This is a genomic window from Pseudomonas chaetocerotis, from assembly GCF_015712105.2.
Classification (GTDB): Bacteria; Pseudomonadota; Gammaproteobacteria; order Pseudomonadales; family Pseudomonadaceae; genus Aquipseudomonas; species Aquipseudomonas chaetocerotis.
The window spans coordinates 1-55,455 of the sequence record NZ_JACFYX020000014.1 but is presented as its reverse complement, the minus strand read 5'-3'; the positions used below and the strand labels follow the sequence as shown (position 1 = coordinate 55,455).

The following is a 55,455-nucleotide window of genomic DNA, read 5'->3' as shown; positions in this document are numbered from 1 at the left end:
GCGGTGGATGTAAACAGCGACATCCACCCCACGCGCTGTGGGAGGGGCGTTAGCCGCGACGTGCTGCATGACTTTCAACACCGCTCACGGATACATCCGCACCAGAATCCATCACCCGCTTCGGGTAAACTGCGCCCCTGTTTCATTTGCCCACGAGACCGCCATGCCGATCCGCCACTGCATCGTCCATCTGATCGACAAGAAGCCCGACGGCAGCCCCGCCGTGCTGCACGCTCGCGACAGCGAGCTGGCCACGTCGCAAGCCATGGAGAACCTGCTGGCCGACCTCAACGAGAGCTACAACGCCAAGCAGGGCAAGGCCTGGGGGCTGTTCCACGAAGAATCCGGCGCCTACCCGTTCAGCGGCTGGCTAAAGGCCTATCTCGATGGCGAGCAGGATTTCACTGCCTTCAGCCGTCAGGCCGTCGAACACCTGCAGAAGCTGATGGAGGAATCCAACCTCTCCACCGGCGGCCACGTACTCTTGGCCCATTACCAGCAGGGCATGACCGACTACCTGGCTATCGCCCTGCTGCACCACAGTGAGGGCGTGGCGGTGACCGACGCGCTGGACGTGACCCCGGCCAAGCACCTGGACCTCGGCCAACTGCACCTGGCCGCACGCATCAACATCAGCGAGTGGCAGAACAACAAGCAATCCAAGCAGTACATCTCCTTCATCAAGGGCAAGAACGGCAAGAAGGTCTCGGACTACTTCCGCGACTTCATCGGCTGCCAGGAGGGCGTCGACGGCCCGGGCGAAACGCGCACCCTGCTCAAGGCCTTCAGCGACTTCGTTGAAAGCGAAGATCTGCCCGAAGAGCAGGCTCGCGAAAAGACCAAGACCCTGGTCGGCTACGCCACCAGCCAGGCCAAGCTCGGTGAGCCGATCACCCTCGACGAACTCTCCGGTCTGATCGACGAAGAGCGCCCCAAGGCCTTCTATGAACACATCCGCAACAAGGATTACGGCATGGCGCCGGAATTTCCGGCGGACAAACGCACCCTGAGCCAGTTCCAGCGCTTTACCGGCCGTGCCGAGGGGCTGTCGATCAGTTTCGAGGCGCACCTGCTGGGCTCGAAGGTCGAGTATGACGAAGGCCGCGACATGCTGATCATTCGCCAGTTGCCGACCCAGTTGAAAGACCAGCTCAAGCGTCGCCAGGATTGAGATGAGCGCGCGCCTGGCGGATGACTTGCTTGATGCGTGCCTGTGCCAACCCAAGACGCCACTGACAGGCGACCCGGCGCGCACCCTGGGCCTCGACAAGAACGAGGCCAAGGCACGCCTGGAGCAACTCAAACCCTGGCTGAAGGGGCAGCAGACGCGCCTCTGGGCCGATCGGCGCCAAGCCTTGCTGCTGGTACTGCAAGGCCCGGACTGCAGCGGCAAGGACGGCGTGATCCGCCGCGTTCTGAGCGCCTGCAATCCACAAGGCCTGGTTGTACACAGCTTTCAGGCACCGAACGAACACGAACGCCGGGACCATTTTCTCTTGCGCTATCGTCAGCGCCTGCCAGCGTCCGGCATGATCGCCGTATTCAACCGCAGCTATTACGAGGCGATGATCTGCGATCCTCTGGACGGACTCTGTGGTGAGGACGAACTACCTGGACGCCTCGCGCAATTGCTGGCCTTCGAACGGCAACTGTCCGCTCAGGGCATCCGCCTGCTCAAGTGCTATCTGCAGATCGACAAGGCCGAACAGTACCAGCGCCTTGCTGAACGCCTGGATAAACCGGAGAAGCGCTGGAAGCTCAAGGCCAGCGATCTGCTGTCGCACCGCCAGTTCGACGAACGCCAGCGGCGCTGGGCCGAACTGCTGGGCGCCAGTCACAGCAGTGCATCTCCCTGGTACGTGATCCCCGCGCACAAGCGCTGGCTGCGCGACCTTCTGGTTGCCAGCCTGCTGGCCCGCGAACTGGAAAAACTCGCGCTGCATTGGCCGGATCGACCGACACCCTTTACTCTGCAGCAATTGCAAGCCGCCACCACGCACAAGGACGCGCCGCGATGAAGAAGATTCTGCTGATCCTTACCGCCCTGGCCTTGTGGCAGAACTGGGACAGGATCGACCGCTGGTTAAACCCACCGCAGGCCAATGCCAGCGGCGAGATCGTGCTCTACGCTACCGCCTGGTGCGGCTACTGCGCCAAGACACGCGAGCTGTTCGCCGAAGACGGCATCACCTATCGCGAAGTGGATATCGAGACCGATGCCGCCGGTCGCGCTCAGTATCAGGCGCTCGGTGGCCGCGGCGTGCCGGTGATCGACCTGCGCGGGCAGGTCATCCACGGCTACGACGTACGAGCCATTCGCGCCGCCTACTGACAGGCGGCGCGAGAAGCCTCAGCGCGCCTCGATGCGAAAGCCCAAACGCGGGAAGTGCACGTGCACGATGCCGGCACGCTCGTCTTCACGACGCAGGATCAGTTCCTCGCGCCCGACGAACACCAGCTCGCCTTCGACCGGATCGACACCATAGTCGACCGCCGCGATGGCCACGCGCTGACCGGCAGTGAAGCCATTGGGCTCGCTGAACGCCTCGTCGGGCAGCGCCGCCGGAGTCGCCTCGCGCGCGATGTCGATGGCCTGCTCGCCACTCATATCGCTGAGCGAACCATGGCCGAAGCCCATTACCCGCGCCAGCCAGGCCGCGACATCCGGGTACTCGTCCACCAACGGTGCAGTGATCGGTGTCCCCCGCAGGAACCACAACGGATGCGCTACGGCAAAGTCGGCAACCGACGGTTCGCCAAACAGGAAGTCGCCACCGCCCTGCTGCAGCTGCTGCTGCAAACGCCCCATCAGCGCCGGCCACTGGTGGCGCGCCTGTTCCAACGGCAGGCGGCTGGCCGTACCGCCGGAAAACAGGGCAGCACGATCCGCGGCGAAAGCCTTGGCGAACTCCGGTGGCACCTTGGCGAAGCGCACGGCCATGGATTCGGGGGCAAACACCAGCGACACCGCGTGCTGGAACAGCACCGAGTCGGCCCACTGGGCGAGGGTCGCGACATTGAAACACTGGCCTTCCGGGGACAGCGACGGCGTACTCTTTTCCGCGTCCAGGCGGCGAGCGATCAGCGCGGTATCGCAGTAGATATCGGCGCCAACCTGCAGCACCGGGGTCTTGCGGTAGCCGCCGGTCAGCGCGGTGAGATCGGGCTTGGGCATCAGTGGCGGGATCATCACCGAACGCCAGGACAGTTGCTTGAAGCCCAGCATCAGGCGGGCTTTCTCGGCGAACGGCGAGGTCGGATAGTGATGAAGGATCAACTCATGCATGGCGCGCTCCGCGACGGATCAAAAGTCCTCAGCTTACCCGCGCTGCACCTGCACGCAACCGCCTCAGGCTGATGAACCGCCATCAACGGCCAGAATAAGCGCTTCTTTGGCGCTTTTGCTCAGGCGCTTGATCGCCCGTTCACGGCGCAACGCATCGCCCTTGCCGGCACAGGCTTCGACGTAGGCCAATGCCAGCGCCGGGCTGGTATGGAAGAACCGGGCGCCCTTGCCGCGCTGGTGCTGAGCGAAACGCCGCTGCGGGTCATCGCTGATGCCGCAATACAGCGCGCCATTGGCGGCGCGCACCAGATAGACGAACCAGGCTTTTTCGACTGCTGCAGTCATCCGCGAACGGGAAACCACTCACGCGCCGAGCGCCACAGGCACATGCCGACGAAGTAGGCCGAGGCCAACCACCAGAGCGCCAGCAGCCAGAACTGATTGACCGGGTACTGCAGGATCAGCAGCGCGCTGGAGAGCATCCAGACGAAGGTCACGAGGATATTCAGCGGCATGAACTGACGCACGCGGAACGGGTGCAGGAACTTCATCTTGGTCAGGGTCAGGCCGGCCAGCAGGACGATCATGGCCAGGGTGATCCAGGGATGCACATCGAGGATGTAGAAATACAGCACCACCACGTTCCACGCCGCCGGGAAGCCGACGAAGTAGTTGTCCTTGCTCTTCATGTTCAGGTTGCAGAAGCAAAACAGCGAGGACAGCAAAACCAGGCCCACGGCGAACAGCGGCGTGTAATCCGGCAGCGGGATAAAACGGTAGAGAAAGATGGCGGGGATGAATACATAGGTGAGGTAATCGATCACCAGGTCGAGGGTCGAGCCGTCGAAATGTGGCAGCACGCCCTTGACGTCGTAACGGCGCGCCAGCGAGCCGTCCAGACCATCGACCAGCAGCGCCAGGCCGAGCCACAGCAGGCATTGCCTGGGTTGGCCGTCGAGCACGGCCAGCAATGCCAGCAGGGCAAGGATCACGCCGCTGGCGGTAACGGCATGGACCCCCCAGGCTTTGGCCTGTTTTACGGCAACGATCAGTTCGGTCACGGCAGGTCTCGATTGGCAGTGGAGGTGCGGCACCCGGTGTGCGCACTCTTTATTGAAGGCTAAGACCGACTAGCCTACCACTGCGTTCCTCCGCCCGCCTCAGCGCGTGCCGCGAAACTGGGCCAGCCCGCGTGCCGCCTGTCGACGAATGGCAGCCTGAACCGGTGGCGCCCACCCCAGCAGAAGCCCTTTGCCACCTAGCGCCTGACGTGCCCAGCGCCATAGATCGAAGTGATCGCGATGCTCGACGATGAGCCCGTCGCGAAACACGAAGCGCGCCTGAATGAGGTTGACCACCTGACGACCGGTGGCGCTGAAACGGTAGCGTGCGACCCAGCGCGCGCTGCCGGCATGATCGTCGGCGTGTACCGCGTCGAACGTCAGCGAGAAGTCTTCGGCGCGACTGCACAGCATGCGCCACATGTCGCCCGCCTCCGCACCGCGCAAGTCGACGAAGACCGGGTCGGAGAAGCGCACATTCTCGGCGTAACAGCCCGCCATGGTCTCGGCATCGAGCTTCTGGAAGGCGCTGTAGAAACGCTGGATCAGTTCGGCGTTGGCGTGACTCATGGCTCGTTCCTGCGTGCGTTATGGGTCGGATTCACCCGCCCACGATGCGAGGACATCGGTGCACCCTGCGACGCGATGGTGAATGCAGCCTAGTCTGGGCGCAGAAGAAGGGTGTGGCGATTGGCTATAAAGACAACTTTGTGTCAATAATCGCCAACTCCATTCCAGGTCACCGTCATGCTGCGCATCGCCTTGTACGTCTGCCCGCAAACCATCTGTTCCAGCCTGAGCATGGCGCAGGACGCCTTTAGCCTGGCCAATCGCCTGGCCGGCGTGCCCACTTTTCAGCTGCAACGTTTCAGCCTCGATGGCCAGCCCGTGCAGTTGGAGTTCGCGCAGGTTCAGGTCGATGGCGGCCTTGAGCTGGCCGAGCAGGCCAACCTGCTGATCGTGCCGGCCACCGGCAGTGCCTTCACCCTCACCCTGGAGCGCAACGCCACGCTCCTGCCCTGGCTGGCCCGACGCGACCAGCAACAGGTGGCGAGTCTGTGCAGCAGCGCCTTCCTGCTGGCGGCTGCCGGCCTGCTCGATGGGCGCCAGGCGACCACTCACTGGGCTCTGGCTGATGCCTTCGCCAGGCAGTTTCCTCAGGTGAACCTGCGCAGCGATCTGCTGTTGACCGAGGACGGTCCGTTGTTCTGCTCCGGCGGTGCTCAGGCCGGGCTCGACCTGTGTCTGCACCTGATAGCCCTGCATGCCGGCGAATGCTTGGCGCAACAGGTAGCCAGCGCCATGGTGATCGAGCGTCAGCGCGGTACGCAGACGCGTTTCGCCCCGCTGCTACCCAGCAGCGAAGACACATCCCTTGCCCCGCTGCTGACCTGGCTGCGCAAGCATCACGCCGAAGTGATCGATCTCAACCGTCTTGCGCAGCAGGCACACTGTTCGCCGCGTACCTTGTTGCGGCGTTTCAAACAGGCCACCGGTCTGACTCCAGGCGATTACCTGCAGCGCCTGCGTATCAGTCTGGCGCAGCAGGCGCTGACCGATTCGGCGCAGTCGCTGGAGCAGGTCGCCAGCCAGGTGGGTTTTGCCGACCGTGCGACCTTCGCCAAGCGCTTCAAGCAGTTGTGCGGGGAAACGCCGGGCGCCTTCCGCAAGCGCATGCAGGGCAACGGAGCCGCGCCGCCGGGCCCGTAGGGTGCGCCGCGTACACCAATCTGGGGCGCTGGGCATTCGAGAGGGCTTCGGGTCCGCGGTGCGCATGGCGCACCCTAACTCAAGGCGCATCCCGTGGCCCATGAAAAAGGGAGCCCGAAGGCTCCCTGATCGATGGCGCGATGCCGGCTCAGTGCAGGATCTGGCTGAGGAACAGCTTGGTGCGTTCGTTCTGCGGGTTGGTGAAGAAGGCGTTCGGTTCGGCCTCCTCCACGATCTCGCCCTTGTCCATGAAGATCACGCGGTTGGCCACGGTGCGGGCAAACCCCATCTCGTGGGTCACACAGAGCATGGTCATGCCGTCTTCGGCCAGGCCGATCATGGTGTCCAGAACCTCTTTCACCATCTCCGGGTCGAGGGCCGAGGTCGGCTCGTCGAACAGCATGATCTTCGGCTTCATGCACAGCGCGCGGGCAATCGCCACACGCTGTTGCTGACCGCCGGAGAGTTGACCCGGAAACTTGTTGGCCTGCTCGGGAATACGCACGCGCTCGAGAAAGTGCATGGCAATTTCCTCGGCCTGGCGCTTGGGCATCTTGCGTACCCACATCGGCGCCAGGGTGCAGTTCTGCAGCACGGTGAGATGCGGGAACAGGTTGAAGTGCTGGAACACCATGCCCACTTCGCGGCGAATCGCTTCGATGTGCTTGAGGTCGCTGGTCAGCTCGGTGCCATCGACCAGGATGCGCCCCTGCTGGTGCTCTTCCAGGCGGTTGATGCAGCGAATGGTGGTGGACTTGCCCGAACCGGACGGGCCGCACAGGACGATGCGCTCGCCCGGTTGCACGCTGAGATTGATGTCCTTGAGCACGTGGAACTGGCCGTACCACTTGTTCACACCCTGCAGCAGGATCATCGGCTCTGCGTTGGATTGTTTGATTGCTTCACTCATAAATTCACTCCTCTCGAGGGGCTGATCCAGGATTTAGCGAGCTAGAGCCAGGCAAGGCGAAAACAGATGAGGAAGCGCAGCGTACTGTTGTACGTGAGCATTCCGAGAATGTTTTCAACGCCGCCTGGCCGACGCGCAGCCAATACTGATCAGCTCCTAACGCTTGTGGCCGGTATCCAGCTTCCGCTCCAGATGCAGCGAATAGCGGGACATGCCGAAACAGAAAATCCAGAAGACCAACGCGGCGAACACATAGCCTTCGGTGGCCATACCCAGCCATGCCGGGTCGGTGGTCGCCTGCTTGATGCTGTTGAGCAGATCGAACAGGCCGATGATGATCACCAGACTGGTGTCCTTGAACAGGGCGATGAAGACGTTGACGATGCCCGGAATCACCAGCTTCAGCGCTTGCGGCAGGATCACCAGGCCCATCATCCGCCAGTAGCCCAGGCCCATGGCCGCGGCCGCCTCGTACTGACCTTTGGGAATGGCCTGCAGACCACCGCGCACCACCTCGGCGATGTAGGCGGACTGGAACAGGATCACCCCGATCAGCGCACGCATCAGCTTGTCGAAATGCATGCCTTCGGGCAGGAACAGCGGCAGCATCACCGAGGACATGAACAGCACGGTGATCAACGGTACACCGCGCCAGAACTCGATGAAGGTGACGCAGATGACCTTGATCGCCGGCAGGTTGGAACGTCGTCCCAGTGCCAGCAGAATACCCAGCGGCAAGGCGCCGGTGATGCCGACGGAGGCGATCACCAGAGTCAGCATCAGGCCGCCCCACTGGCTGGTGGATACCACGCTCAGGCCGAATACGCCGCCGTGCAGCAGGCACCAGGCGATCACCGGATAGATCACCAGGAAGCCCAGTCCGTAGAACGCCTTGCGCGGCATCTGCGGCACGAACAGCGGCGCCGCACCGACGATGGCCAGCCACAGCGTGGCGTCCACGCGCCAGCGCAGTTCGCTGGGGTAGAAGCCGTACATGAACTGACCGAAACGCTGCTGGATGAACACCCAGCACGCGCCTTCCTTCGTGCAGTCGGCGCGGGTGCTGCCCACCCAGTTGGCGTCGATGATCGCCCACTGCAGTAGCGGTGGCACCACCAGCCAGATCAGATAAAGCGCGAAGAGGGTCAACAGACTGTTGAACCAGTTGGAAAACAGGTTGGCCTTGAGCCAGCCCACCGCACCGACGCTCATGCGTGGCGGCGGCAGGTCCGGTTTGAATGTATGAGTCTGCATGGCTGCTCCTTACCGCTCAGTCAGCGCGATGCGCTTGTTGTACCAGTTCATCAGCAGAGAAATGCTGATACTGATGGCCAGATACACGCTCATGGTGATGGCGATCACCTCGATGGCCTGGCCGGTCTGGTTGAGCACGGTGCCGGCGAACAGTGAAACCATGTCCGGGTAGCCGATACCGGCGGCCAGGGACGAGTTCTTCGCCAGGTTGAGGTACTGACTGGTCAGCGGCGGAATGATCACGCGCAGTGCCTGCGGGATGATCACCAGGCGCAGGGTGACGCCCGGGCGCAACCCAAGCGAGCGTGCCGCTTCGGTCTGACCATGACTGACCGCCATGATCCCGGAGCGAACGTTCTCGGCGATGAAGGCTGCGGTGTAGATGGTCAGCGCCAAGGTCAGCGCCATCAGCTCGGGGATCATCACCCAGCCGCCACGGAAGTTGAAACCGGTCAACTCCGGCACGCTCCACACCAGCGGGTTGCCGCCTATCAGCACAGTAAGACCGGGAAGCACCACGATCAGCGCTAGCGAGGTCCACAGCAGCGGGAAGATCTGGCCAGTGGCCTCGCGGCGCTTCTTGGCCCAGCGTCCCAGAGCGATGATGCCGACGATAGTTGCCAGCAGGACCACCGCGAACAGCCCGAAACTCTCCGAAGGGCCAGGCGCCGGCATGTACAGACCGCGACTGTTGAGGAAGAACGCCTCACCAACACCCAGGCTCTGCCGAGGGCCAGGCAGGGCGAGAAATACCGCGAAGTACCAGAAGAGGATCTGCAGCAGCGGCGGAATGTTGCGGAAAATCTCGATGTAAACGGTGGCCAGCTTGCTGATCAGCCAGTTGGGCGATAGCCGCGCCACACCCAGCAGAAAGCCGAGGATCGAGGCCAGCACAATACCGATGAAGGACACCAGCAGGGTATTGAGTAAGCCGACCAGGAACACACGACTGTAGCTGTCGCTTTCCGTGTAGTCGATCAGGTGCTGGGCGATACCGAAGCCAGCGCTGTTATTGAGAAATGCGAAGCCGGAAATGATCCCGCGCTTCTCCAGGTTGGCCTGGGTGTTCTGGAAGAGAAACCAGCCGAGCGCCACAACGGCGATAACGGCAATGATCTGGAAAGCCCAAGCGCGCACCTGCGGATCGTTCAGAAGCGATCCTCGCGGGCGCGGGGCATTAGCAGTCGTGTGCATGACAACCCTCATGGAAGCCCCGGCCGCACGCAAGCCGGCCGGAGTTCACGTAATCGGAAACGACAGCGGCAGGCCGTAGGCCTGCCGCTGTGGACGGTCAACGCACTGGCGGTGCGTACTGCAGACCACCCTTGTTCCACAGGGCATTGAGGCCACGCTCGATCTTCAGCTCGCTGCCGGCACCGACGTTACGGTCGAAGGACTCACCGTAGTTACCGACTTGCTTGACGATCTGTACTGCCCAGTCCTTCGGCAGCTTGAGGTCTTTGCCGAACTCGCCTTCAGTACCCAGCAGGCGTGCTACGTCCGGGTTCTTGGTGTCTTTGGCAGTTGCTTCGACGTTGGCCGAGGTCACACCCAATTCTTCGGCGTTGACCATGGCGAACAGGGTCCAGCGCACGATGTCGAACCACTCTTCGTCACCCTGACGCACGACCGGGCCCAGAGGCTCCTTGGAGATGACTTCCGGCAGCACGACATAGTCGTCCGGGTTGGCCAGCTTGATGCGCTGTGCATACAGCTGCGACTGGTCGGAGGTCAGCACGTCGCAACGGCCGGCTTCGACCGACTTGGCGCTCTCGTCGGAGGTATCGTAGGTGATGGGGGTGTACTTCATGCCGTTGGCACGGAAGTAGTCGGAGAGATTCAGCTCAGTGGTGGTACCGGCCTGGATGCAGACGGTAGCTCCGTCCAGTTCCTTGGCGCTGGAAACGCCCAACTTCTTGTTCACCAGAAAGCCCTGGCCGTCGTAGTAGTTGGTGCCAGTGAAGTTCAGACCCAGTGCGGCGTCGCGCGAGCTGGTCCAGGTGGTGTTACGCGACAGGATGTCGACTTCGCCGGACTGCAGCGCGGTGAAGCGCTCCTTGGCGGTCAGCGGGCTGTACTTGACCTTGGTCGCGTCGCCGAAAACCGCAGCTGCGACGGCACGGCAGACGTCAACGTCGAGACCCAGGTAGTTACCTTTTTCATCGGCATAGGAGAAGCCAGGCAGACCGTCACTGATACCGCACTGCACGAAGCCTTTCTTCTGCACTGCATCCAGGGTGGCGCCTGCCTGAGCAAAGCCACTGACACCGAGCACAGCTGCGGTGGTCAGCACAGCCAGGGTGGATTTCACCATCTTCATCAAAAACCTCCAGTTGCTCTTGTTGTGTTGGAGTCTCCGTCCGCCTTCCCCACCCTTTTGAGGCACGCGATCCGCTGGCAGCAACGGTATCGACGAGAAGTTCGAACGTCAGGCAGGAGTCTAGTCGGCTTTACCCTCTGCTGGCCAACTGCCCCCACCCAGCCCATTGATTGAACGGGCCAGAGACGGATCGTCATCCATCTGGGCGATCAACCGCCCCGACGGTCTATTAGGAACCCCACACAGCAGATTCCTGCCTGTTGAGCGGTGCGCAATGGCACAGTGTTACCGTTAGCGCACCGCGTCGTCAGTTCGAGTGAGACTTAGCAAGCCCCGTACCAGCACATGGCAAATGGCCGGATATGAGAGGGTCAAGGGCAAAAGATTCACCCGTGCGACAACTTATTCACAGATTAGCCAAGCCTTGAACAGGTCGCCGCCCCAAATTAAGGCGCCCGCACCACACTGGAGCTACCAATGACCGCACCCATGATTTTGCAGCCCCCACAATCCGCCGATGCCAGCGTGATCTGGCTGCATGGGCTGGGGGCTGACCGCTACGATTTCCTGCCGGTCGCCGAGATGCTGCAGGAGCGCCTGCCTAGCACACGTTTCATCCTGCCGCAGGCGCCAACCCGCCCGGTTACCATCAACGGCGGCTGGAGCATGCCGAGCTGGTACGACATCCTCGCCATGAGTCCGGCACGTGCCATCGACCAGGCGCAACTGGAGGCGTCCGCCGACCAGGTGATCGCCCTGATCGAAGCCGAGCGCGAAAGCGCCATCGCCCCTGAACGCATCGTCCTGGCGGGATTCTCCCAGGGCGGTGCGGTGGTGCTGCACACAGCCTTTGTACGCTATCCAGAGGTCCTCGGCGGGGTACTGGCACTCTCGACCTATGCCCCGACGTTTAGCGACGACATGCCGCTGGCGGATACAAAAAGACAACTGCCGGTGCTTTGTTTGCATGGCAGATTCGACGATGTGGTGACACCCGATATGGGGCGTGCCGCGCATGACCGCCTGCACGCCTGTGGGGTGCCGGTGCAATGGCGCGACTATCCGATGGCGCACGAGGTGCTGCCGGAAGAGATTCGCGATATCGCCCAATGGTTGGGCCAATTGCTGGTCGACTGACCGACCCGAGAGATGCACGATAAATGAGCACAGCGCCCCTCATTCGCACACTGCAGGATATTGAACGGATCGAGCGCACCCCGCTGAGTGATCGCGACCTGCCCAGCAGCACCTTCGAGCTGATTCGCCGCACGGCGCAGTCCCATCCCGAGGCAGCGGCGCTGTCGTTCATTGCCCAGGGTACCGGAGAGGAAACCCCGCTGCGCCTGACCTACGCCGAACTGCTCGGCAAGATCACCCAGACCGCCAACGCCTTCCACCGCCTGGGCCTGCGTCCTGGCAAGGCGGTGTCCTTCCTGCTGCCCAACCTGCCGCAGACCCACTACACCATCTGGGGTGGCGAGGCGGCCGGCATCGTCAATGCGATCAACCCGCTGCTCGATCCCGAGCATATCGCCGAGCTGATCCACGCGTCGGACTCCGAGCTGCTGGTGACCCTGGCGCCCTTCCCGGGCACCGACCTGTGGGACAAGGTCGATGCCCTGCGTGATCAGTTGCCAGAGCTGAAAGCGATTCTCTGCGTGGACATGGCAAATTTGTTGCCCGAGCCACAACGCAGCGCGATCAAGGCCCAGCGCGGCCCTTTGCCTGAGGGCGTTCTGGATTTCGATGAAACCATCGCCGCCTGCCCCGCCGACCACCTGGAAAGCGGCCGTGTGATTGCCGCCGACGACATCGCCAGCTACTTCCACACCGGCGGTACCACCGGTACGCCGAAACTGGCGCCGCACAGCCACGGCAACGAAGTGGCGATGGCCTACAGCATGAACCTAGTGACCCGCTTTGGCGTCGGCGATGTGACGCTTTGCGGCCTGCCGCTGTTCCACGTCAACGGCGTGATCGTCACCGGGCTTACGGCGTTCATCGGCGGCGCGGAAGTGCTGCTGGCCACACCGCAGGGTTATCGCAACACCACACTGATCAGCAACTTCTGGAAGGTGATCGCGCGCCACAAGGTCAGCTTCTTCAGCGGTGTTCCCACTATCTATGCCGGCCTACTGCAGATTCCCAGCGAGGGTCATGACCTGTCCTCGCTGAAATACGCCCTGTGCGGCGCCGCGCCGATGCCGGTGGAACTGATCCGCCAGTTCGAGGCCAAGACCGGCCTGACTCTGCTCGAAGGCTACGGCCTGACCGAGGGCACCTGCGGCAGTTGCGCCAACCCACCGGCAGGCGAACGCCGCCCCGGCTCCATCGGCCTGCCCATGCCCTACTGCGAAGTGCGCATCAAGGTACTCGACGAGCAGGGACGCTATATCCGGGATGCAGCGCAGGGTGAGATCGGCAACCTGTGCATCCGTGGCGCTACGGTGTTCAAGGGCTATCTGCAGGCGAGCAAGAACGCCGGCATCTGGATCGATGGCGACTGGTTCAACACTGGCGATCTGGGTCGCGTCGATGCCGACGGCTATATCTGGCTGACCGGGCGCAGCAAGGATCTGATCATCCGTGGCGGTCACAACATCGACCCGCAGATGATCGAGGACGCCCTGCACAAGCACCCCGCCGTCGCCATGGCCGCTGCCGTGGGCAAGCCAGACGAAAAGGCCGGCGAATTGCCGGTGGTCTACGTGCAGCTCAAGCCAGGCGCGCAGGTCAGCGAAGTCGAGCTGCTGGAACACGCCGCCGCCCATATTCCCGAACGCGCTGCTGTGCCCAAGGACGCCTGGATCATCGATGCCATTCCGCTCACTGCGGTGGGCAAGACCTTCAAACCAGCGCTGCGCTTCGATGCCATCGCCCGTGTTTACCAGGCTGCTGTCGATGAGTTGCACCCGGCTGTTCGGGTCGAAGTGCTGAGCGATGACAAGGCCGGTCAATTGGCCCACATCCACCTGCCGAATCAGGATCAGGCATTGGCTGCCACCATTGGCGAGCGGTTGTCCGGCTACGCGGTAGGCCATCGCATCCACTTCGCAGCGTGATCCAGAGCGCGCAAGGACGCGCACCAGTTAACAGCTTTGCATTTTCGTGCAACCGCTGGTCGGCAGAGCTTCAGGCAAGCATTGCCACGCCTGAACCCCGGGAATAATGTCGAACGCTATTCGTAGACACGACAGGGAGCGTTGATGGTGCCTCGGGCTTTTCGCCCGGTCAGGCCCGACGAGATTGTAATGAAAGCGGCGCACTGGCAGGCAGACCTGCAGCAAGTTCAACAGTTGCGACTATTTCATAATGTCGCCACCAGCAGCCTGGACCAGTTGCTGCGGGAATTTCGCGCCTGCGAGCTGGAAGCCGGCGAAGTGCTGCTCTCCCCCTTCAATCGCAACCAGCACCTCTATCTGCTGATCGAGGGCCAGTTGCGCGTCTACCTGGGATCACTGGACAACCAGGCCGTCAGCACCCTCGAAGTCGGCGACTGCGCCGGTGAAATCAGCTTCATCGACAACGAACATCCCTCCGCCTACGTGGTGGCCGAGCGCCCCTCCATCGTCCTGCGCCTGCATCGCGAGTCCCTGGTGGCGCTGTTCCAGCAATCCCCTCAGATGATGCAGAACCTGCTGGAGCTGCTCTGTGATCGCGTACGCCAAGGCAACCGGCAGATTCTCGACAGTGAGCAGAACGCCAACGTCGACACCCTCACCGGTTGCTTCAACCGGCGCTGGCTGGAGCACGTGTTCGAGCGCGAGAGCACCCGCTGCGCCTTCAACGATCAACCGATGTCGCTGCTGATGCTCGATGTCGACCACTTCAAGGCCTACAACGACCAGCACGGCCACCTGGCCGGCGACTACGCCCTGTGCCTGGTGGCGCATACCCTGAGCAGCCAGCTGAGGGCCAAGGACAGCCTGATACGTTTCGGTGGCGAGGAGTTCGTCATTCTTCTGCCGGAGATCGCCGATGAGGCTGCACGTGGTATCGGTGAGCGCCTGCGTATCAGCCTGGAGCAGATCGCCTCCTTCTACTCGCCGGTCGGCGTGCTGCCCGGCGTCACCATTTCCATCGGCCTCGCGCAGATGCGCCATCAGGACAGCCTGCAAAGCCTTATTGCACGTGCCGATACGGCGCTGTACCAGGCCAAGCAACAGGGTCGTAACTGCCTCTGCGGCTGAGCCTTGATCGCCTTGGTGCGCACGGCGCACCCTACCGCAGGGCAAGGCGCGAGCAACGCGCCCCTGCTAGCAGGCCGTTAAAAAACGTAGGCGAGGCAGCCCGTGCAATACCGATAGCGGCCCCGCAAAAACAGGCGAAAAACGGTCGGAGTCGCGCTCGACTTTACGAGTTGTAAATGAGCATTTTGATGGGGGCGCCTAGCTCGGACTCGTGCACGAGCCTGTTTTTAACGCGGCAATGGCAACGTAGGTAGTTTTTTAACAGCCTGCTAGAGTGCCCGGCATAACAACATGCCTGGATGGCTACTCATGCGCAAACTGCTGATCACCCTGCTTCTACTGATCCCCCTCACCGCCCTCGCCGTACTGGGCTTGCCCCGGGTCATCGACGCGCAGATGAACAGCGTCGCCAGCCCGCCACCCTATCCAGTCAGCGCCGGTGCGCAGAAGCTGCACCAGGGACTGTTCATCGCCGACCTGCACGACGACGCCCTGCTCTGGGAGCGCGATCTGCTGGGACGCTACGACTATGGTCACTCCGATCTGCCGCGCATGCTCGAAGGCCGCCTCGGTCTGCAGGTGTTCTCCACCGTGACCAAGACGCCACGCGGGCTGAACATGGAGAGCAACGCCGCCGACAGCGACAATATCACCCTGCTGGCCATGGCCCAGCGCTGGCCACGGGAAACCTGGAACAGCCTGCTGCAGCGCGCGCTGTACCAGGCACAGAAGCTGCAGGATGCGGCGCACGCCAGCGAAGGTCGCCTGGTGCTGATTCGCAGCCGCGCAGACCTGGCCCGTTTCATCGAGGCCTGGGACAGAGACCCGCAGCGTGTGGCAGGTCTGCTCGCCACCGAAGGCCTGCAGCCCATCGAGAACCAGCTGGAGAACGTCGATACGCTCTATGATGCAGGCTTTCGTATCGCCGGCCTGACCCACTTCTTCGATAACGAAGTGGGCGGTTCGGCCCACGGCCTGGCAAAAGGCGGGCTGACGCCGCTGGGGCGCCAGGTGATCGCGCGCCTGGAAGAAAAATCCATGCTGGTCGACCTGGCCCACGCCTCGCGCCCGCTGATCGACGATGTACTGGCCATGGCCACGCGCCCGGTGCTGGTCTCGCACACCGGCGTCGAGGGCACCTGCCCCGGCACGCGCAATCTCAGCGACAAGCACCTGCAAGCCATCGCCGCCACGGGCGGGGTGATCGGTATTGGCTACTGGAGTACCGCCGTTTGCGACACCTCGGTCGCCGCCATCGTCAAAGCCATCCGCTATACGGCGGACAAGGTCGGCGTCGAGCACGTCGCCCTGGGCTCGGACTTCAACGGCACCGTGCATACGCCGTTCGACGTCACCGGCCTGGCGCAAATTACCGAGGGACTGCAAACCGCCGGCTTCGACAATGACGCCATTGCCGCGATCATGGGCGGCAATGTACAGCGCCTGCTGCTGGCCAGCCTGCCGGAGAAATGAGGCCCTGAGCGCACGGTCCTCTTGACAGACGCGAGCGAAGCACTTCGCCACGCCCGCGTCTTGCATTACACTGGCGGGCGTTCACTCCTTAACCAGTCGATGAGAAGCCCGTGCTCAAAGCACTCAAGAAAATGTTCGGCAAAGCCGAAGACGAGCAGCCACAACCAGCGCCGTCACCCGTAACAGCGCCCGCCCAGAGCGGTGACGCAGAGCAGAAGCGTACCCGCAAGAACAAGCCCGCCCGCACCACCAGAGAGACCGCAGGCGATAGCCCGGCGCAGCAACAGCCCCGCCCGCCAAAGGCTGACAAGCCGCGCCGCGAGCGCCCAGCCAAACCGGTGGATACCTGGAAGCTGGAAGACTTCGTGGTCGAGCCTGCCGAAGGCAAGACGCGCTTCCATGACTTCAAGCTTGCCCCCGAGCTGATGCACGCCATTCATGACCTGGGTTTCCCCTACTGCACGCCGATCCAGGCCGGCGTACTGGGCTACACCCTCAAGGGCCAGGACGCCATTGGCCGCGCCCAGACCGGCACCGGCAAGACCGCAGCCTTCCTGATCTCGATCATCACTCAGTTGCTGCAAACCCCACCGCCGAAAGAGCGCTACATGGGCGAGCCACGCGCGCTGATCATCGCGCCGACCCGCGAACTGGTGGTGCAGATCGCCAAGGACGCTGCCGAGCTGACCAAGTACACCGGCCTGAATGTCATGCAGTTCGTAGGCGGTATGGACTTCGACAAGCAGCTCAAGCAGCTGGAATCGCGCTTCTGCGACATCCTCGTGGCCACGCCGGGCCGCCTGCTGGACTTCAACCAGCGCGGCGAAGTGCACCTGGACATGGTCGAGGTGATGGTGCTGGACGAAGCCGACCGCATGCTCGACATGGGCTTCATCCCGCAGGTGCGCCAGATCATTCGCCAGACGCCTATGAAAGGTGACCGCCAGACCCTGCTGTTCTCCGCCACCTTCACCGACGACGTGATGAACCTGGCCAAGCAATGGACGGTCAACCCGGCCATTGTCGAGATCGAGCCGGAGAACGTCGCCAGCGATACCGTCGAGCAGCACGTGTATGCCGTAGCATCGGCTGACAAGTACAAGCTGCTGTACAACCTGATCAGCCAGAACGACTGGACGCGAGTCATGGTCTTCGCCAACCGCAAGGACGAAGTACGGCGCATCGAAGAGCGCCTGACCCGCGACGGCATCAGCGCCGTGCAGATGTCCGGCGACATTCCCCAGCACAAGCGTATCCGCGCCCTGGAAGGCTTCCGCGAAGGCAAGATCCGCGTCATGGTCGCCACCGACGTCGCCGGTCGCGGCATCCACGTCGATGCCATCAGCCACGTGATCAACTTCACCCTGCCGGAAGACCCGGACGACTACGTGCACCGCATCGGTCGTACCGGCCGCGCCGGCACCAGCGGCACCTCGATCAGCTTCGCTGGCGAAGACGATGCCTTCGCCCTGCCGCCGATCGAGGCACTGATCGGCCGCAAGATCCAGTGCGAAATGCCGCCGGACGAACTGCTCAAGCCGGTGCCGCGCAAGCACTGAGCCAGCGCAAGTAGAACCAAGGCGAAGCCGCGAGGCTTCGCCTTTTTCATGCCTGAGCGTCAGTCACCCAAAACCAGCGCCCTGCCTCCTCACCATAGGCGGTATCAGCCTTGCTGCAATGGCCGGTATGGCGCCGTTTGATCTCTGCGGATGCGTCGCCCATCGAGCTGCGGGGGTGTCGTCAAAATCAGGGGGCGAGGTCAGCGCCGGGGCAAGAATGCCCGACTCCTGTTCGAACCTCACCGAACCGCTGTCCAGACTCGTCGGCCAGACGTAACTATAGACCTCGGCACCGGCAAAACTGCCTTTGGCGGTGGGCAGACGACTACCGGCCTGACCATCGACCAGTTGCTCGAAGACCAGATCGCGGCCCTCCTTGAACACCCGGGTATGCACCAGATCGAAAGTCGCCTCGACCTGCCCGCCTTCGCTGTGGATGCCTTCCGGGCCGTGGGCCCAGGCCGGGCTTGCCAGCATGACCAGTCACGCACTTGGCGTCACCGTGCTCATAAGCGTCCCTGGCCTTTGGCAAGATATTCAGCAGTGGAAATCACGGGCGCGTAGCCGAAGCTGAGCGCCGCCATGAATGCCGCATGCACGTGCTCGGCCGGCACCTTTACACCGTTGAATTGCAGATCGAGCGTGGCACAGGCGTCATGCAGCACCGTGGTGTCGTAGCCGAAATCCACCGTGGCTCGGGTGATGCCATCAACGCACATATGACTCATGTTGCCGACGATCACCACGGCGTCGATAGCGTGCCTATCGAGTACCGCCTTGAGTTCGGTTTCGCGAAACGAATTGATGTAATGCTTGAGCACCACCGGCTCGTCGCCCTGATTGATCACGCTGGGATGGATATGCGCGCCCTCGCTGCCGGGTCGAAAGAACGGCGCATCGGCGCTGGTGAACTCATGACGGATGTGCACCACCAGATCGCCGCGCTCACGAAAGGCGGCGATCACCTGCGCCGCCTTCGCGGCGGCGGCCTCGACCTTGCTCAGCGTCCATAGGCCGCCAGGGAAGTAGTCGTTCTGGATATCCACGACGATCAGGGCTGTCTGGCTACTCATGGGTCAGTCCTCGAAATGATATTGATGGTCGATCAGCTACGCAGGAAGGCCAGCATGTCCGCGCCCAGTTGTTCCTTGTGGGTATCGGTGATGCCGTGAGGCGCGCCGGGGTAGATGACCAGCTTGGCGTGTGGCACCAACTTGGCCGAAGCTCTGGCAGCGGCGTCCACGGGCACGATCTGGTCGTCATCGCCATGCAGGATCAGCGTCGGTACATCGAACTTCTTCAGGTCGTCGCTGAAGTCGGTTTCGGAGAAAGCCTTGATGCAGTCATAGGCATTCTTGTGACCCGCCATCATGCCCTGCATCCAGAACGCGTCGATCACTCCCTGCGAGGGTTTGGCACCAGGGCGGTTGTAGCCAAAGAACGGCCCACTGGCGACGTCGCGGTACAGCTGCGAGCGATCGGCGAGCGATGCTGCGCGGATGCCATCGAATACCGAGAGTGGCAGACCACCCGGATTGGCCTCGGTCTGCACCATCAACGGCGGAACAGCGGCGATCAGCCCCGCCTTGGCCACCCGGGCGGTACCATGCCGGCCGATGTAGCGCGCCACCTCGCCACCACCAGTGGAAAAACCGAACAGCGAAGCGCCACGCACATCCAGGTGATCGAGCAGTGCAGCCAGATCATCGGCGTAGGTGTTCATCTCGTTGCCATTCCAGGGCTGGCTGGAGCGTCCATGACCACGCCGGTCATGAGCGATCACCCGATAGCCGTTGCTGGCCAGGAACATCATCTGCGCCTCCCAGCTATCGGAGTTCAGTGGCCAGCCATGGCTGAGCACCACGGCCGGGCCGCTGCCCCAGTCCTTGTAGTAGATCTGTGTCCCGTCGCGTGTGGTGATGGTGCCCATGGTTCTACGCCCTCCATTCTCGGTTTGCGGATGGGCGGTACCGGGGCCTGCGCCCCGCACGCAACCGCCCAGGGGTAACAACATCACCGTTGCCAGCGCGGCAGAGCCGAGCAGCAATTGGCGACGTCCGTTATTCAAAGGTTGTTCAGGGGTTTGCGGCATGATTTGCCCCTCCCTCGGCCGAAGATCGCGGCAGACGAAGCCGCACCAGATTCCAGGTACGCACCTGCTCTTCCCACTCGTCGCCTTCGGCGGGGGTCAATGGCAACGCCAGATTGCTGATCACCATCCAGTCGCCCTGCACCACGCTGCTGGCAGGGAACAGCAAGCCCAATGGGGCTCCGCTGGCGCTGAGGCCCCGGAAACCACCGGCACGTATACGGATCAGCCCCTGTTCATCGAGCCCCAAAAGCTGGTCGACCTGATTGGCCAGCAGCCACAGCAGACCGTCGTGAAACAGCAAACCATCGGCTCCGGGCAAGCTTTCAGCCACCACCTGCAACTTGCCACCAGGCAGCGGCATTCGCAGCAGGCGGCCATCACCCGCGTTGTTGATATAGAGATGGCGCTCGCCATCATCGAGGGCTAGTCCATTGACGCCAAAGGGCAGAAAGCCCGCCGTCGCGAGGAGCGGATCACGCGACAGCACTTCAAGCGAACAGGGTTTGCAGTGCGTGGCGTCGGCGATTCGATACAGTGCGCCCTGGAAGGAGTCGGACACATAAAGATCACCATTACCAGCGAATACCAGGCCGTTGGGAGCAGGCATGCCACTGGCAGCGAACTCGATCCGATCCTGGCTACCGTCCGGGTTGTCCACCATGCGAGCCGCCGGGGCTGGCGGAACGAGCCGGGGGAAATCGAGCACATCCTCCACCGGGGTGTCCGCAGTGAAATCGGCCAGGATGCGTTGCAGCTTGCCGGCACCGAAATTGAGGATATAGAGCTGGCCGTCGGCATAGCCCAACCCGGTCAGCGGCATGCCGGCGAATGATCGCTGCGCCAGCAGGCCGCCATCGGCTGCGTAGCGAAGCAGTTGATTATTGCGCTCGGAGGTGGGCTGGCGCATATCGAACGTGCCAACGTAGATTTCGCCGTTGCGTGGGTTGGTTGCCAGGCCTTCGGGGTAGCGCACCCCTGACGGCAACTCGACGAATGGCTCGACCTCGAGCACCTGAGGCCCGAAAGACTGTGCCTGGCTGGCGGCAAACGCACCGGCCAGCACCAGGCATATGCCCAAGCTGCACGTCGACGAACTCATATAGCCTCCCCTCGCGTCGACCCACATCGAACGCTTCTGAAGGCTCGTCAGCTCGAACGGCGACTGGCGAGCGTTGAGTCGATGCTCGCCGTAGTGAATGGTCGTTCGCTACGTAAAATCGGCAAATCTCAATGCCCGGCGATTTGCCTGTTTTACGTAGCGACCACCTTTGCACGCGTGCAGCCTGAGGGCTCCCCTCCGGCCAGGACGCCGCCATGCAACCGCGAATGACGCCACGCCAGCGCGCCCGCCAGGCCGCCCATGAACAATTGCTGCAGCAGGTGCTGGAGCTGCTGCCGCTGGCCGGTGGGCGCACGCCACGTCTGACCGAGCTATGTCGAATGGTGGGCGTCAGTGAGCGGACCTTGCGCAGCGCCTTCGTGCATACGCTGGGTATGGCGCCGGCACGTTATCTGCGCCTGCGACGCCTGCACCTGCTGCGCGCCGCACTGGCCATAGCCGATGGGCAACAGAGCAGCGTCGCGGCGGTTGCACAGCGTTTCGGTTATACCGACTGCGGACGTATGGCCGCGGAGTACTACGGAGTTTTCGGCGAGTATCCCAGTACCACCTTGCAGCGACCGCTCAACGCGGGTTGAGCGGCCCGGCGAGCACGCGGCGACTGCGCAGTGATTGCGACGGCAACTCACCGAAATAGAGCCGGTACAAACCTGCGAAGCGACCGAAATCCCAGACCCCGAAACGGGCACAGATATCAGTGATGGTCTCATTGGCTTGCGCATGCACAATTGCCCGGCGGATCGCATGAAGACGATGCTGCATGAGATAGCGGTGCGGACTCATGCCCAGGTAGCGGGTGAACAGATTGCGTAATGTGCGCTCCGAGGTGCAGCACGCCTGACACAGATCGGACATATGCAGCGGCGCATCCGGTGTCACCTCCAGCAGCTCCAGGGCACGGCGGAGAATCTGCTGATGCCCGGCGTGATTTCGCGGAGCCGGCATCACCGGCAACAGGCTGCGAAACACCAGCGCCATCAACTCTGCCTGTGCTGCGCGCTCGGCCGCCGGAACATGCAGGTCCTGCGGCGCACAGTGGTCGATGCGTAACAGACGTAGCGCCAGCCATATCAGCGGCGCCAGATCCTGTTGAGCCGCGCAGACCAGGTTGCGGGAAAGAATCGACAGATCGAACTCGTCTTCATGCTGCTGCGCCCAGCGCAGTACCAGCTCGCATGACATGGCCACCGTCATCCAGCTCGCTGGCTGGCTGGCATCGATGTGGAACATGGCTTCAGGCACCATCCAGCCGATCAATCGACGGTCGAGGCGCTTGCCGCCCAGTACCGTGCATTCGTGCCGGCTCAGCGGCAGGAAGATATTGAAGAAGCCCGGCAGACCGACGCCACTGTAGACCGTGCCCGCCCCCTCGCGACCGAACATCAGCGCCACGCCATCGAGCTCGACGACACGTAAACGCCAGTCGCGCTGCTGCCGTGAACGCAGCAGATAACGGCCCTCTACCCCGTACAAGGCCTCCTCGAACTCATCGAAGTCGGCGCAGATCAACCTGCTCATCTTGCCCCCACAGCAAACGCTAGGCGCTTGGTATAGAACCACCTGGAATCAACAAGAGAAACCAGTGTAGAAGCATTCGCATCCGTTTGCCGTTCCAGTCATCTGCGCATTTCGCTCGCTACCCGATGACGTCTGTACCTTGCAGCCGAGGCGCCCAGTCCTCGACCTCGGCTTTTTCCAGGCGTCGCTCCAGGGTTCTGCGCCAGGACGGCACCAGCGGCAGGGCCAGGCATTCACGCAACAGCTCGGGCTCCACGCGCTTGTCGAACAACACCGCAGAAAGACGGCTGAGCGGCCAATCGGCATGAATGCGCTCCACCACCTGCAGCCGGTCTCCCACGCCAACGACGCCTTCCTGCAGAACCCGGTAATACCAACCGGTACGGCCGGACTGCTGCACCCTTAGCGCCAGGTTGGCAACGCCGAAGCGATCACTCAGTTTCCAGCACGGCATGCGCCCCTGGGAAACCTGCAGCAGGGCCGACCCCGCACGTATGAGGTCGCCCAGACAGACGTCATCCTCGGTCCAACCCGTGGTGCTGAAGTTTTCGCCGAAAGCACCGGGCTGCGTCAGCAGTGGATGCTCGCCCAACTCGGCCAGCCAGGCGGCATAGTGTTCGCGCGGATAGTGGTGGATGGCCTTTTCCACGCCGCCATGCACCCGCAGGTCGCCCTGCTCGTCTCCGGCCAGCCCCTGCGTGGTCACCGCCAGTGCTTCCTGGCGTGGCGCCTTGGCAATGCCGCTGCGCGAGCCAGGCCGGGTGAAAGGCAGGGCACGGCCGGTCAGCAATGCGTCGAGTTGCAGGCTGTTCATGCGGCCTCCGGGGGTTGATGTTCGCGGCAGATCAATTTGGCATCACTTGACTGCAGCGGCTCCTGAGTCAGGCCGCAGAACGGCTGGCCATCGACCTTCTGGTGAAAGCGGCAGCTACCACAGAGACCGAAGCCCGGCACATCGGTGTCGCGCTGAATTTCCCGCAGAAGGTCGGTCAGCAGGGTTTTCAACTGCCCGCCACGTGCGCCCAGGCGCTCTTCGCCGGCAGCAAGGAAATCCGGCGGCAGCAGCGTCTGCAGCAGCGCCCAGGCCGGATCGGTGAGCGCCAGGTGCACGCTGCGCTTATCGCGTGCGTCCTGCGTCTTGATGATCAGCCCCTTGCCTTCCAGCGCCTTGAGCGACTGCGACACCGTGCCCTTGGTCAGACCGAGGTAATCGGTCACCCCCAGCGGTGTATTCGAATAGTGGTTGCAGCGCGCCAGGTACATCAGCGCACTGAGCTGGATGGGCTGCAACTCGGCCAGCAGCGGGTGCTGGCGAAACCAGATACGGGTCAGGCTGGAAAGTCTTTCGAGCAGATCGAAGAGAGTCGTGTCGGTCATGTATCACTCCTTTCGAAACATAGTATCGACTAAATACCATATTGACAAAGATCGATTTGAGCGTAGCCTGTGATTCAGTATCGATTCGATACCAAATTAACAAACAGGAGATTGACCATGACTCAAGCACGCTTCTATCACGCCGGTTGCCCCGTCTGCGTATCGGCCGAACAGACCTTGTTGAACCTGCTGGCTCCGGAGGTGAAGGTGGAGATCGTTCACCTCGGCGAACAGGCCACCCGAGTGGCGGAAGCCGAACAGGCCGGGGTCAAGTCGGTCCCCGCACTGGTGGTCGAAGGCCAGGTACTACACCTGAACTTCGGCGCTTCCATCGACGACCTGAAGTAATCCAGAGCGTGCGAGACGCCCTGCGGCGTCTCGCTCCCCAGTGAGGAGAAACGATATGAAGGTGAATGTTTTCGATACCCACGTACGCACGCGTGACGGCCGCTACTTGCACTTCGATGTACTGATCGAGGGTAACGACCAGGGGCGAGCCAACCAGTTCGCCCAGGACTGGATGGCCGAACGTGGCCTGCAAGGCGACGATATCGAACAAAGCCGCTGCCAGTTCTGCCACAGCGAGCCCGCACACCCCGAAGTCGCTGCGGCCATCAGCAGCAAAGGCTATTTCATCATTCCTCTGCAAGGCTGCTAGGAGACACTCCATGAACGCGTATCGTCCCTTGAACTGCGCTCTGCACGACTACCTGGAAATTGCCTGCATGCATGGCTATCGCTTGCTGATCGAACGACTCGAAGGTCCGAGCGTCGAGGCCAGGGCGCTGACCACGCGCACGACAGCCAGCAAGGAAGAATTTCTGGTGGTGCAAGGCGACACCGGCCAGCAGGAGCTGCGCCTGGATCGGTTGCAGGCCATCACCCCGCTCAACACCGGCGCCAGCTTCGGCCGGATCGTGCTGGCTGACAGTTACTGCGCCGTCTGAGTGCCTCTCGTCTGCCTGAAACCAGGTCGCATTGCCATCCGAGGATTAATCACCCATGCCCATCTTCCGACTCACCATCCGCCATGACGATCAGTTGCTTGGGCACTTCGAGTCCGATCTGCCTGCGGCACTGCAGGCCATCCGGAAAATCTCTGCCAGCCTGAGCGAGTCAGGGTACAGTCTCGACCTGCTCGTGGCGCACAGCGAACGGCGCCTACTGGAAAGTGGCCCTGACGGCGTGCGCATGATCAGCCGGGAGCCACTGTTCGTCTCTGAACCTCTCGAGCAGTACCTGGACAGCGCCCCCTGACGAAATCACCTTGCGGATTGGATAGACGCGGCATGCAGCATTGCGATTACCTGATTATCGGCGCCGGCATTGCCGGCGCTTCGACCGGCTATTTTCTCGCCCGCCACGGCAGGACGCTCCTGCTCGAGCGTGAAGCGCAGCCCGGTTATCACGCCACCGGCCGCTCGGCCGCACTGTACACCGTGGCCTACGGCACGCCGCAGGTCCGCGCGCTGACGGCCGCGAGCCGCGCCTTTTATGACGCACCGCCAGCCGGTTTCGCCGAACATCCCTTGCTGACGCCGCGCGGCGAGCTGGTGGTGGATTTCAGCGGTGACGCCGCCGAGTTGCAGCGCCAGTACGCGCAAGCCCGCGAGCATGTCACCGAGGCTCGCCTGCTCGGCGCTGACGAGGCCTGCGCGCTGGTGCCTGTGCTGCGCCGTGAGCGCGTGCATGGCGCACTGTTCGACCCCAGCGCCGCCGATATCGATACTGCAGCGCTGCACCAGGGTTACCTGCGTGGCATCCGCCAGCAAGGTGGTGAGATTCACTGCAACCGCGACGTGCTGACGATCACCCGCCAGGCTGGCGGCTGGCAGGTGGATTGCGCCGGGCAAAGCTACTACGCGACCGTGCTGATCAATGCCGCCGGTGCCTGGTGCGATCAGATCGCGCACCTGGCCGGGCTGCCCGGCATCGGCCTGCAGCCCAAACGCCGTGCGGCCTTCACCTTTGACGGTGCGCCGGGTGTCGACTGCCAGGCCTGGCCGGCGTTGGTAAGCCTGGATGAGTCCTTCTATTTCAAACCCGATGCCGGCCTGCTGTTGGGCTCACCCGCCAATGCCGACCCGGTGGTGCCGCATGACGTGCAACCGGAAGAGCTCGATATCGCACTGGGCATCCATCAGATCGAGGCACACACCACCCTGCAGATTCGCCGCCCGGCGCACACCTGGGCCGGCCTGCGCAGCTTCGTCGCCGACGGCGATCTGGTCGGCGGCTTCGACACTCACGCCGATGACTTCTTCTGGGTAGCAGCACAGGGCGGCTATGGCATCCAGACCAGCGCAGCCATGGGCCAGGCCTGTGCGGCGCTGATCCGCCGGCAGTCGCTGCCGGAACACCTGGTAAAAGCCGGCCTTGACGAGGCGATACTCAGCCCGCGGCGTCTGCTGGGCTGAGCAGTTGGCAGAGTCTAGCCACCAGCGGCCTCGGTTTTTGCGGGCACCTGCCGCTCTCGGCACACTCGACTCCACCCCCGATCCCGCCCTCAGCGATCAGGTAGCGGCCATTCTGCTACGGCAGGACCGCCGGGCAGCAGGGTCCGGCGCGGCAGCAGCCGGCAGTACGTTTTCAGCGCACGCTGGGGCAGATCCTTGGTTACAGACTCGCAAAGTGTTCGTAGAGTATCGTCGCGCCGACGAGCACCAACACAACGCCACCGACGATCTCGGCACGCTTGCCGACCAGTTGCCCCAGCATACGCCCTAGCAACATGCCCAATGTCACCATCAGGGTGGTGGCCAGACCGATACAAATTGCTGCGACCACGATGTTCACTTCGACGAAAGCCAGGCTCACGCCAACGGCCAGCGCGTCGATGCTGGTGGCCACGGCAGTGACGAACAAGACCCAGAAGGAATGGCGCGAGGGTTTGTCTTCAGGCGCGTCGTCATCGGCGCCTAGACCGGCATGGATCATGTGCAGACCAAGTCCGACCAGCAGTACGAAGGCGATCCAGTGATTCCATTCAAGAACGAAACGACTGGCCGCCTGGCCGATCAGCCAACCGATGATTGGCGTGAGGGCCTCAATGCAGCCGAAGATCACACCGGCGCGCAGGGCTTCAGCAAAGCGAGGTTTATGCAGACCCGAGCCCTTGCCGATGGCTGCAGCGAAGGCATCCGTCGACATGGCGAAAGACAGAAGAACTAGCGAAAGAGGATTCAAGGGAAACTCCAACCGGGCATGAGTCAACGACAAGTCACTGCGCGCCCGACCAGGCACAGGACAGTCGTTGGTCTCACCAATCCCAGCGGATGCATTGGCCACGGCAGGTTGCCGAGAATGTTGACCAATGCGCCGACGCTAGCGCGACGGCAGGCTACTCCCCAAAGAAGGGCGCAGGGTAATCCCATATGCCCCGAGAAGGAAGTGGCGGCGCGCCAAATTGCTCAGCAGTAGCCGATGCCGCCAGCCAGAAATCAGGTTTCCACACCCTGCTCTAGGGGTTTCTCGGACTCCTCCTGCTGCGCCTCGGCGTCTTGCTCCTTCTCGTCCTTGCCCAAGGCGCGATTGGTGGACTCCTGCAGAGAGTCCACCTGGCGGTTGACCTCATCGACCACTTCGCCGACCGAGTCGTTGATCAGCGCCTGCGCTTCCTTCTTCGCCTCCTCAGCGAGTTTCTGCGCGGACTGTTCGGCCGCATCGCAGCCGACCAGAGCCATCAACGCCAAGCCCAGTGCGACAGGTGCAAGTCGGTTTTTCCAGTGTTTGTGCATCATGGTTCTCCAGTTGCGAAAGCCTGGCCAGACATCGTGCATAGCCGGGCTAGAGTCTGTGATCAGATCTGCGCGGGCGGCTGACCGCGAGTCTTGTACAGCGACAGCAGCACACCACCGATCAGCAGGCCCAGGGTCACGCTCAGGGACACCGCCGCCGGAATCTTGCCGATGATGCCGACCAGGAAGATCTTCGCGCCGATGAACACCAGCACCAGCGCCAGCGCGTACTTGAGGTAGGCGAAGCGGTGGATCAGCGCGGCCAGGGCGAAATACAAGGCACGCAGGCCGAGGATGGCGAAGATGTTCGAGGTGTAGACGATGAACGGATCCTGAGTGATGGCGAAAATCGCCGGCACGCTGTCGATAGCGAACACCAGGTCCGCGCACTCGATCAGGATCAGCGCCAGGAACAGCGGCGTTACCCACAGCACGCTGCGGCCCTTGCCATCGTCCTGACGGACGAAGAAGCGCTGGCCATGCAGATTCTCGGTCACACGCAGGTGCTTGCGCAGGAACTTCACCAGCACGTTGTTCTGCAGATCAGGCGCATCGTCGAGCTTGGAGAACAGCATCTTCACGCCGGTGAAGAACAGGAAGGCGCCGAACACGTAGAGGATCCAGGCGAACTCGTGGATCAGCGCGGCGCCCAGGCCGATCATGATCGCCCGCAGTACCAGCACGCCCATGATTCCCCAGAACAGTACCTTGTGCTGGTACTGCCGTGGAATGGCGAGAAAGCTGAAGATCATGGCCATGAGAAACACGTTGTCCATCGACAGCGATTTCTCGATCAGAAAGCCGGTGAGGTAATCCATGCTGGCGTCGCCGCCCTTCTGGAAGAACACCCAGACGCCGAACAGCAGACCTGCGGTGATGTAGCCGGCCGACAACAATAGGCTTTCGCGCACGCCGATCTCGCGGTTATCGCGATGCAGCACACCAAGGTCGAAGGCCAGCAGGGAGATGACGACAGCAATGAAGACCAGCCACAACCAGGTGGCCGTGCCGAGGAAGTCGGCGAAGAGAAACGGTTCCAGGGCGGTCATGAGCCCCTCCTACAGTCAGATTGAACAGACTGTGATCCGACATCGCGGGGTTAACCGCCAGAGGGGCCCGGTATCACGGGCGCAACGATACTCAGGCCGCGAACGCTGCTCAACGAGACGACTTTTGCAAAGTATTTCCGGCTCTACGACGCCACAGAGCCTGCTGCCGTCTAAAGGGTTCGCTGCTTCACTGAACATATCCGAAGGTTTCAGAATAACCCGAGCTGCCCATCCACCAGCCGCTCGAACTCGCCGCCAACGAACGGCAGGATGGCATCAGCCACAGGCTTCAACTGGCGGCTGATGTAGTGCTCGTAGTCCACTGGCGCCAGCAGACGCTCCAGCGGTTGCGGCCCGCCCGTGGTGATCAGGTAGCTGATCCAGCCGCCGCGCTGGTACTGCAAGGGCCTGCCAAGATGCTGGTTGTGCTCGTCGGCCAGGCGCGCAGCACGCACGTGTGGCGGTACGTTGCGCTGATAGTCATCGAGGCGCCGACGCAGGCGCTTGCGGTAGACCAGTAGCTCGTCCAGCTCGCCCGCCAGGGTGCGTTTGACGTAGTCGCGCACGTAGTCCTCGTAGGCCTGACCGGCGAACACCAGACGGTACAGCTCCTGCTGGAAGCGCTGGGCCAGCGGCGACCAGTCGGTGCGTACCGTCTCCAACCCCTTGAATACCATGCGCTCGCTGCCATCGGCGGCGCGCACCAGGCCGGCGTAGCGCTTCTTGCTGCCCTCTTCGGTGCCGCGGATGGTGGGCATGAGAAAGCGTCGATAGTGGGTTTCGTACTGCAACTCCAGCGCGCTGGTCAGGCCGTATGCCTGCTGCAGATGCTCGCGCCACCAGGCGTTGACCTTGCTCACCAACCCACGACCGATCCGCGCGGCATCTTCCTCGCCATGCGCACTCCCGAGCCAGACGAAGGTGGAATCGGTATCGCCATAGATCACCGCATGCCCCTCGGCTTCGATCAGTTCGCGCGTGCGCTTCATGATCTGGTGCCCACGCAGGGTGATCGACGAAGCCAGACGCGGATCGAAGAAGCGGCAGCCGCTGGAGCCGAGCACGCCGTAGAACGCGTTCATGATGATCTTCAGAGCCTGTGACAAGGCTGCATTGCCGTCACGCTTGGCCACCTCTCGCCCCTGCCAGACACGCTCGACGATGGCCGGCAGACAATGCCGGGTACGCGAGAAGCGCGCGCCGCGAAAGCCCTCCACCGAGTGTTCGTCATCCGGCTGGTGCAAGCCTTCGACCAGGCCCAGCGGATCGATCAAAAAGCTGCGGATGATCGACGGATACAGGCTCTTGTAGTCCAGTACCAGCACCGAGTCGTAGAGACCGGGGCGCGAATCCATGACGAAGCCGCCAGGGCTGTTTTCGCCGCGAATGTCGCCGAGGTTCGGCGCGACGAAACCCAGGCGATGCATGGGCGGCAGGTACAGGTGGGTGAAGGCGGCCACCGAACCGCCACTGCGGTCGGCCGCCAGGCCGGTGACGCTGGAGCGTTCCAGCAGGAAGGCAAGCAGATCGGTGTGAGCGAAGATGCGCGTGACCAGCTCGCAGTCCTTGAGGTTGTACCGGGCCAGCGCCGGCTTGTCCTCGTCGAACATGCGCTGGATCTCGTCCATCCGCGCATAGGGCGTGTCGATGGCCTTGCCCTCGCCGAGCAGGGTCTGCGCCACCGACTCCAGGCTGAACGAGGGGAAGCTCCAGGTGGCCGAGCGCAATGCCTCGATACCATCGATGATCAGCCGCCCGGCCGCCTCGGCGAAGTAGTGCTGGCTGCTGTTGTGCTGGCGCCAGCCCATCACGTCACCGCCACGCCCCAGAATCAGTGGCACCTTGAGTTGCTCAGCGTGATCGCGCAACACGCGCAGGTCGAACTGCACCAGGTTCCAGCCGATGATGGCGTCCGGATCGTGCCGCTGCAGCCAGTCATTCAGCCTTTCGAGCAGCACCTTGCGGCTGTCGCAGTACTCCAGGTCGAAGTCGAGGATGCTGGCGTCACCGTTGGCCGGGCCGAGCATGTACACCTGACGCTGGCCGCAACCTTCCAGGGCAATGGAATACAGCTCACCACGGGCGCTGGTCTCGATATCCAGCGACACAAGGCGCAGCGCCGGACGGTAATCGGCAGCAGGCTTGAGCGACCTGCAGAGCAGGCTGCCGTCCTCCTGCTCGATACCGTCGAACAGCACGCTGGCGGTGATAAAGCGCTCCATCAGATAGCGATCCGGCGGACGGATATCGGCCTCGTAAACGTCCACGCCGACCTGGCGCAGCTTCTTCTCCAACTGCAGCAACTGGCGGTACTGGCGGCAGTACAATCCCAGCACCGGGCGATGCTTGAAGTCGCGCAATGCGAGCTCGCGTAGCTCGACACCCGGCTCGGTGCGCAGCAGTGATTCGGCCCAGGCGCGCTGCTCGACAGGGATGAAAGCCACCGACTCCTGGCACGGCAGGCGTATCTGGCGTGGGCCGGCATCGGTGGCCAGCCAGAAGGCCACCTCGGTGCCCTCCGGCGTGTCGCGCCAATGGCGGCTGAGCACGAAGCCTTGCTGGGGTTGCGTCATTGGGATTGGGTCACGGGGTGCACGGCAGATCATGGGCAGCCTGTAGGAGCGGCTTTAGCCGCGAAAGTCGCCGCTAAAGCGCCTCCCACAGGATTAGGCGCCTCAAACTGGCAAGCCATTCTACGCGAGCAGTTACAATGGCGCCTTTTCCGCGGAATAACGCGATGAGCCACACACCTCCCTACGGCATCGGTGATGCGTCCTACCAGGCCGCAGGCGGCATCGACGGCCTGCGCCGACTGGTCGACGACTTCTACCGGCTGATGGACGAACGCCCCGAGGCCGCTGCTCTGCGTGCCCTGCACCCAGCCGACCTGAGCGCCCCGCGCGACAAGCTGGCGTGTTTTCTCAGCGGCTGGCTGGGCGGGCCGCGCCTGTTCGCTGAAAAATACGGCAGCATCAGCATCCCGGCCTTCCATTCGCAATGGCCGATCGATCAGGCGCTGGCCGAAAGCTGGCTGAGCTGCATGGCCGGCGCCGTCGCCCTGCAGGGCTATGCGCCCGCCTTCGCCGACTACCTGCTGATCCAACTGCGCGTGCCCGCCGAACGCTCGGTGCAAGCCAGCCAAAACCGCCACCGCAAGGAAACCTGACATGAATGACGAACTGATCATCGAAGACCTGCAACCCGGCGACGGCAAGGCCGTGGTCAAGGGCGCCCTGATCACCACCCAGTACCGTGGCTGGCTGGAGGACGGCAGCGAGTTCGACTCCTCCTACTCGCGCGGCAAACCCTTCCAGTGCGTGATTGGTACCGGCCGGGTGATCAAGGGCTGGGACCAGGGGCTGATGGGCATGCAGGTTGGCGGCAAGCGCAAGCTGCAGGTGCCAGCACATCTGGGTTATGGCGAGCGCAGCATGGGCGCGATTCCGCCCAACTCCAACCTGATCTTCGAGATCGAGCTGCTGGAAGTGCTGACCCGCGATGACTGACACTGCCCTGGCCGTCCTGCGTGAGCACCTGCTGCAGGCACTGGAAAACCACCCCGGCTCGGAAACTCGCCGCCTGTTCCACGGCCGTGGTCGCTGCTGGCCTGGGCTGGAGCAGATCACCGTCGACTGGCTGTCAGGCATCGTTCTGGTGATGCTGTTTCGCGAACCCGAAGCGGAGCACCTTGCCGCCCTGTATGAACTGCTGGACGAGCTGACTCGCTCACCGCAGTGGCAGCACAGCGGTGCACGCGGCCTACTGCTGCAACATCGTCACCGAGAAGGCAGCGAAAGCGAGTGGCTGGCCGGCGAACCGCAGACACAGTGGCAGATCACCGAGCACGACCTGCATTACCTGCTCGACCTGGGCAGCAAGCAGAACAGCGGGCTGTTTCTCGATATGCGCCTAGGCCGGCAATGGGTACGGGAAGAAGTACGCGGCAAGCACGTGCTCAACCTGTTCGCCTATACCTGCGGTTTCTCCGTCGCGGCCATCGCAGGCGGCGCAGAACGAGTGGTCAACCTGGACATGGCACGCGCCGCGCTGTCACGCGGGCGCGACAACCATCGGCTGAACGAGCACGACCTGAGTCGGGTGGAGTTTCTCGGCCACGAGCTGTTCAAATCCTGGGGCAAGGTGCGCAAGAGCGGGCCCTATGACCTGGTGATCATCGATCCACCGACCTTCCAGAAAGGCAGCTTCGCCCTCACCCAGGACTACCGCAAGATCCTGCGCCGCCTGCCAGAGCTGCTGAACGACAATGGCACGGTGCTGGCCTGCGTCAATTCACCGGATATCGGCCCATCATTCCTGATCGACAGCATGGCCGAGGAAGCGCCGCAACTGCACTTCGAACGGCGCCTGGACAACCCGCCGGAGTTTGCGGATATCGATCCGAACAGCGACCTGAAGGCACTGGTGTTCCGGCAGAGTTAACCCTTCGTGTCTGTAGCCCGGATACAATTCGGGGCCGGCAACCCCCGGATTGCATCCGGGCTACGGACGGGGCGTAGGGGGCGCCGTCCGCCAACGCCGATAGCCCCGGCGCGCGCAGCGCACCCTACCGAATGCCCAGACGCTTGGCCAAGCGGCTGAGGTTGGCACGATCCACGCCCAGCTCACGCGCAGTGTCGGCCCATTTGCCCTGATGGCGCGCCAGGCACTGCTCGATCAGCTGGCGCTGGAAAACATCCACCGCCGTACGCAGTTCCAGGCCTGCCGGGGGCAGACCAATGGGCGCCAGCAAGTCGTCGAGGGCAGCCGTCGCCTGGGTCGCCGGTAAATCCAGGTCCTGCACGTCCAGGCTCAGGATGCGCGGGCGCTCGCCGTGACGCGCCAGCGCCTTGATCGCCGCACGGCCAATCAGGTGTTCCAGCTCACGCACGTTGCCCGGCCAGTCATGACCGAGCAGCGCCTTCTGCGCCTCAGGACTCAGGCGCAAGCTGCGCAGCCCCAGGCGGGCGCGGTTCTCTTCGAGGAAGTAGCCGGCCAGCAACAGCACATCGCGACCACGCTCGCGCAGCGGCGGCACCGGCAACGGGTAAACGCTCAGGCGGTGATACAGGTCGGCACGAAATCGTCCGGCACGCACCTCAGCCGCCAGGTCGCGGTTGGTGGCGGCGATCACCCGCACGTCGACGCGGTGTTCGCGATCCGAACCGACCCGCTGCAACTGCCCACTCTGCAGCACGCGCAATAGCTTGGCCTGCATCGCCAGCGGCAGCTCGCCCACCTCGTCGAGAAACAGGCTGCCGCCATCGGCCAACTCGAACTTGCCGCTGCGCTCGCTCATGGCCCCGGAAAAGGCGCCACGCACATGACCGAACAGCTCACTCTCCACCAGCGCATCTGGCAACGCCGCACAGTTGATGCTGACCAGCGGGCGCTGCGCACGTGGCGAAGCCGCGTGAATCGCCTCGGCCACCAACTCCTTGCCAACCCCGGTCTCGCCAGTGATCAACACGGTGAGCGGGCTGTCACCGACCAGGCGAATCTCGTCCAGCAGCTTACGCAACGCCGCGCTCTGCCCGACCAGCTCGCGCGGTTGCTGGCGAGCCTGCTTGTACAACTCGGTGAGCTGGCGCTCGGCCTCGACCCGCTGCGCCAGGCCGCTGATGCGCTGGCTGACTTTGACCGTAGCCGCGGCCAGGCTGGCGAACGCATCGAGGCTGTCCAGATCGAGCCGACCAAAGCTGGCTGGGTCGAGTGAGTCAAGGGTCAGCAGGCCCCAGAGCTGCTCGTCCAGATACAACGGGCAGCCCAGGCAATCGTGTACTTCCAGGTGGCCATGCAGCCCCTCGACCAGACCGTCGTAGGGGTCAGGCAGGCCACAGTCGGCAGCGAAACGCGTCGGCCCCGCGTGTTCCAGCAACGCAGCCAGACGCGGATGCTCGCTGACCCTGAAACGTCGCCCCAGGGTATCGGGGCTCAGCCCCTCGACCGCCAGGGGGACCAGAATTTCGCCGTCGAGTCGCAGCAGCGCCACGGCATCGCAAGGAAAGAGCTGGCGCAGGGCCGCGAGCAGGCGGCGATAACGCTCGCCATCGTCCAGCTCGCGAGACAGATCAGCGACCAGGGGAATAAGCGTTTCCAGCAGAGGATTAGCGGTCATTTCGACTACTCAAAGTCATTATGACCCACACCCGAAGCGAGTCATTAATACAACAAAATATACAAGCCACTGATATTTAAGGATTATTTAATTGGCACGCTTACTGATAGGTATCTATCGCTAACGCTAGCACGCCACAACTGGCCAGACGAGCCACCCCGGCGTCTTTATTTGTCTTGCGGAGATACCCTTATGCTGACCCATACTCAACGCGACCTGATCAAAGCCACCGTGCCGCTGCTGGAAAGCGGTGGCGAGGCGCTGACCACCCACTTCTACCGCATGATGCTCAGCGAGTACCCTGAGGTGCGCCCGCTGTTCAACCAGGCCCACCAGGCCAGCGGTGACCAGCCGCGCGCCTTGGCCAATGGCGTGCTGATGTACGCCCGCCATATCGACCGCCTCGAAGCCCTCGGCCCGCTGGTGCGTCAGGTGGTGAACAAACACGTGGCCCTGCAGATTCTCCCCGAGCACTACCCCATCGTTGGCGGCTGCCTGCTGCGCGCGATCCGTGAGGTGCTGGGTGCCGAGATCGCTACCGACGCGGTGATCGAAGCCTGGGCCGTGGCTTACCAGCAACTGGCCGATATTTTCATCGGCGCCGAAGAGCAGCTCTATACCGAGAATGCATCGGCGCCGGGCGGCTGGCGCGGCGCACGAGCCTTCCGCGTGGCGCGCAAGGTAGCCGAGAGCACCGAGATCACCTCCTTCCACCTTGTACCGGTCGATGGAGGCGCCCTGCTCGACTACCAACCTGGCCAGTACATCGGTATGCGCCTGCTGCTGGACGGCGAAGAAGTGCGCCGCAACTACTCGCTGTCGGCCCTGGCCAACGGTCGCGAGTACCGCATCAGCGTCAAGCGCGAAGCAGGCGGACGCGTCTCCAATCACCTGCATGACAAGGTCCATGAGGGCGACGAGCTGGACCTGTTCCCGCCAGCCGGCGACTTCACCCTGAGCGAATCGGACAAGCCGCTGGCATTGATCACCGCAGGCGTCGGCATCACCCCGGCACTGGCCATGCTCGACGCGGCGCGTCATTCGGGACGACCGATCCATTTCATCCACTGCGCGCGCAGCGCCGAGGTGCATGCGTTCCGTGACTGGGTAGACGCGCACGCCGCCGAACACCCACAGATCCGTCACTACGTTTGTTACAGCGAACCGCGGGACGGCGACCAGGCCGATGCCACCGGTTTTCTGAGCCGCGATCTGCTGGAGCAATGGCTGCCGGCCGAGCGCGATCTGGACGCCTACTTCCTCGGCCCGAAACCCTTCATGGCGCAGGTCAAGCGTCATCTGCAGGCGCTGGGCGTTCCCGCCGAGCAAAGCCGCTACGAGTTCTTCGGCCCGGCCTCGGCTCTGGATAGCTGATCAATCAGGAGGTAAACCATGTATCCGCTCAATCTTCCTGCTGCGCACATTCTTCATCTGTCCAGCCAACTGCTCTGGGGCGGCCTGATTCTGCTGCTCGTCGGACTGGCGGCAGCCTACGGCCTGGAGAAGCACCTGAATGTGCCGACACTGGTATTGGCCCACAGCCTGACACTGATCGGCCCCAGCGTACTGAAGATCGGCTACGTGCTGCGTCTGATCGCTCAGGAACGCCTGAACGACAGGGTATGCGCTCATGCTGTTGCTTGATCGCAAGCAGGCCCTGGCCATTGCGCCGCTCTGGCGCCTTGGCTTTCGGCCGTTCTTCCTCGCCGGAGCCCTGTTCGCCCTGCTCGCCGTTGCCCTCTGGGCGGCGGTGCTGCACGGCCTGACAAACCTTGCGGTGCCCAGCGGCATGTTGGCCTGGCATCGCCACGAAATGCCCTTCGGCTTCGGTCTGGCCATCATCGCCGGCTTCCTGCTCACTGCCGTACAGACCTGGACGGGCCGCCCCAGCCTCAGCGGGCGGCCGTTGATCACACTGTTCGGTTTTTGGCTGGCGGCGCGCCTGGCCTGGTTCGCACCCGTGCCGCTGCCGGTACTGATCATCCTGCAACTGGCCTTTATCGGCCTGTTCATCGCGCAGATGGCGCACCAGTTGGTTGCCGCAAAACAGCGCAACAACTATCCGATTCTGCTGGTCCTGAGTCTGCTCGCGCTGTGTCAGTCCTTCACTCTCGCTGGCCTGGCAATCGGAGATGGCGACCTGCAACGCCGAGGGGTACTGGCTGCACTGTGGCTGATTGCAGTCATGCTGGGCCTGATCGGTGGCCGCGTGATCCCCTTCTTCACGCAGCGCGGCCTGGGGCGGGTTGAAGCCTTCGCCGCCCATCCCTGGCTGGACCGTCTGCTGCTGGCCTGCGGCGTGCTGGTCGCGGCACTGTTTGCCAGCGGACATAACCTGCAGGCACGGTCCTGGTTGGCCGTGCCCTTTATCGTGCTGAGCGTGCTGCACGGCCTGCGCCTGTGGCGCTGGTACCTGCCGGGCATCTGGCGTGTGCCGCTGCTGTGGTCGCTGCATCTGGCCTACACCTGGCTGCTGGTCGCCAGCCTCGGCATGGCTGCCTGGCATCTGGGCTGGCTGACACGACCCAGCCAGGCCAGCCATGCATTGGCGGTGGGTGCGATGGGCGGGCTGATCCTGGCGATGATGGCCCGGGTCAGCCTCGGCCACACCGGACGCCCCCTGCAACCAGCTGGGGCGATGGCCTGGGCCTTCGGCTTGCTCAATCTGGGCGCTTTGATCCGGGTCTCGGCCGGTGGCGGGTGGCTGGGGTTGGCAGCGCTTTGCTGGGGCGTGGCCTTCGCCCTGTTCGCCTGGCATTACGCGCCGGTGCTGTGCCGGGCGAGGGTGGATGGGCATCCGGGATGATGGGCGGAAATCTCGGTGCGCAGCAACCGTAGGGGAGCATGGGCGCAAGCCTAGGATTGAGTACGGGCTACGACTCAATCGACCAGCGTGCAGGCCATCACCAGCGCATCTTCGCGCCCACCCACTGCCGGGTAGTAATCACGCCGACGCCCCACTTCGTTGAAGCCAAAGCGCTCGTACAGGCGATAGGCACTCTGGTTGCTGGCGCGCACTTCGAGGAAGCACTCACGCCCGCCCAGCTCATAGGCCTCTTTCATCAGGTGTTCGAGCAGACGCAAACCAAGGCCACGCCCCTGGCTTTCTGGCTTGACGGTGATATTGAGCAGGTGCGCTTCGTCGAGAATCAGGTTGATCACGCCGTGGCCGACCTGCTGATTACCCTCGAACATCAGCCAGCAGTTATAGGACTTGAGGCTGTCGGTGAAGATGCCGCGCGTCCAGGGATGGCTGAAGGCGGCGTATTCAATTTTCAGCACAGCATCGAGATCCGCCTCGGTCATCGGGCGGAAGGAAATCGCATCGCTCATTGGGCGTAACTCGGGCACAAAGACGGGGGTTCTCAGGAATGAGCAGGGGCTGACCAGCGCTGACGAACGCGTCGCATGGCCTGCCATAGTTCGCGCTTGCGCGCCGGCTCTTCCATCAGCAGTTCCAGGCCCGGCAAGGCCCAGCAGGCGCCGAGGCCTTCGACCTGCAGTTCGCGGTTGTAGCTGTGTTCGTCGCCTTCGCCGGCAAAACGAATGGCCGGCAGACCCACCAGCCACAGGCAGGCGCTCGGCTGTTCCTCCAGACGCGCTGCCACGAAGCTCTGCACGAATTCCAGCGCCGCTTGCGGGCCTTGATCCATATTGCCGCGCACCAGCAGCGGCCAGCGCACCGGCTCACCGAGTAGCTGCGGACTGTCCGGCAGGCCCGCGGCGCGCAGCAGATCCTTGAGCAGGATGTAGGCCGGGTCGCGGCTCTGGAAAGACTGACCGGTGGGCAGCTCCACCAGCAGGGCGCAATCGCCTGCGCGCAGCAACTGCAGGGAAAAACGCGGCGGTGGCGCACTGACGCGAGCCGGAGTTTCCTCGACCGGCTCCGGCTCTGCTGCTGGTGTCTCGACCGCCGCCTGGCGCGGCTGGGCGCCAGGGCGCGGGATCTCGATCTTCGGACGCTCGACAGGCACCTCGCGCACCGGCTCGGCTACCGCGGCCACAGGTTCGCTCACGATATCCAGTGGCACTTCGGCAGGCGGCGGCGCCAGCAACTCGGCACGCGATGGAGCGGCAAAGGGCAGCTCGGTACGCGGCAGCCAGGTGGCCACCTGCATGGCATCGAGGTAGGCGCGACGGCGCAGCTCGGCGTTCAAACCAGAAGTATCCAGTGCAGTCATTTGATTGGGGTGCGATTGTCGCGTGAATCGAGGGGCGCGGATAGTCCCTGAGCGTCGCCCACCTGTTGCCGCAACAGGGTAATGAAGACCTGCGCCGGCGGACTCAGGTAGAACGGTTTGCGCTGCAGCAGGCCAATGCTGCGCGCTGGCGCTTGGCTGAGTACGTGTACGGTGAGGCTGCCGTCGCTGTTGAAGGTGTCGGCGACGCTGGCCGGCAGCAGGGCGAAGCCCAACCCCGCACGCGCCAGCGCGGCGGCGCTGCTCATGTAGGCCACTTCCCAGGCAGGATCCTGCTGCAATCCCATACGTAGCAGGGTTTCATCGGCCATGCCGCGCAGGCTGGTGTCGCGGGTGGTGGCGATGTAGTCCTGCACGCGTAGCGCAGCGAGCAACGCCTTGCCGCGCAGGCGCTCGTGGCCGCGTACCAGTAGCACCAGGCTATCGTCGTAAAGCGGCTGGAAATCCAGCGCGCCGAGGTCGTCGGCCGCCGAGGTGATGGCGAAATCCACCTCGGCCGCACTCACCCACTGGCGGATTTCCCCGGCGCGACCGTCGTACAGGCTGATGTCGATGCCGGGATACCGTCGCCGGTATTCCTGCAACACCCGTGGCAAGGGCTCGATGGCCACCGACGGCAAGACCGCGATGCGTAACGAGCCACTCTCCAGATGCAGTTGTTCATGCGCGTCGTGCACGGCGTTACCCATGTCACGCAGCAGGCGGCGAGCCTGTTCGAGAAAACGCAGGCCGGCGGCGGTCAGCTCCACGCTGCGCGTGTTGCGCGCCAGCAGCGACAAGCCAAGGGCATCCTCGAGTTTGCGCAGGCTGTAGCTGAGCGCCGGCTGTGACAGGTGAACCTGCTCGGCGGCGCGGCTGAAACTGCGGTGTTCGGCAATCAGGACGAAAGCCTGAAGCTGGCGAAAGCTGATGTCCATGGCTCGGCAACTTATAAAATTCTCTTATCAATTCATATCACATTTCGAATTCACAACTAAATCCACAGGTATCACCCTGGCTGCATACCTGACCGTGAAATGGATCGAGAATGACCACAACAGTCCATATCGGATGCGGCGCGGGCTTCGCGAATGATCGCCCCGATGCTGCGCTTGCTCTGGCCAACGACCTCGCCGGTCGCGACGGTCGGCGCTTCCTGTTCTTCGAACTGCTGGCCGAGCGCACCCTGGCAGAAGCCCAGCTACGCCGCCTCAATGATGCCAAGAGCGGCTACGCCCTGCGCCTATTCGAATTTCTCGATCCAGTGCTGGAGACCTGCCTGGATGCCGACATCGCCATCGTCACCAACGGCGGCGCCGCCAACCCTACCGCCGCCGCCATGCGCCTGCGCCAGCAGTTGCAGGGTACACGTCACGCTTCGGCGCGCATCGCCTGCGTAGTGGGCGACGACCTGCTCGGCAGCGACATTGATCTGCAGCAGTGGCTGCCCGCGCAACTGGACGGCGAAGTGGTCTCGGTCAATGTCTACAGCGGTGCCGATGGCATCGTCCAGGCGCTGGATCACGGCGCCAACATCGTCCTATGCGGCCGCGTTGCCGACCCCAGCCTGGCGGTCGGACCGCTGCGCCATGCTTTCGGCTGGCAGGCCGATGACTGGGAGCGCATCGCCCAGGCCACGGCAGTCGGCCACCTGCTCGAATGCTGTACCCAGGTCAGCGGCGGCTACTTCGCTCACCCTGGCCTGAAGGACGTACCGGACCTGGCCAATGTCGGCTGCCCCATCGCCAGCGTCACGGCCGAGGGACAGATCGTCATCGGCAAGGCGGCTGGTACCGGCGGTTGCGTCACCGAACGCACGGTGAAGGAACAACTGCTCTACGAGGTGCATGACCCGGCCAGCTACCTGACACCGGACGTGATCATGGACCTGAGCCAGGTTCATGTCCGGCAGATCGCCACCGATCAGGTGGCGGTCGAAGGTGTGCGCGGCAAACCGCAGCCGACGCACCTCAAGGCCCTGGTCGGCCTGCGCGGTAAGTGGTTCGCCGAAGCGGAGATTTCCTATGCAGGGCCTGGCGCAGTGGCGCGGGCAGCGCTGGCACGAGACATCCTGCTACAACGGTGCGCCAAGCTGGCGCCTCAGCTCACGCCGTGGATCGATGTGATCGGCGTTGCCAGCCTGTTCAACGACGCTGGCAGTCAGTGGCTGCAGCAGCGCCTCGCACAGGCGGCCGATTGCCAGGACCTGCGCCTGCGCATCAGTTTCCTTGATCGCGACAAGCCCCTGCTGGAACGCATGCTGTTCGATGCCGAATCGCTCTACACCAACGGCCCCGCCGGCGGTGGCGGCGTACGACGGTATATAGGCGAATCCCTCAGCACCGCGAGTTTCCTCATCGAACGCGCCGCGGTGCAGCAACGACTGGAGTGGTTCTGATGACCGATGTACTGCTGTGCGACTACGCCCACGCTCGCGCTGGCGACAAGGGCAATACCCTGAGCGTGGCGGTGTTCGCCTTCGCCGCCGAGCACTATGCCTGGCTGGCCCGTGAGCTGACCTGCGAAAGGGTGGCCGGATGCCTGAGCCACCGCGCCATCGGCACGGTGAAACGCTACGAGCTGCCAAATCTGGGAGGCATCAACTTCGTGGTGGAGAACGCACTGGAGGGTGGCGTCAACGCCAGCCCCGGGCTGGACCGTCACGGCAAGAGTCTGAGCTACGCCCTGCTCGGCCTAAGGCTGCCGCCTCCGGGCTGAATCGCCATTTCACCCTGTCTCCAACAATAACAACACCGGAGAGATCGACATGATCACCGCCCTGGGCTTCGGCCTGATGTTTCTCATCGTCACCCTCATCCTGCTCCGCCGGATCAGCCCGCTGGTCGCCTTCGTCACCCTGCCGGTGATCGCCAGCGCCGTCGCTGGTTTCAGCCTGGGGGAAATCGGCAAGTTCATCACCGAGGGGCTGAAAGCCGTGGCTCCAACAGCCACGCTATTCATCTTCGCCATCCTCTACTTCGGCGTCATGCGCGAGCGTGGCCTCTTCGCGCCGCTGGTCAACTTCCTACTGCGCAGCACCGGCGGCAAGCCACTGGCGGTAGCGGTGGTCACGGTCGCGGTAACGGCGGTTACCCATCTGGACGGCATAGGGGCGGCGACCTTCCTTCTGGTGATTCCGGCCCTGCTGCCGCTGTACCTGCGCCTGGGCATGAAGCGCGAAATGCTGCTGTGCCTGGTGGTGCTCAGCGCCGGGGTGATGAACATGGTGCCCTGGGGCGGCACTACCGCACGCGCCTCGGCGGTGACCGGCATCGACGCCTCGCAGCTGTGGATCTCGCTGATTCCCGTGCAGGCAGTCGGCTTGGCGCTGGTAATGGCTCTGGCGGTATTCCTTGGCTTGCGTGCCCAGCGCAGCGCCCATGGCCATGGTGTGATCGCGGACCACGAAGCCGCACAGGCGGATGCACCTGACGACGACAGCCGCCAGCTGAGTCCAATGAGCTGGCGCTACTGGGCCAACCTGGCGCTGACGCTGATCATCCTCGTCTGCCTGTTCACTGGCGCCTTTCCGCTGTTCGCCTGCTTCATGGTCGGCCTCGGCCTCGCCCTGGTGCTCAACTACCAGAGCCTGCCGGAGCAAAACCTGGCCTTACTGCGCCACGCCAGCGATGCCATGCAGATGGCTCTGGTGATGCTCGCGGCCGGCATTCTACTTGGCGTGCTGGCGGGCGCGGGGATGTCCGACGGCATGGCGCACTGGATGATCAATGTGCTGCCTGAAGGCTCAGCCAGCTGGCTGCATTTGATCATCGGTGCCTTCGGCGTACCAATGGGCATGCTGTTCTCGCCGGACGCCTACTATTTTGCACTGCTGCCGGTGATCCGCGACGTCGCCGTGGCTGCCGGTGTCGATGCCCAAGCCGTAGCCAGCGCCATGCTGATCGGTGAGAACACCGGCTTCGGCATCAGCCCGGTAGTGCCGAGCGTTTACCTGGCCATCGGCCTGGCCGGCGTCGAGCTGTACAAACACATCCGCTACACCGTGCTGTGGGCCTGGAGCATCAGTCTGGTGATGCTGTCAGCGGCATTGCTGTTTGGTGTGGTGACAATCTGAGACTGCTCTGAAAGGAAAAAAGGATCGCCGAGGCGATCCTTTTTCATTCTGCTGGACGAATCAGGCTTACTGATCCCAGGGACGGTCGCCATGCTCGTCCTTGATGCGGGTAGGCAGGCCCATCACATCAAGAAGCTTGAGGAACGGCTCGGCCGGCAGCTCCTCGACGTTGACCATACGCTTGGCATCCCATTCGCCACGCGCGACCAGCAGCGCGGCGGCTACTGGCGGCACGCCGGCGGTGTAGGAGATACCCTGGCTGTCGGTCTCGGCGAAAGCGTCTTCGTGGTCGGCCACGTTATAGATGAACAGCTCACGCGGCTGGCCATCCTTGGTGCCCTTGACCAGGTCGCCGATGCAGGTCTTGCCAGTATAGCCTGGCGCCAGCGAGGCAGGGTCGGGCAGCACGGCCTTGACCACCTTGAGCGGCACCACTTCGAGGCCTTCGGCGGTCTTGACCGGCTGCTCGGAGAGCAGGCCAAGGTTCTTCAGCACAGTGAACACGTTGATGTAGTGGTCGCCGAAGCTCATCCAGAAGCGGACGTTCGGTACGTCGAGGTGCTTGGACAGCGAGTGCACCTCGTCATGGCCGGTCAGGTACAGGTTCTGTTCGCCCACCACCGGCAGATCGTCGGTGCGTTTGACTTCGAACATGCTGTTGCGGGTCCACTGGCTGTTCTGCCAGCTGTAGACCGTGCCGGTGAATTCGCGGAAATTGATTTCCGGGTCGAAATTGGTGGCGAAGTACTTGCCGTGCGAGCCGGCGTTGACGTCGAGGATGTCGATCGACTCGATCTTGTCGAAGTACTGTTGTTGCGCCAGAGCGGCATAGGCGTTGACTACGCCCGGATCGAAGCCGACGCCTAGGATGGCGGTCACGCCTTTTTCCTGGCATTCGGCCAGGTGCTTCCACTCGTAGTTGCCGTACCACGGCGGGGTTTCACAGATCTTGCTCGGATCTTCGTGGATCGCGGTGTCCAGATAGGCGACGCCGGTGTCGATACAGGCGCGCAGCACGGACATGTTGAGGAACGCCGAACCGACGTTGATGACGATCTGCGATTCGGTTTCGCGGATCAGTGCCTTGGTCGCTTCCACGTCCAGGGCGTTCAGCGCATAGGCCTTGATCTCGCCGGGCTGCTTGAGACCGCCCTTTGCCTGCACGCTGTCGATGATGGCCTGGCATTTGGAGATGTTGCGCGACGCTATTGCAATGCGACCTAACTCGTCATTGTGTTGCGCGCACTTATGGGCCACCACCTTGGCAACACCTCCTGCACCAATGATCAGAACATTCTTCTTCAATTGTTTCACCTCCTGGGTACTGCGTTTTGGACAATTCTTACGTTGGAAATCGTAGGGTGGACGACGCTTCATCCGTCCACCGAACACCTGCGCCATGGTGGATGGGAAAAGCGTCATCCACCCTACGACAAGATCACGACAGGCTGGACAGGTAATCGTCGAACTCGAACTGGCGCGCCACCTCGACACTACCGTCGAGTTGTTTCACCACGATGGACGGCATCTTCAGGCCGTTGAACCAGTTCTTCTTGACCATGGTGTAACCCGCCGCGTCGATGAACGACAGGCGATCACCGATCTCAAGCGGCTTGTCGAACTGGTACTCACCGAAGATGTCGCCGGCCAGGCAGGATTTGCCGCACACCATATAGGTGTGTTCGCCGTCATTCGGCGCCATCTTGGCGTTGAGGCGGTAGATCAGCAGGTCGAGCATGTGCGCTTCGATGGAGCTGTCGACTACGGCCAGGTGCTTGCCGTTGTACAGGGTGTCGAGCACGGTGACTTCCAGCGACGCGCTCAGGGTGATCGCTGCTTCGCCCGGCTCCAGGTAGACCTGTACGCCATACTTTTCGGAGAAGGCTTTCAGGCGCGCGCAGAAGGCATCGATCGGATAGCCCTCGCCAGTGAAGTGAATGCCGCCGCCGAGACTGACCCACTCGACCTGAGCGATCAGGTGACCGAAGCGCTCCTCGATGGTGGTCAGCATCTTGTCGAACAGCTCGAAGCTGCCGTTCTCGCAGTTGTTGTGGAACATGAAGCCGGAAATCCGGCCCATGACCTGCTCGATCTTCACCGGGTCCCACTCGCCCAGGCGGCTGAACGGCCGCGCCGGGTCGGCCAGCAGGTAGTCGGAGCTGCTCACCTGCGGATTGACGCGCAGGCCGCGGATGGTGCCCTCGGTACGCTCGGCGAAACGCTCCAGTTGGCCGATGGAGTTGAAGATGATCTTGTCGCAGTTGGCGACCATCTCTTCGATCTCGTCGTCGGCCCAGGCCACGCTGTAGGCGTGGGTCTCGCCGGCGAACTTCTGCCGCCCCAGTTTCAGCTCGTAAAGGGAGGACGAAGTAGTGCCGTCCATATACTGCTGCATCAGGTCGAACACCGACCAGGTGGCGAAGCATTTCAGCGCCAGCAGCGCCTTGGCACCGGAGTTCTCACGCACGTAGGCGATCTTCTCCAGGTTGACCAGAAGCTTCTGTTTGTCGATGAGGTAGTACGGCGTCTGGATCATCTCGTCGCCCCTGCAAGGCCAATCAATGGAGGTCTTTCGGGTACCTCTAAAAACTACCTGCGTTGCCATCGCTGCGTTAAAAACAGGCTCAAAATGCTCATTTACTACTCGTAAAGTCGAACGCGACTCCGACCGTTTTTCGCCTGTTTTGCCTTGTGCTGGCGGCCTCGCCTACGTTTTTAGAGGTGCCCTTTCAACCCCCGGAAAAAAGTGGACGCGAATTGTGCCGATAACTGGCGCATATCGAAAGGGCATTGGAGATTTTTTGTACAACCGGTGATGACCGGAGTCCGGCCTGGCTGAGCGGAAACCCTACGGCTGAGCGGTTACAGTGATATGACCGGGCAAGGCCTGTCCATCACCAGCGCGTCCCCAGAGCGGACAAGACTGGAGTGGATCACATTGGCGCAACATCCGCAGCGCTCACTGTTGGCGAAACAGGCTCAGCAGATGCTCGGCGATGGCGCCGCGGATGGCGTCGATGCTCAAGCGCGAACAGTGAGCGAGTTTGGCAGGATTGATGCGGTGCAGATGCAATGATGGCATCCGCGCCTCGTACTCACGCAGATCGCCTTTCACCAGCACGGGCAGAAAATGTTCGCCGCGCGCTCGATAGCGCTCGATCAGTAGACGCAAGCCGGCCTGGAACGGCAATTCGCGCGAGGCAATCAGGCGCGACTCACCTGGCACCTTCATATATAGGCCATCGAACCCCACCGTTTCACCCGGCAGGATGTGCACGCCGGTGGGCTCCACCGCATCAGCGGGAATATCGTGAAAGGTGTCATGCCAGGCCATCTCGTCCGGCAGGATGGTGATACCGCCCTGCTCCTCGTGCGGCACCACGAAGCTGTAGTTGCTGTAGAGCTTCTCGACATAGCTGGAGTAAATGCACAGGCGGTTTTCGAAACGCCGCAGGAAAGCGATGGCCTGGGCACGGTCGGTAATGGCGTGCAGGTCCCAGTTCAGATCGCGCTGGTGCTGCAGCTCATGCCAACGGGCATCGACATTCAAGGCAAGGGCAGACATCAGGGGCTCCACAAACAGGTTCACGGCTAACCACGGCAGAAAGCGTGCCACCTCTCCAACCCAGGTTTTCTCGGCTTTTCAAATACTTGCCCGCGTTCCCCACGCACAGCCCGTCCCAATGTGCCGAATAGCGTCACCTGCCTCTGATCGATTCGGACTCAAACCCGGCATCCACCTTGCAGTACAATCACCGCTTTTAACTTGCCTGGAACCGGCGCCTCGATGATCGATCCCAAGCGCGTATTGCGCGCCCTCGCCGAACACTGGACGTTGCTTGAACCGCTCTGCGAGCGTTTCGACGCCGGCACCCTGAGCCTGGTGGAGCTGCGCGGCCAGCTCACCGCGCAACTGCCCGATGCCACGCCCAGCGACACCACTGCGTTGCTCGACACCTGGATTCGTCTGGACATCCTGGTGCCGGTGGCCAAGAGCCCCAACCGTTTCGAGCTCAACGCGCAGATCCATGATTTTCTCGCTTACCTGCGCCGTGAGCACCGCCTGGGCCTGTGCCTGGAGATCGAAGCCTACCTGCGCCACCTGGAGCGCCTGGCCGGCTATATCCAGGACGCCTTCGAAGTACGCGATGCCAACGACCTGGCGCGCCAGTTGCGCCTGCTCGACATGCGTGTGCGCGACGTACTGAAGAAGCTGGCCAACGACGAACAGGCGCTGGTCAGCGTGGCCTACCGTGCCAAGACCTCGGATCGACAGATTCCCCTGCGCCAGCGTTATGCCGAAGTACTGGCCACCTGGGACGAATACGTCGAGCCGATGATCCAGCTGGTCGCCGCCGACGGCGCCTTCGAGCAGGGCGTGCGCCGCGTCGAACAGGTGCTGCTGCGCCTGCTCGGCGACCAGCAGCGCCTCGGCCAGTTGGTCGACGATGACCTGCTGCTGCGCACCCACGCGCGCATCCTGGAAATGCAGACCACCGCCCAGCTGACCCTGCGCAAGGCTCGCGAGCTGCTGCTGCCGCTACGCGAGGAAGCGCGCCGTCACAACGCCGTGACACGTGGCGCGGCACTGGCGCTGTCAGTGATCCGCAAGAAGGGTATCGACGCTGTGCCACAGGCCGCCATGCCGCTGTTCACTCGACCGCAGAGCAACTTCCTGGGCAGTGCCAGCCAGGTCGAAGCCTACGTCTATGCCCTGGCGCGTTTCGAAGCAAAGCCGGCGCATTTCCCCAAGGCCAGCGGCAGCCGCAAGGGCGGCGCGCCCAAGGCGCCGAAAACCGCGCGGGAAATGATCGAGCGCTGCGAACAGGCGCTGCCGCTGCCGGACCTGATGGCCTGGCTGCTGGAACAGGAGCCGGAAGGCGCAACCGACGAGCTGCTCTACTGGTTCTCGCGCCTGTCGCGCGAGTCACGCTTCCAGCGTGAACGCCTTGAGCGCCGCCCGTACCTGACCCGCGAACATGAGGTCAGCCTCAGCTCCTATGCCCTGCTCAAGACTCCGTAGGGTGCGCCGTGCGCACCATAACCGACGACCCGGTGCGCACGGCGCACCCTACTCGGCTCCACTAGCCAACGGATTGCCATGAACATCGATCTAAAAGAAATGACCCAGCTCGCGGCCGCCTTCCGCGACCTGTTCAAGGGCTACCACATCTCGCGCAGCGAGCCGGAGTGCTACGCCCAGCTGTCCAGCATGCAGGACCAGTACCGCGCGCTGTTCCGCGCCCTCGGTTTCGAGCTGGTGTGCGACCCGCGCGGTTTCTACTACTTCGTCCCCGAGCAGGTCGCGCCGCAGGTGAACAAGACCGCCCAGCGCCTGGCGCTGTTCACCTTCATTCTCGTGGAACATCTCGCCGACCAGGGCCGCGACCCGCTTTCCGTGCTCGACGGCGGCAGCATCGGCCGCGACGAGCTGCCGGCGCTGCTGGAGAAGTACCGCGACCTGTTCCTGCAGGCCGAGGTAACCACTTTCGAGGAGCTGGAAGACAAGATCATCCGCCGCCTCATCCAGCTCGGCTTCGCAGAGGACAGCAACGGCGTGTACCGCTTCCTGCCGCCGATGCACCGCTTCCTCGACGTCTGCCTGTCGGTGCAGCACGACCGCGACCTGGCCGCCAGCCTGCACAGCAGTGACCTGCCGCTGCCGGCGCCGGTGCTGCTGGACGATGACGGCGATGCCGACACGACCGCGGCCATCGATATCGAAGAATCCGAGGAAGATGCCCTGGCCCGCGCCATGGCCGACGAACGCGCTGCACAGGAGATGGACGCATGAGCCAGGAACGCTACGGTATCCGTCGCTTCGCCCTGCTGAACACCGCCGGCTACAGCCTCGGCCTGTTCCCGCTGGAAAACCCGCTGTCGGTCTACGGCGCCAACAACCTGGGCAAGTCCGCCTCGATCAACGCCCTGCAGTTCCCGATCCTGGCGCGCATGTCGGACATGAGCTTCGGCAAGTACAGCCTGGAAGCTTCGCGCAAGTTCTATTTCGCCAGCGACACCAGCTACATCCTCGTCGAAGTCGCCCTGCCCCATGGTCCGCATGTGATCGGCGTGGCCGGTCGCGGCCCGGGTGGCGGCTTCGGTCACCAGTTCTTCGCCTACGCCGGTGAACTGGATCTGGAGCACTATCAGCAGAACGGCACCTGCCTGCGTCAGCGCGAACTGTTCAAGAACCTCGGCCAGGCCGGCATCACCGCCTACGAACTCAAGCCCGACGAACTGCGACGCCTGCTGGTAGGCGGCCACACCAGCATCCCGCTGGACCTGACCCTGATCCCGCTGCGCTCGACCAGCGAGCAGAGCCTGAAGACCTTCCGCGCGCTGTTCATCAACCTGCTGCACATGCGCGAGATCACTGCGGCGAAACTCAAGCAACTGTTCCTGGATGCCTTCGAGCACAGCCTGCGCTCCGGCAGCGTCGACTACATCGCCGCCACCGAAGAGGCCTTCCGCGATGTACGCCGCATGGAACAGGACTACCAGGCCTTGGTCACCGCCGGCCCGCTGATCGAGGCACTGGCCTCGGGCGTCACTCAGCGCGAGACGTTGCGTGGCAAGCTGCACCGTCTCTCGCCACTGCTCGACAACCTGCTGGGCACCTGGCACGACTACGCCGATGCGCGCAAGGAAGAGCTGGTGATCCAGGCCGAGCATTACCGCAACGAGCAGGACGGCCTGCAGAATGAACAGCGTGGCGGTACCAGTGAGCTGATGCGCCTGGAACGCGAGATCAGCGAGATCCAGCGCTGGCTCGGCGAGCTTTCAGTGCTGAAGAACCACTTCGCCCTGGTGGACGATGCCAAGGTACTGGAGGAGCAACTGCTCGCCGCTAAGGACGCCCACGACGAACTGGCAGGCGCCCTGGCGCAGTCACGCCAGTTCTCCAGCGAAGACCTGGACGAACGCCTGCGCGATCTGGAAAAACGCCTCAAGTCGGTCAAGCAGCAGCTCGATCATGCCGACAACAACAGCTACTCGCGCCTGCGCGAGGAATTCAGCCAGGCCGATGTCGACCGCCTGATGCGCCTGTTCAACGGCCAGTTGTTCAGCCTGCCGCTCGGCGAGAAAGGCATCCAGGCCGAAGGCGACGACTGGGTCAAGGCCGTCGAAGCGGTGCTCGATCGCTTCAAGGGCGATACCTTCGCCGTGCCGGGCCTGTCCATCGACCTCAGCCATATCGAGCCGCCGGCCCTGCAAGCCCTGGCCGACCGCGCCGCCCTGCGCGACCAGAAAGATCGCCTGGAGCGCGAGCTGAAGCAGCTAAAGACCCAGCAGTCGGTCGCCGCCGACCGCGCCGCCAGCAAGGCCCAGGCCGAAACCCTGTACCAGGCCGTGCTGGATGCACAGAAAGCCCTGGAAGACTTCCGCAAGAGCCAGACCCTGGCGGCCGAAGAGCCGCAGAAACTGGAGCGCCTGGCCGAGCTGGAAGGCGCCCAGGATGAACTCAAGCGCGCCAGCGATGCTTTCGCAGAGCGCGTGCAGCAACTCTCCGCCAAGCTGCAGCTGGTCGGCCGTCAACTGGCCGACCTGGAAGCCAAGGAGCGCACCCTGGAAGACGCCCTGCGTCGTCGCCAGTTGCTGCCGGCCGATCTGCCCTTCGGCACACCGTTCATGGAACCGGTGGACGACTCGCTGGACAACCTGCTACCGCTGCTCAACGACTACCAGGACACCTGGCAGGCGCTGCAGCGCATCGACGGTCAGATCGAAGCGCTCTACGCCCAGGTTCGCCTCAAGGGCGTGGCCAAGTTCGACAGCGAGGACGACGTCGAGCGCCGCCTGCAACTCTTGGTCAACGCCTACGCCCACCGTCAGGACGAAGCGCTGACGCTGGCCAAGGCGCGCCGTGCGGCAGTCACCGACATCGCCCGTACCCTGCGCAACATCCGCAGCGACTACGACAACCTGGAACACCAGCTGGCGCTGTTCAACCGTGAGATCAACAAGCGCCAGGTCTCCAACCTGCAGAGCTTCCGCATCGTCCTGGCGCCGAACAAGGAAGCCCTGCGCCATATCGACCAGATCATCCATAGTGCCGGCCAGTACGAGGAAGGCGAGACCCTGTCGGTGTTCGACCTGTCGCAATCGGCCGATCAGGACGCGAAGAACGAGGAAGCCAAGGATTACCTGTCGCGCCTGGTCGCGGCCAACGGCAACCAGCTGGGCCTGAAGGATCTGTTCGAGCTGGCCTTCGAGATCACCAAGGTGCACGGCCAGCCGATCATCCATACCGACATTGATGGCGCCGCATCCAACGGCACCACCATGACCATCAAGGCGCTGACCAACATGTACCTGTTGCTGCACCTGATGGATCGCGAGCAGGCCGGGCGCGTGCGCCTGCCTTACTACCTCGACGAGGCCGCGGACATCGACGAACGTAACCAGCAGGCGTTGATCGAGACCAGCCTGCAGCTTGGCTTCGTGCCCATCCTGGCTTCGGTGAAGCCGCAGGTCTCGGCCCACGTGGCCATCGACCTGGAAGGCGGCAGCGGCCCCAACGGCATCTATATCGACGAGGCAGACTGGAAGTTCATCAAGCCGCGCGAAAGTGCCAAGGTCGAGGTGCCTCAGCAGGCCGACGCGGTCGAACCAGCCTGACGGCCTGTCGCGGCTAAAGCCCCTCCCACGGTTCACACACCCGTAGGAGCAGTTTCAGCCGCAAGATTTTAAGAACCAAAAATGAAAGGGCCGCTCAATGCGGCCCCTTTCATTTCCATGGTTTGCAGTCCGTAGGGTGGATGTCGCTTTTCACATCCACCATGGCAACCGGTGAATCGGTCACGCGCACCCCTACTCCAGCACGATCTTCGGTGCCCACTGCATCCAGACATCCTGCGGCTCGTCGAACAGTGCAAACGTCTGCCCTGGCTGCGCCGGCCCACCCATTTCGGGATTGTTCGGTGTGGCGAAGGCAATACCGCCTTCAAGCAGCGCCTCCAGCGATTCGGTGCGCACCTTCACGCCCTTGAATAGCCCAGCATCGACACCGATGCCACTGGCATTCCAGAAACGGCTGCCCGAACGTACCAGCGGTGCATAACGTGGTTCGATCAGCACATGAATCAACACGCGATCCGAAGTCGGCCCCAGTTCGAAATCCACCACCTTGCCCACCGGCACCTCGCGGTAGCTGACGATCACCCCTGGTTTGATCGAACCACGCCGCGGCGCGCTCAGCACCAGGCGCAAGCCTTCCTCGCGCACGGCCTGATTAGGCGGACTGGCCAATGCGGTGAATTCGGTACGACGCGCGCCCTTCTGTGCCGAGGGCTGCACTTCAAGATACTGACCGCTGACCAGGGTGCCGAGATTCGCTGCGCGTGTCAGGCTCAGTTCCGGCTTCACCACCCAGAACTGCGTGCCTTCGCGAACGATACGCTCGGCCGCCTGGGTAATTCGCGCCCCTAACACCACGCCCTGCAGATCGTCGGTTAGGCTCATGCTCTCCACCGTGCCAACCTCCAGGCCTTTATAGCGAATCGCCGTACCAGGCTGCAGACCGTCGCCGTTGCTGACCCGAATGCTGATCTGCTGCCCCGATTGCAGTGCACTCTCGCGATTGGCGTAAAGGGTAAAACGCTGCACCCGCCGATCGCTCCTGGCCGCTTGCGGCTGCGGCGTCTCGAAGGCGATGCCACCGGCCAGCAGGGTCTGCAGCGACTCGCTTTTCACCTCCACCCCCGACAGCCCGCCCTTGAGGGTAATGCCACTGGCATTCCAGAAACGGCTCGACGTGTTGACCAGATGGCTGTACTCCGGCTCGATATGCACGCCCAATACCACCTGGCTGTCGTCACGCGACAACTGAAAGCTCTGTACCGAGCCCACCTTGACCTGCCGGTAAAGGATCGGGCTCCCCACCTCCATCGACCCGAGTGCATCGCTGAACAGCACCAGATGCAAGCCCGGCGCCCCCAGATCCAGCGGCGGCGCCTTGGCCCGGGCCTCGAACTCGCGGCGCGGCGGATTGCCACTCTCGCCAGGGCGAATGGCGATGTAGTTGCCCTTGACCAGCGCCTCCAGACCGGTGATGCCGGCCAGCGAGATGGATGGTCTGACCACCCAGAAGTCAGTGCCTTCGACCAAGTAGTCCTCGGTACGCGGATCGAGCATCAGCTCCACCTGAGCGCCGCCCAGATCGGCATCGACCTTGAACGTCTTCATATGGCCGACCTGAATGCCCTTGTACATCACCGGCGTGCGTCCCGGCTCCAGCCCCTCGAAGTCGTGAAGCTTCAGCGAGACGCGGATACCCGCCTGTGCGGCGTCATAGTCCTCGTAGAGGCGGAAGGAAATGCTCGGGTCGGTGGCCGGGCTGTCCTTGCGGTGCTCAGGCGTGGCAAAGGCAATCCCCCCGGCAACGATGCTGGCCAGCGACTCGGTACGCACCTTGACCCCAGACAGCCCGGCATCGATCGAAACGCCACTGGCGTTCCAGAAACGTGTGTGCTTACGAACCAGGCTCGCATATTGCGGCTCGATGAACAGCTTTATCTCAACCGTGCTCTGATCTTCGCCCAACACGTAGCTCTTCACCCGGCCGACCTGAATCTGCTTGTAGAACACCGGGCTATCCCTGCTCAACGAGCCCAGGCGCTCGGCCTTGAGCGTCAGATGCAGACCGGGCACGTCGTCTGCCAGCGGCGGCGCCTCGGGCAATGCCGTGTACTTCCGGGTCGGCTCGCCCTCACCCGGGCTAACCGCGATGTAGTTGCCGGATACAAGTGTTTCCAAACCGGTAATGCCAGCCAGGGTCACGCTCGGCTTGACCAGCCAGAAGCGCGTACCACTGAGCAGATGAGGCTCAGTCTCCTTGTCCATCTCCAGCGTGGCGATCACCCCACGTCGCTCTCCGCTGCGATCGAGCGTCAGCTCGGTGACCTTACCGATCGCGATCCCCTTGAAGATCACCTCGGTCTTGCCGACCTGGATGCCGGAGCCGTTCGCGAACAGCACCTGAATTTCAATGCCGGCCTGGGAATAGGCACGCCAGCCCAACCAACCCCCTATCGCCAGCGCGAGCAAGGGCAACACCCAAATGGCTGACCAGTTCGAAGCAGGACGCGTCTTGGCCAGAGGAAGGTCAGTCATGATCGGTTTCCGTGTTATCCCAGATAAGGCGAGGGTCGAAAGTCAGTGCTGCCAGCATGGTCAGTATCACCACACTGGCAAAAGCTGCGGCGCCGGCTCCAGCTTCGATGCTGGCCAGACTGCCAAAATTCACCACCGCCACCAGAATGGCGATGACGAAAATATCGAGCATCGACCAGCGGCCAATCCACTCGATGAAGCGGTACATGAGGATGCGCTGGCGCGCTGACATCGGCTGATGACGCTGCACCGAGTACAACAACAGCGCAATCCCCACCAACTTGAAAGTCGGTACCAGAATGCTGGCGATAAAGACCACCGCCGCAATAGGCAGCATGCCAAAGTTAATGAGCTCCAGTACGCCGCCCATGATGGTCGCAGGCGAACCCTTGCCAAGACTGTTGACTGTCATGATAGGCAGCAGATTAGCCGGGATGTAGAGAATCGCCGACGTCAGCAGCAAGGCCCAGGTTCTGACCAGGCTGTTGGGCCGACGGGCATGAATCTGGCCACCACAGCGGCTGCAGTACTGATGCTCGGCATCAGCGTCGACTGGATTGAGTTGATGACACTCGTGACAGACCAGCAATCCCGCCTCAATCGCCCGCATGGATATCCTCCCCGGACAGGGCTTCCCAGATCTGATGCGGTGACATGGTCACCTCCAGCCAGACTTGCACCAGCAGCAGCGCGATGAAACAGAACAACCCCAGACCGAGGCTCAAGTCAGCCAGGTCCATCAACTTCACCATCGCCACCAGGATGCCCATCAGGTAGACCTCGAGCATTCCCCACTCACGCATGTCATGGTAGACCCGGTAGAGCAACAGACCGTAGCTACGACCGAAATCCATACGAATACTCAGCAGCACCAGCAGTTGGCAAAGCAACTTGAGCAGCGGAACGGCCATGCTGCTCAGGAACACCACAACAGCGATACCTTGCATGCCGCTTTCATACAGGCCAATCACACCGCTCCAGACGGTGTCCTGCGAGGTCTGACCCAGCAGGTTGAGTTGCATGATCGGCAGGAAGTTGGCTGGGATATAGAGCAGCAGAGCCGTCAGTACGAGTGCCAGGCTACGCCGTACGACATGGTGACGATGGCTGAAAAGCTCATAACCGCAGCGAGGGCACTCGGCACTCTCCCCGTCCCGCAACATCGGCTTGCGCATCAACAGATCGCACTCATGGCAAGCGACCAACTGCTCGATCGGCAAGGATGACAAGGAAGGATCGGGCGGCGAGTCAGACATGAAAGTCCCCTGCAGAATTCGCGCATTCTACCCGAGCGGAGCCAAACGCCGACATACCGT

The 55,455-nt window shown here is 62.9% G+C and carries 56 protein-coding genes and 1 riboswitch; of the genes, 27 read left to right on the top strand and 29 right to left on the bottom strand.

The genetic code is table 11. The features are described 5' to 3' along the window. The first annotated feature begins 163 nt into the window (after positions 1-163). From yejK to H3221_RS21555, 3 genes are read left to right on the top strand one after another with little or no spacing between them, the layout of a single operon-like run. Positions 164-1,171, top strand: coding sequence for a nucleoid-associated protein YejK (gene yejK / locus H3221_RS21565; RefSeq protein ID WP_192984694.1), 1,008 nt, complete (start codon positions 164-166; stop codon positions 1,169-1,171). A gap of 1 nt (position 1,172) precedes the next feature. Further along, positions 1,173-2,018, top strand: coding sequence for a polyphosphate kinase 2 family protein (locus H3221_RS21560; RefSeq protein ID WP_196476774.1), 846 nt, complete (start codon positions 1,173-1,175; stop codon positions 2,016-2,018). Next, positions 2,015-2,332: a glutaredoxin family protein gene (locus H3221_RS21555; RefSeq protein ID WP_196476775.1), complete on the top strand. Its 318-nt coding sequence runs from the start codon at positions 2,015-2,017 to the stop codon at positions 2,330-2,332. Before H3221_RS21560 ends, H3221_RS21555 begins: the two co-directional genes overlap by 4 nt. Before the next feature lie 18 nt (positions 2,333-2,350). Here H3221_RS21555 and H3221_RS21550 read toward each other — a convergent pair whose 3' ends face one another. The 4 genes from H3221_RS21550 to H3221_RS21535 all read right to left on the bottom strand — a co-directional run bounded on the left by H3221_RS21550 (position 2,351) and on the right by H3221_RS21535 (position 4,917). Then, complete coding sequence (locus H3221_RS21550) at positions 2,351-3,286, bottom strand: glutathione S-transferase family protein (protein WP_196476776.1); 936 nt, start codon at positions 3,284-3,286, stop codon at positions 2,351-2,353. A 63-nt stretch (positions 3,287-3,349) separates the two neighbouring features. Further along, the gene (locus H3221_RS21545) at positions 3,350-3,631 is read right to left on the bottom strand and encodes a GIY-YIG nuclease family protein (RefSeq protein WP_196476777.1); all 282 of its coding nucleotides are present in this window, start codon (positions 3,629-3,631) and stop codon (positions 3,350-3,352) included. After that, the gene (pcsA, locus tag H3221_RS21540) at positions 3,628-4,347 is read right to left on the bottom strand and encodes a phosphatidylcholine synthase (protein WP_196476778.1); all 720 of its coding nucleotides are present in this window, start codon (positions 4,345-4,347) and stop codon (positions 3,628-3,630) included. Before pcsA ends, H3221_RS21545 begins: the two co-directional genes overlap by 4 nt. Positions 4,348-4,446: 99 nt before the next feature. Continuing rightward, complete coding sequence (locus H3221_RS21535) at positions 4,447-4,917, bottom strand: nuclear transport factor 2 family protein (protein ID WP_196476779.1); 471 nt, start codon at positions 4,915-4,917, stop codon at positions 4,447-4,449. Between the two features lie 177 nt (positions 4,918-5,094). Here H3221_RS21535 and H3221_RS21530 point away from each other — a divergent pair, with 177 nt between their 5' ends. Beyond that, positions 5,095-6,057 carry a GlxA family transcriptional regulator gene (locus H3221_RS21530; RefSeq protein WP_196476780.1) on the top strand — a complete coding sequence of 321 codons (963 nt, stop codon included), beginning with the start codon at positions 5,095-5,097 and terminating at the stop codon, positions 6,055-6,057. A 148-nt stretch (positions 6,058-6,205) separates the two neighbouring features. On the opposite strand, the gene H3221_RS21525 is transcribed toward H3221_RS21530, so the two are convergent. The 4 genes from H3221_RS21525 to H3221_RS21510 all read right to left on the bottom strand — a co-directional run bounded on the left by H3221_RS21525 (position 6,206) and on the right by H3221_RS21510 (position 10,541). Further along, the gene (locus H3221_RS21525; protein WP_196476781.1) at positions 6,206-6,967 is read right to left on the bottom strand and encodes an amino acid ABC transporter ATP-binding protein; all 762 of its coding nucleotides are present in this window, start codon (positions 6,965-6,967) and stop codon (positions 6,206-6,208) included. Between the two features lie 156 nt (positions 6,968-7,123). Next, the gene (locus H3221_RS21520) at positions 7,124-8,221 is read right to left on the bottom strand and encodes an amino acid ABC transporter permease (RefSeq protein ID WP_192984680.1); all 1,098 of its coding nucleotides are present in this window, start codon (positions 8,219-8,221) and stop codon (positions 7,124-7,126) included. 9 nt (positions 8,222-8,230) lie between these two features. Continuing rightward, positions 8,231-9,415 (bottom strand): amino acid ABC transporter permease, encoded by a 1,185-nt coding sequence (locus tag H3221_RS21515; RefSeq protein ID WP_196476782.1) that lies wholly within the window; start codon positions 9,413-9,415, stop codon positions 8,231-8,233. A 97-nt stretch (positions 9,416-9,512) separates the two neighbouring features. Further along, a complete protein-coding gene (locus tag H3221_RS21510; protein ID WP_017675245.1) occupies positions 9,513-10,541 on the bottom strand; it encodes an amino acid ABC transporter substrate-binding protein in 1,029 nt (342 codons plus the stop codon). A 477-nt stretch (positions 10,542-11,018) separates the two neighbouring features. Between H3221_RS21510 and H3221_RS21505 the strand changes: the two genes are divergently transcribed. The 5 genes from H3221_RS21505 to rhlB all read left to right on the top strand — a co-directional run bounded on the left by H3221_RS21505 (position 11,019) and on the right by rhlB (position 17,763). After that, positions 11,019-11,678, top strand: a complete 660-nt coding sequence (locus H3221_RS21505; protein ID WP_196476783.1) for an alpha/beta hydrolase — start codon at positions 11,019-11,021, stop codon at positions 11,676-11,678. A gap of 23 nt (positions 11,679-11,701) precedes the next feature. After that, positions 11,702-13,603 carry an acyl-CoA synthetase gene (locus tag H3221_RS21500; RefSeq protein WP_196476784.1) on the top strand — a complete coding sequence of 634 codons (1,902 nt, stop codon included), beginning with the start codon at positions 11,702-11,704 and terminating at the stop codon, positions 13,601-13,603. Between the two features lie 189 nt (positions 13,604-13,792). After that, positions 13,793-14,731: a GGDEF domain-containing protein gene (locus H3221_RS21495; RefSeq protein WP_196476785.1), complete on the top strand. Its 939-nt coding sequence runs from the start codon at positions 13,793-13,795 to the stop codon at positions 14,729-14,731. 309 nt (positions 14,732-15,040) lie between these two features. Then, positions 15,041-16,204: a dipeptidase gene (locus tag H3221_RS21490; protein ID WP_196476786.1), complete on the top strand. Its 1,164-nt coding sequence runs from the start codon at positions 15,041-15,043 to the stop codon at positions 16,202-16,204. Positions 16,205-16,314: 110 nt separating this feature from the next. Continuing rightward, on the top strand, positions 16,315-17,763 hold the full coding sequence (gene rhlB / locus H3221_RS21485) for an ATP-dependent RNA helicase RhlB (RefSeq protein WP_196476787.1): 1,449 nt from the start codon (positions 16,315-16,317) through the stop codon (positions 17,761-17,763). 63 nt (positions 17,764-17,826) lie between these two features. Here rhlB and H3221_RS21480 read toward each other — a convergent pair whose 3' ends face one another. The 4 genes from H3221_RS21480 to H3221_RS21465 all read right to left on the bottom strand — a co-directional run bounded on the left by H3221_RS21480 (position 17,827) and on the right by H3221_RS21465 (position 20,954). Beyond that, positions 17,827-18,240 carry a hypothetical protein gene (locus H3221_RS21480; protein WP_224490731.1) on the bottom strand — a complete coding sequence of 138 codons (414 nt, stop codon included), beginning with the start codon at positions 18,238-18,240 and terminating at the stop codon, positions 17,827-17,829. Between the two features lie 29 nt (positions 18,241-18,269). Beyond that, positions 18,270-18,836 (bottom strand): cysteine hydrolase family protein, encoded by a 567-nt coding sequence (locus H3221_RS21475; protein WP_196476788.1) that lies wholly within the window; start codon positions 18,834-18,836, stop codon positions 18,270-18,272. 32 nt (positions 18,837-18,868) lie between these two features. Beyond that, entirely contained in the window at positions 18,869-19,693 is an 825-nt protein-coding gene (locus tag H3221_RS21470) for an alpha/beta fold hydrolase (protein ID WP_196476817.1), read from the bottom strand. Positions 19,694-19,838: 145 nt separating this feature from the next. Then, the gene (locus tag H3221_RS21465; protein ID WP_196476789.1) at positions 19,839-20,954 is read right to left on the bottom strand and encodes an SMP-30/gluconolactonase/LRE family protein; all 1,116 of its coding nucleotides are present in this window, start codon (positions 20,952-20,954) and stop codon (positions 19,839-19,841) included. A gap of 215 nt (positions 20,955-21,169) precedes the next feature. Here H3221_RS21465 and H3221_RS21460 point away from each other — a divergent pair, with 215 nt between their 5' ends. Then, positions 21,170-21,553: a helix-turn-helix domain-containing protein gene (locus H3221_RS21460; protein WP_196476790.1), complete on the top strand. Its 384-nt coding sequence runs from the start codon at positions 21,170-21,172 to the stop codon at positions 21,551-21,553. Here H3221_RS21460 and H3221_RS21455 read toward each other — a convergent pair. The 3 genes from H3221_RS21455 to H3221_RS21445 form a co-directional block, all read right to left on the bottom strand. After that, on the bottom strand, positions 21,540-22,493 hold the full coding sequence (locus H3221_RS21455; RefSeq protein ID WP_224490729.1) for a helix-turn-helix domain-containing protein: 954 nt from the start codon (positions 22,491-22,493) through the stop codon (positions 21,540-21,542). The genes H3221_RS21460 and H3221_RS21455 overlap by 14 nt on opposite strands. 118 nt (positions 22,494-22,611) lie before the next feature. Then, entirely contained in the window at positions 22,612-23,307 is a 696-nt protein-coding gene (locus H3221_RS21450; RefSeq protein WP_196476791.1) for an MOSC domain-containing protein, read from the bottom strand. Beyond that, the gene (locus H3221_RS21445; RefSeq protein WP_196476792.1) at positions 23,304-23,870 is read right to left on the bottom strand and encodes a MarR family winged helix-turn-helix transcriptional regulator; all 567 of its coding nucleotides are present in this window, start codon (positions 23,868-23,870) and stop codon (positions 23,304-23,306) included. The genes H3221_RS21450 and H3221_RS21445 overlap by 4 nt, the downstream gene beginning before the upstream one ends. 117 nt (positions 23,871-23,987) lie before the next feature. Here H3221_RS21445 and H3221_RS21440 point away from each other — a divergent pair, with 117 nt between their 5' ends. From H3221_RS21440 to H3221_RS21420, 5 genes are read left to right on the top strand one after another with little or no spacing between them, the layout of a single operon-like run. Beyond that, complete coding sequence (locus tag H3221_RS21440) at positions 23,988-24,218, top strand: thioredoxin family protein (protein WP_192984650.1); 231 nt, start codon at positions 23,988-23,990, stop codon at positions 24,216-24,218. Positions 24,219-24,273: 55 nt separating this feature from the next. Beyond that, complete coding sequence (locus H3221_RS21435) at positions 24,274-24,528, top strand: DUF2024 family protein (protein ID WP_017675261.1); 255 nt, start codon at positions 24,274-24,276, stop codon at positions 24,526-24,528. Positions 24,529-24,538: 10 nt separating this feature from the next. Beyond that, positions 24,539-24,817, top strand: coding sequence for a Rho-binding antiterminator (locus H3221_RS21430; RefSeq protein WP_196476793.1), 279 nt, complete (start codon positions 24,539-24,541; stop codon positions 24,815-24,817). Between the two features lie 55 nt (positions 24,818-24,872). Then, entirely contained in the window at positions 24,873-25,127 is a 255-nt protein-coding gene (locus H3221_RS21425) for a cytoplasmic protein (protein ID WP_196476794.1), read from the top strand. A gap of 32 nt (positions 25,128-25,159) precedes the next feature. Continuing rightward, positions 25,160-26,287 carry an NAD(P)/FAD-dependent oxidoreductase gene (locus tag H3221_RS21420; RefSeq protein WP_196476795.1) on the top strand — a complete coding sequence of 376 codons (1,128 nt, stop codon included), beginning with the start codon at positions 25,160-25,162 and terminating at the stop codon, positions 26,285-26,287. Between the two features lie 199 nt (positions 26,288-26,486). Here the strand turns inward: H3221_RS21420 and mntP are convergent, their stop codons facing one another. From mntP to H3221_RS21400, 4 genes are all read right to left on the bottom strand, one after another. Further along, a complete protein-coding gene (gene mntP / locus H3221_RS21415; protein ID WP_196476796.1) occupies positions 26,487-27,056 on the bottom strand; it encodes a manganese efflux pump MntP in 570 nt (189 codons plus the stop codon). Positions 27,057-27,061: 5 nt separating this feature from the next. Further along, positions 27,062-27,234: riboswitch (yybP-ykoY riboswitch) on the bottom strand. A gap of 76 nt (positions 27,235-27,310) precedes the next feature. Further along, positions 27,311-27,610, bottom strand: a complete 300-nt coding sequence (locus H3221_RS21410; RefSeq protein WP_224490726.1) for a hypothetical protein — start codon at positions 27,608-27,610, stop codon at positions 27,311-27,313. A 59-nt stretch (positions 27,611-27,669) separates the two neighbouring features. Then, complete coding sequence (locus H3221_RS21405; protein ID WP_196476797.1) at positions 27,670-28,656, bottom strand: TerC family protein; 987 nt, start codon at positions 28,654-28,656, stop codon at positions 27,670-27,672. A gap of 209 nt (positions 28,657-28,865) precedes the next feature. Next, positions 28,866-31,229: a DNA polymerase II gene (locus H3221_RS21400; protein WP_196476798.1), complete on the bottom strand. Its 2,364-nt coding sequence runs from the start codon at positions 31,227-31,229 to the stop codon at positions 28,866-28,868. A 164-nt stretch (positions 31,230-31,393) separates the two neighbouring features. Here H3221_RS21400 and H3221_RS21395 point away from each other — a divergent pair, with 164 nt between their 5' ends. Genes H3221_RS21395 through H3221_RS21385 form a run of 3 tightly spaced genes read left to right on the top strand, consistent with a single transcriptional unit; the run spans position 31,394 to position 33,096 of the window. Continuing rightward, entirely contained in the window at positions 31,394-31,822 is a 429-nt protein-coding gene (locus H3221_RS21395) for a group II truncated hemoglobin (RefSeq protein ID WP_196476799.1), read from the top strand. Between the two features lies 1 nt (position 31,823). Beyond that, complete coding sequence (locus tag H3221_RS21390) at positions 31,824-32,162, top strand: FKBP-type peptidyl-prolyl cis-trans isomerase (RefSeq protein ID WP_196476800.1); 339 nt, start codon at positions 31,824-31,826, stop codon at positions 32,160-32,162. Beyond that, on the top strand, positions 32,155-33,096 hold the full coding sequence (locus H3221_RS21385; RefSeq protein WP_196476801.1) for a class I SAM-dependent methyltransferase: 942 nt from the start codon (positions 32,155-32,157) through the stop codon (positions 33,094-33,096). Before H3221_RS21390 ends, H3221_RS21385 begins: the two co-directional genes overlap by 8 nt. A 124-nt stretch (positions 33,097-33,220) precedes the next feature. Here H3221_RS21385 and norR read toward each other — a convergent pair whose 3' ends face one another. Continuing rightward, positions 33,221-34,771 carry a nitric oxide reductase transcriptional regulator NorR gene (gene norR / locus H3221_RS21380; protein WP_196476802.1) on the bottom strand — a complete coding sequence of 517 codons (1,551 nt, stop codon included), beginning with the start codon at positions 34,769-34,771 and terminating at the stop codon, positions 33,221-33,223. Positions 34,772-34,963: 192 nt separating this feature from the next. Between norR and hmpA the strand changes: the two genes are divergently transcribed. The 3 genes from hmpA to H3221_RS21365 are packed head-to-tail and all read left to right on the top strand — an operon-like array spanning position 34,964 to position 37,577. After that, positions 34,964-36,145 (top strand): NO-inducible flavohemoprotein, encoded by a 1,182-nt coding sequence (gene hmpA, locus H3221_RS21375; protein ID WP_196476803.1) that lies wholly within the window; start codon positions 34,964-34,966, stop codon positions 36,143-36,145. An 18-nt stretch (positions 36,146-36,163) separates the two neighbouring features. Further along, entirely contained in the window at positions 36,164-36,415 is a 252-nt protein-coding gene (locus tag H3221_RS21370; protein WP_196476804.1) for a transmembrane sensor/regulator PpyR, read from the top strand. Further along, complete coding sequence (locus H3221_RS21365) at positions 36,402-37,577, top strand: NnrS family protein (RefSeq protein WP_196476805.1); 1,176 nt, start codon at positions 36,402-36,404, stop codon at positions 37,575-37,577. The genes H3221_RS21370 and H3221_RS21365 overlap by 14 nt, the downstream gene beginning before the upstream one ends. A gap of 74 nt (positions 37,578-37,651) precedes the next feature. Here H3221_RS21365 and rimI read toward each other — a convergent pair whose 3' ends face one another. The 3 genes from rimI to H3221_RS21350 are packed head-to-tail and all read right to left on the bottom strand — an operon-like array spanning position 37,652 to position 39,887. Then, complete coding sequence (rimI, locus tag H3221_RS21360) at positions 37,652-38,104, bottom strand: ribosomal protein S18-alanine N-acetyltransferase (protein ID WP_021488733.1); 453 nt, start codon at positions 38,102-38,104, stop codon at positions 37,652-37,654. Positions 38,105-38,136: 32 nt separating this feature from the next. After that, positions 38,137-38,928, bottom strand: coding sequence for an energy transducer TonB (locus H3221_RS21355; protein ID WP_196476820.1), 792 nt, complete (start codon positions 38,926-38,928; stop codon positions 38,137-38,139). Positions 38,929-38,948: 20 nt separating this feature from the next. Beyond that, entirely contained in the window at positions 38,949-39,887 is a 939-nt protein-coding gene (locus H3221_RS21350; RefSeq protein ID WP_196476806.1) for a LysR family transcriptional regulator, read from the bottom strand. A gap of 110 nt (positions 39,888-39,997) precedes the next feature. Between H3221_RS21350 and H3221_RS21345 the strand changes: the two genes are divergently transcribed. Genes H3221_RS21345 through H3221_RS21335 form a run of 3 tightly spaced genes read left to right on the top strand, consistent with a single transcriptional unit; the run spans position 39,998 to position 43,024 of the window. After that, positions 39,998-41,347 (top strand): acyclic terpene utilization AtuA family protein, encoded by a 1,350-nt coding sequence (locus H3221_RS21345; protein ID WP_196476807.1) that lies wholly within the window; start codon positions 39,998-40,000, stop codon positions 41,345-41,347. Then, positions 41,347-41,667, top strand: coding sequence for an AtuA-related protein (locus H3221_RS21340; protein ID WP_196476808.1), 321 nt, complete (start codon positions 41,347-41,349; stop codon positions 41,665-41,667). The genes H3221_RS21345 and H3221_RS21340 overlap by 1 nt, the downstream gene beginning before the upstream one ends. A 49-nt stretch (positions 41,668-41,716) precedes the next feature. Further along, the gene (locus H3221_RS21335; protein WP_196476809.1) at positions 41,717-43,024 is read left to right on the top strand and encodes a CitMHS family transporter; all 1,308 of its coding nucleotides are present in this window, start codon (positions 41,717-41,719) and stop codon (positions 43,022-43,024) included. A gap of 66 nt (positions 43,025-43,090) precedes the next feature. On the opposite strand, the gene H3221_RS21330 is transcribed toward H3221_RS21335, so the two are convergent. The 3 genes from H3221_RS21330 to H3221_RS21320 form a co-directional block, all read right to left on the bottom strand. After that, on the bottom strand, positions 43,091-44,329 hold the full coding sequence (locus H3221_RS21330) for a saccharopine dehydrogenase family protein (RefSeq protein ID WP_196476810.1): 1,239 nt from the start codon (positions 44,327-44,329) through the stop codon (positions 43,091-43,093). A 133-nt stretch (positions 44,330-44,462) separates the two neighbouring features. Further along, the gene (locus H3221_RS21325; protein WP_196476811.1) at positions 44,463-45,560 is read right to left on the bottom strand and encodes a carboxynorspermidine decarboxylase; all 1,098 of its coding nucleotides are present in this window, start codon (positions 45,558-45,560) and stop codon (positions 44,463-44,465) included. Between the two features lie 423 nt (positions 45,561-45,983). Beyond that, entirely contained in the window at positions 45,984-46,589 is a 606-nt protein-coding gene (locus tag H3221_RS21320; protein ID WP_196476812.1) for a hypothetical protein, read from the bottom strand. A 222-nt stretch (positions 46,590-46,811) separates the two neighbouring features. Here H3221_RS21320 and mksB point away from each other — a divergent pair, with 222 nt between their 5' ends. The 3 genes from mksB to mksF all read left to right on the top strand — a co-directional run bounded on the left by mksB (position 46,812) and on the right by mksF (position 51,646). Next, on the top strand, positions 46,812-48,047 hold the full coding sequence (gene mksB, locus H3221_RS21315) for an Mks condensin complex protein MksB (protein ID WP_196476813.1): 1,236 nt from the start codon (positions 46,812-46,814) through the stop codon (positions 48,045-48,047). A gap of 78 nt (positions 48,048-48,125) precedes the next feature. Further along, positions 48,126-48,818: an Mks condensin complex protein MksE gene (gene mksE, locus H3221_RS21310; protein WP_192984611.1), complete on the top strand. Its 693-nt coding sequence runs from the start codon at positions 48,126-48,128 to the stop codon at positions 48,816-48,818. Further along, positions 48,815-51,646 carry an Mks condensin complex protein MksF gene (mksF, locus tag H3221_RS21305; protein WP_196476814.1) on the top strand — a complete coding sequence of 944 codons (2,832 nt, stop codon included), beginning with the start codon at positions 48,815-48,817 and terminating at the stop codon, positions 51,644-51,646. The genes mksE and mksF overlap by 4 nt, the downstream gene beginning before the upstream one ends. Before the next feature lie 192 nt (positions 51,647-51,838). Here the strand turns inward: mksF and H3221_RS21300 are convergent, their stop codons facing one another. Genes H3221_RS21300 through H3221_RS21290 form a run of 3 tightly spaced genes read right to left on the bottom strand, consistent with a single transcriptional unit; the run spans position 51,839 to position 55,395 of the window. After that, the gene (locus H3221_RS21300) at positions 51,839-54,139 is read right to left on the bottom strand and encodes a PqiB family protein (RefSeq protein WP_196476815.1); all 2,301 of its coding nucleotides are present in this window, start codon (positions 54,137-54,139) and stop codon (positions 51,839-51,841) included. After that, complete coding sequence (locus tag H3221_RS21295) at positions 54,132-54,749, bottom strand: paraquat-inducible protein A (protein ID WP_196476816.1); 618 nt, start codon at positions 54,747-54,749, stop codon at positions 54,132-54,134. The genes H3221_RS21300 and H3221_RS21295 overlap by 8 nt, the downstream gene beginning before the upstream one ends. After that, the gene (locus H3221_RS21290) at positions 54,736-55,395 is read right to left on the bottom strand and encodes a paraquat-inducible protein A (RefSeq protein WP_192984598.1); all 660 of its coding nucleotides are present in this window, start codon (positions 55,393-55,395) and stop codon (positions 54,736-54,738) included. The genes H3221_RS21295 and H3221_RS21290 overlap by 14 nt, the downstream gene beginning before the upstream one ends. Positions 55,396-55,455 lie beyond the last annotated feature (60 nt).

Excerpts from the sequence above, each read along its gene's own strand:
- yejK (WP_192984694.1), top strand. The coding sequence starts at position 164 with ATGCCGATCCGCCACTGCATCGTCCATCTGATCGACAAGAAGCCCGAC.
- H3221_RS21560 (WP_196476774.1), top strand. The coding sequence starts at position 1,173 with ATGAGCGCGCGCCTGGCGGATGACTTGCTTGATGCGTGCCTGTGCCAA.
- H3221_RS21555 (WP_196476775.1), top strand. The coding sequence starts at position 2,015 with ATGAAGAAGATTCTGCTGATCCTTACCGCCCTGGCCTTGTGGCAGAAC.
- H3221_RS21550 (WP_196476776.1), bottom strand. The coding sequence starts at position 3,286 with ATGCATGAGTTGATCCTTCATCACTATCCGACCTCGCCGTTCGCCGAG.
- H3221_RS21545 (WP_196476777.1), bottom strand. The coding sequence starts at position 3,631 with ATGACTGCAGCAGTCGAAAAAGCCTGGTTCGTCTATCTGGTGCGCGCC.
- H3221_RS21535 (WP_196476779.1), bottom strand. The coding sequence starts at position 4,917 with ATGAGTCACGCCAACGCCGAACTGATCCAGCGTTTCTACAGCGCCTTC.
- H3221_RS21530 (WP_196476780.1), top strand. The coding sequence starts at position 5,095 with ATGCTGCGCATCGCCTTGTACGTCTGCCCGCAAACCATCTGTTCCAGC.
- H3221_RS21525 (WP_196476781.1), bottom strand. The coding sequence starts at position 6,967 with ATGAGTGAAGCAATCAAACAATCCAACGCAGAGCCGATGATCCTGCTG.
- H3221_RS21520 (WP_192984680.1), bottom strand. The coding sequence starts at position 8,221 with ATGCAGACTCATACATTCAAACCGGACCTGCCGCCGCCACGCATGAGC.
- H3221_RS21515 (WP_196476782.1), bottom strand. The coding sequence starts at position 9,415 with ATGCACACGACTGCTAATGCCCCGCGCCCGCGAGGATCGCTTCTGAAC.
- H3221_RS21510 (WP_017675245.1), bottom strand. The coding sequence starts at position 10,541 with ATGAAGATGGTGAAATCCACCCTGGCTGTGCTGACCACCGCAGCTGTG.
- H3221_RS21505 (WP_196476783.1), top strand. The coding sequence starts at position 11,019 with ATGACCGCACCCATGATTTTGCAGCCCCCACAATCCGCCGATGCCAGC.
- H3221_RS21500 (WP_196476784.1), top strand. The coding sequence starts at position 11,702 with ATGAGCACAGCGCCCCTCATTCGCACACTGCAGGATATTGAACGGATC.
- H3221_RS21495 (WP_196476785.1), top strand. The coding sequence starts at position 13,793 with ATGAAAGCGGCGCACTGGCAGGCAGACCTGCAGCAAGTTCAACAGTTG.
- H3221_RS21490 (WP_196476786.1), top strand. The coding sequence starts at position 15,041 with ATGCGCAAACTGCTGATCACCCTGCTTCTACTGATCCCCCTCACCGCC.
- H3221_RS21480 (WP_224490731.1), bottom strand. The coding sequence starts at position 18,240 with ATGCTGGCAAGCCCGGCCTGGGCCCACGGCCCGGAAGGCATCCACAGC.
- H3221_RS21475 (WP_196476788.1), bottom strand. The coding sequence starts at position 18,836 with ATGAGTAGCCAGACAGCCCTGATCGTCGTGGATATCCAGAACGACTAC.
- H3221_RS21470 (WP_196476817.1), bottom strand. The coding sequence starts at position 19,693 with ATGGGCACCATCACCACACGCGACGGGACACAGATCTACTACAAGGAC.
- H3221_RS21465 (WP_196476789.1), bottom strand. The coding sequence starts at position 20,954 with ATGAGTTCGTCGACGTGCAGCTTGGGCATATGCCTGGTGCTGGCCGGT.
- H3221_RS21460 (WP_196476790.1), top strand. The coding sequence starts at position 21,170 with ATGCAACCGCGAATGACGCCACGCCAGCGCGCCCGCCAGGCCGCCCAT.
- H3221_RS21455 (WP_224490729.1), bottom strand. The coding sequence starts at position 22,493 with ATGAGCAGGTTGATCTGCGCCGACTTCGATGAGTTCGAGGAGGCCTTG.
- H3221_RS21450 (WP_196476791.1), bottom strand. The coding sequence starts at position 23,307 with ATGAACAGCCTGCAACTCGACGCATTGCTGACCGGCCGTGCCCTGCCT.
- H3221_RS21445 (WP_196476792.1), bottom strand. The coding sequence starts at position 23,870 with ATGACCGACACGACTCTCTTCGATCTGCTCGAAAGACTTTCCAGCCTG.
- H3221_RS21440 (WP_192984650.1), top strand. The coding sequence starts at position 23,988 with ATGACTCAAGCACGCTTCTATCACGCCGGTTGCCCCGTCTGCGTATCG.
- H3221_RS21435 (WP_017675261.1), top strand. The coding sequence starts at position 24,274 with ATGAAGGTGAATGTTTTCGATACCCACGTACGCACGCGTGACGGCCGC.
- H3221_RS21430 (WP_196476793.1), top strand. The coding sequence starts at position 24,539 with ATGAACGCGTATCGTCCCTTGAACTGCGCTCTGCACGACTACCTGGAA.
- H3221_RS21425 (WP_196476794.1), top strand. The coding sequence starts at position 24,873 with ATGCCCATCTTCCGACTCACCATCCGCCATGACGATCAGTTGCTTGGG.
- H3221_RS21420 (WP_196476795.1), top strand. The coding sequence starts at position 25,160 with ATGCAGCATTGCGATTACCTGATTATCGGCGCCGGCATTGCCGGCGCT.
- H3221_RS21410 (WP_224490726.1), bottom strand. The coding sequence starts at position 27,610 with ATGATGCACAAACACTGGAAAAACCGACTTGCACCTGTCGCACTGGGC.
- H3221_RS21405 (WP_196476797.1), bottom strand. The coding sequence starts at position 28,656 with ATGACCGCCCTGGAACCGTTTCTCTTCGCCGACTTCCTCGGCACGGCC.
- H3221_RS21400 (WP_196476798.1), bottom strand. The coding sequence starts at position 31,229 with ATGACGCAACCCCAGCAAGGCTTCGTGCTCAGCCGCCATTGGCGCGAC.
- H3221_RS21395 (WP_196476799.1), top strand. The coding sequence starts at position 31,394 with ATGAGCCACACACCTCCCTACGGCATCGGTGATGCGTCCTACCAGGCC.
- H3221_RS21390 (WP_196476800.1), top strand. The coding sequence starts at position 31,824 with ATGAATGACGAACTGATCATCGAAGACCTGCAACCCGGCGACGGCAAG.
- H3221_RS21385 (WP_196476801.1), top strand. The coding sequence starts at position 32,155 with ATGACTGACACTGCCCTGGCCGTCCTGCGTGAGCACCTGCTGCAGGCA.
- norR (WP_196476802.1), bottom strand. The coding sequence starts at position 34,771 with ATGACCGCTAATCCTCTGCTGGAAACGCTTATTCCCCTGGTCGCTGAT.
- hmpA (WP_196476803.1), top strand. The coding sequence starts at position 34,964 with ATGCTGACCCATACTCAACGCGACCTGATCAAAGCCACCGTGCCGCTG.
- H3221_RS21370 (WP_196476804.1), top strand. The coding sequence starts at position 36,164 with ATGTATCCGCTCAATCTTCCTGCTGCGCACATTCTTCATCTGTCCAGC.
- H3221_RS21365 (WP_196476805.1), top strand. The coding sequence starts at position 36,402 with ATGCTGTTGCTTGATCGCAAGCAGGCCCTGGCCATTGCGCCGCTCTGG.
- rimI (WP_021488733.1), bottom strand. The coding sequence starts at position 38,104 with ATGAGCGATGCGATTTCCTTCCGCCCGATGACCGAGGCGGATCTCGAT.
- H3221_RS21350 (WP_196476806.1), bottom strand. The coding sequence starts at position 39,887 with ATGGACATCAGCTTTCGCCAGCTTCAGGCTTTCGTCCTGATTGCCGAA.
- H3221_RS21345 (WP_196476807.1), top strand. The coding sequence starts at position 39,998 with ATGACCACAACAGTCCATATCGGATGCGGCGCGGGCTTCGCGAATGAT.
- H3221_RS21340 (WP_196476808.1), top strand. The coding sequence starts at position 41,347 with ATGACCGATGTACTGCTGTGCGACTACGCCCACGCTCGCGCTGGCGAC.
- H3221_RS21335 (WP_196476809.1), top strand. The coding sequence starts at position 41,717 with ATGATCACCGCCCTGGGCTTCGGCCTGATGTTTCTCATCGTCACCCTC.
- H3221_RS21325 (WP_196476811.1), bottom strand. The coding sequence starts at position 45,560 with ATGATCCAGACGCCGTACTACCTCATCGACAAACAGAAGCTTCTGGTC.
- H3221_RS21320 (WP_196476812.1), bottom strand. The coding sequence starts at position 46,589 with ATGTCTGCCCTTGCCTTGAATGTCGATGCCCGTTGGCATGAGCTGCAG.
- mksB (WP_196476813.1), top strand. The coding sequence starts at position 46,812 with ATGATCGATCCCAAGCGCGTATTGCGCGCCCTCGCCGAACACTGGACG.
- mksE (WP_192984611.1), top strand. The coding sequence starts at position 48,126 with ATGAACATCGATCTAAAAGAAATGACCCAGCTCGCGGCCGCCTTCCGC.
- mksF (WP_196476814.1), top strand. The coding sequence starts at position 48,815 with ATGAGCCAGGAACGCTACGGTATCCGTCGCTTCGCCCTGCTGAACACC.
- H3221_RS21300 (WP_196476815.1), bottom strand. The coding sequence starts at position 54,139 with ATGACTGACCTTCCTCTGGCCAAGACGCGTCCTGCTTCGAACTGGTCA.
- H3221_RS21295 (WP_196476816.1), bottom strand. The coding sequence starts at position 54,749 with ATGCGGGCGATTGAGGCGGGATTGCTGGTCTGTCACGAGTGTCATCAA.
- H3221_RS21290 (WP_192984598.1), bottom strand. The coding sequence starts at position 55,395 with ATGTCTGACTCGCCGCCCGATCCTTCCTTGTCATCCTTGCCGATCGAG.